Below are 55,782 nucleotides of genomic sequence, written 5' to 3' on the forward strand. Positions count from 1 at the left end.
GCTCACGTTCTCATTGGCGAGAAATCGGCCGTATCGGACTATCTTGGCCCGATCGCCATCCGCCGCTCGACGCAGGCACGAGCTCGCGCGCGTGACCATCCCTTCGAGCAGGGCCGCCCCCCTTTATCGAGACGACCATCCCCGAACCGCCCAAGCCTGAATTGTTCATTCAACATCTTGGCACCTCAATGGAATCGAAGTGCCAGATACAGAATCACAGCAGCCCGTCGCCGCGGAAGGCCAAATCAAAACACCGAGTCATTCCGTCGCAGCCGCAATCTGTGCATCTGCTAGTGCGAAAGCAGGGACCCATAACCACCGATGCTAGTTGTTTAAGCGAAGCGTCTGCCAGATCGCCATGAACGATGGGCCGCGGCGTATGGGTCCCTGCGTTCGCAGGGACGACACCGCATGTGTAGAAACAGATAGGCCTAACTCGCCGCCGCGTCGAATTGCGGCTTGCAGCCCTGCGTGCCGCGCACCAGCTTGCCGGGGCGCGCACCGGTTGCCTTGCCGCCGCGCTGCGTCACCACGCCGGAGACGATGGTGGCCTCATAGCCGTCGACCTGCTGCATCAGGCGGCGGCCGCCGACCGGCAGGTCGTAATGCACCTTCGGCGGATGTAGATGCAGGCGGTCGTAATCGATCACGTTGACGTCGGCCTTGAAGCTAGGGGCGATCACGCCGCGATCGTAGAGGCCGACCGAGAGCGCGGTCTTGCGCGACTGTGCCGCCACCACGAACGGGATCGACAGCCTTTCGCCGCGGCTGCGGTCGCGCGTCCAGTGCGTCAAGAGATAGGTCGGAAAGCTGGCGTCGCAGATGATGCCGCAATGCGCGCCGCCATCGGAGAGGCCGGGCACCGCATTGGGGTGACGCAGCATCTCGCGCGTCGCATCCAGATTGCCATCGGCATAATTGAGGAACGGCACATAGAGCATGCCGCGGCCCTCGTCCGTCAGCATCGCATCATAGGCGAGCTCTTCGGGTTGCTTGCCCAAGCGGCGGGCCTGCGCGCCCAAGGTATTTTCCGGCGGCTGCTCGTAATCCGGCGGATTGCCGAGCAGGTACATCTTGTCATAGTTCGGCCGGAAGAACAGCGGATCGTCGGTCGCGGTGGCGTGCTCGCTCAGGATGGCTTTCCGCACTTCCGGCTGGCGCAGCCGCGCGAGTCGCTCGGCAAGCGGCAGGTGCGCGATCGCTTGGTAGCTCGGATGGGTCTGGAACGGGTTGCGCGACAGTTCCAGTCCAAGCATCAGGCCGACTGGCCGGGCGGCAATCTGTGCCGTGATCGACAGGCCGCGCGCCGAAGCCTCATGGATAGTGTCGAGCGTCTGCCGCCAGCGCTGCGGCGCCTTGTCGTTCTGGGTGATCGAGAACGACACCGGGATTTTCGTGTTCTCCGCCACGCGCAGCATCATCGGCAGGTCTTCATTGATGGTGGAGAGGTCGAGCACGAATTGCAGCACGCTGCGGCCCTGCGCATGCATCGCCGCCGCGATTGCGGTGAGTTCATCCTCGCCGGCCTTCAGCGTCGGCGTAAAGTCGCCGGTCGAGGTGCGATGGTTGAGCGTGCGCGAGGTCGAAAAGCCGAGTGCGCCGGCCTTCACCGCATCGCCCGCCAGCGCGGCCATCGCCCTGTTGTCCTCGGGTGTGGATGGATCACGCCGCGCCCCGCGCTCGCCCATCACATAGACGCGCAAGGCGGCATGCGGCAGTTGCGCGCCAATATCCATGTCGAAGCTGCGCTTCGACAGCCAGTCCATGTAATCCGGGAAGCTTTCCCAGGCCCAGGGAATGCCGGCGCTCAGCACCGGCTCGGGGATATCCTCGACGCCTTCCATCAACTGGATCAGCCGGAGATGGTCCTCCGGACGGCACGGCGCAAAGCCGACCCCGCAATTGCCCATGATCGCCGTGGTGACGCCGTTTTGCGAGGAGGGCGTGATGTCCTGGCTCCAGGTGACCTGGCCGTCATAATGGGTGTGGACGTCGACAAAGCCCGGCGCGACCAGCTTCCCCCTGGCGTCGATCTCTTCCTTGCCTTTGCCCGCGACCTTACCGACTTCGGTAATGCGGCCGCCGCTGATGGCAACATCTGCTTCGAACAGTTCACCGCCCTTGCCATCGGCAATGGTGCCGCCGCGGATCACGAGGTCGGAGGTCGAGGTCATGGCTTCCATCCCGGTTTTGTTTTGTTGCCGCATCATCGGTCGTCGTCCGATGCTGTCAACCGCCGGGGATGGGGCTCAGGAATGCATCTCGATAAATCAGGCCTTGGTTCAATCCTTGGTAGGTTCCGCCGGCTTGCGGTCCGTCACCAGCGCCAGCAGGACCGTCAGCACCATGAAGGCGACGGAAGCGCCGAACACCCAATGCGGCAGGTGCTGGTCCATGATCCAGCCAAACAATAGCGGGCTGAGAATGCCGCTGAAGTTGAATCCGGTGGAGACGATGCCGAATGCGCGGCCCGCGGCCCCTGCCGGTGCGGCGTTGCGAACCAGCATATCGCGCGAGGGCGCGATCACGCCGCCGAGGAAACCGGCCAGTCCCATCGCGGCGGTTAGCACGACCGAGGGCAAGTTGATTGTCGCAATGATGGTGATGATGAGAGCGTTGATGGCAAAACACGCGGCGGCGACATTGCCGTGGCGCTTGGTGCGGTCGGCGAGATAGCCGCCGGCCAAGACGCCGGCCGCGCTGGCGCCGAGGAAGGCGGTCAGCGCGATGTTGGCGGCCGAGAACGTCACGCCGTAGCCGCTCATTAGCGCAACAACGCCAAAATTGCTGATGCCGGCATTCGACAGGCCGAGCAGCATGAAGAAGATCGTCAGCACGATGATGGCCGGCGTCAGGATGCTCTGCTGCGGCGTCGGTGCGCCGTCGGTCTTGCGATCGGCCGAACTCGCATCGGGAATCCTGACGGCGATCAAGAGTAGCGCCACAACAGGGCCAATGGCGCCGGCCACGATCAGCGCGCCAAACCCGCCGACGGCGGCCACCAGCGCGGCCGTGATTGCGGGCGCCACCGCGCCGCCAAGGAAGCCGGCAAAGGTGTGGATGGAGAACGCGCGGCCCATCCGCGCTTCATCCATATGCGTCGACAGGATGGCGTAGTCGCACGGGTGATAGACGCTGTTGGCAAGGCCGAGCAGGGCGGCACAGACGATCAGTGAAACATAGCTCAGATGCAGGCCGAGCATGATCAGCGCCAGCCCACCGACGGTGAGGCCGATCAGCAGCACCTTTCGCGCGCCGATATGGTCGGCGACATAACCGATCGGCGCCTGCGTCAGACCGGAGACGACGCCGAATACGGTCAGCGCAAGACCAAGCTCGATATAGCCGACGCCAAGCTGCTCCTTCAGGAACGGAAACAGCATCGGCAGCACGAATAGATGGAAATGGCTGACCCAATGGGCGACCGAAATCCCCGCCAGCGTGCGCAGCGACGCATCTGCCTTGGCTTGTTGCGGTGCGGCCAGAATGTCGACCATATCAGCTCAAATTCCCGTATCGTTTGCGGCCCGGCCAGGCGGGCTGAAAATATAGCCAGGCCCTTATTTGTCCATGAATGCCGCTGCATGGCTGCCCCGGCGGAGGGCAGGGCTGGCGCGCGGCGGCTTTGGCGCGCATCTCCTCGATTAAGAGCATTCGTGCGATCGTGCGTGAGGGCTTCTGCGATCGCACAGCACATTGACTAGAGAGGCAGTCTCCGGACCATCCCCGTCATCCTGAGGAGCCGAGCAGCGGCGTCTCGAAGGACGACGGCCACCAGCCGGGCCGTGCATCCTTCGAGGCTCGCTATGCTCGCACCTCAGGATGACGGGGCCGCAATTTACAACGGCTCGTTCTCATTGTCCGTGCGGTCGCGCTTCGGTGTGGCGATGTCACCGTCTTCGTAATCATCGTCCTCCACCGGAATGTGCTCCGGCTTCTTCGGCTTATCCTCTGGTTGTTTCGGAGGTTCGTTCTTCTTACCCGTTCCGCCCATGTGATGCCTTTAGCAAGGAGCAATCGGCGTTTGCGCTGCATGCCGACTCAGGGTATCGGCATGATCTCAATCTGACCGCGTTCAGGTGCATCCTAGCGCCGGTCAGAGGATTCTTCCTGCCCTTTTTGTGGCGTTCAGCCCGAAGGGTGTTCACATACGGAGCCAGCATGAGGAAGCCCCGCCCTGTGGTGGACGAACCGCAGCCGCGTAAGACCATCCGCGTCGACAAGGCGCCGACCACCGGATATTCGCTGGTGGTCGACGGTCATTTCAAGTCGCACTACGATACAGTGGAGGCCGCCGAAGAGGCGGGCATCGCCCTGAAGAACAAGTTTCAGATGCTTCAGGTGCAGGTCTACGACGCCGAGAACAAGACCCGATCGATGATCGATTGGCCGGGGCCGGCGTAACGGCCCGGTCTTCGCGTCAGTCTCGCAGGATCAAATACGCCGTCCGCCACTCTGCTGGCTCGCCAGCCAATCGGAAAGGGCCGGGGCCTTCTCCGCCGGCTTCCGCGCCTTGGCGGCGCGCGCCTTCCTCGTCGCGGGCGCGCGCGGCGGCTCGGCTGCTTCACGCGCCAGACGCAATGCCCTTAACCTCGCCATGTTGTCGAGCACGGCTTTCGTGGCGGCTTCCCGTTCGGCCAGCGCGGCCCTGGCGTTCTCGGCCGCTCTTGCGGCCCGGTCGGAGCGATCTTCGTCGTTCGTCATTTCAAGTCAGTCTCAATCTACTCATGTTGTTTTTGACCGCTGGTCCACCCGAATCTGCTTAGCTTCGGCGGCGTCTTCGACACTCGCTTCCGTCACGCCTCTTAAGTTGCGACAGACATCGTCAAGCGGTTTTGCGGCATCATTTATCATGGGATCTGATCACAGAAAGCGTTATTTTTTGTCGAAAAGAGGTCGCTTTCTTTTCAAATCAATCACGCCCGTGCGGTTCCGCTGCATCATCGAGAGCGAAAGCCGTTGCACGCATGAAAAGGCATTCTCCCAGGTGAGATGCCCAGGAGAATGCCGGCTCGTCAGGGTAGGGTAGGCCGGTCTGGCTGGGCCGGACTGGTCATTGCGATCAGAACGTTGCGCCGGCCTTCACCATGAAGGTGCGCCCCGGGAGCGGATAGGCGCTAAAGCGGCCCGGCGTGAACGTGCTGGCGATCGCATAGTCGTAGTAGAGCGCATTGAACAGATTGTTCACGCCCACCGACCAGAAGAAGCGATCGTAGGCGCCGCTCAGTTTCAAATCGACGGTGGCATTCGCCGGGATTCGGCGCTGGGTGTTGGCCTGGTCGTTGTCCATGAAGCGTTCGCTCCAGGCGCGCACCGTGGCGTCGAATACGAGATAGTTCTGCCAGATGTTCCAGGTCACGCCGCCGCTTGCGGTGTAGCGCGACACCAGCGGGACGTCGTTGCCGGCGAATGGCCCTTCACGAAACACGGCGCGCGTGTAGGCCGCGCCGCCCCGCAGCAGCACCGTGTCGCTGACGCGCAGCGAAGCGCTGGTCTCCGAGCCGTAGCGGCGGGTCGGATCGAGGTTGACGTTAAAGAACAGCACCGGATTGAAATGGATCTCGTTCTCGAGATCCATGGCGTAGATGCTCGATTGCATCTGGAAGCCACCGCTCTTGATGCGGAATCCGCCCTCGATGTCGTGCGAAGTCTGGGTCTTCAGGTTGAAGTCACCGGGCAGCGGGATAAAGAACGGATCGAAGGCCGGTCCCGACGAAACGCGTTCATCCACGGTAGGCGTCCGGAATGCGCGTGCGGCGCGGCCGAATACCGAGAACACGCTATTGAAGCGATGCTCGAGGCCTGCATGCAACGCGTATTGTGTTTCATTGCTGTCCAACGGGAAGGCTTGCGCGCTGCAATTGAAGAACATGGCACAACCGGGCGCATTCGGGTCGTACCGGTCTCGGGCACTCAGGCTGGTGTTTTGAACCCTGGCACCATAGGAGAAATCCGTCGTCGGCAACAAGCCTATGGTTTGCTGCCAGTAACCGGCCACACTCTGTTGCGATAGATCGTAGATGTGGGTGGGCGGAAGGCCTTTGAACGCCCCGCGGTCCTGATTGAACGTGGCATCGTAATAGTCGATGCCGGTCAGGATCTGTGAGGGCATGCCGAAGATCACGTTCTTGACGCTCAATCTCGGCGTGATCGACCAGGTCAGCAATGACGCGTCGTTATAGGTGGAGGAGAAGCTTGGAAACGGCGAGGCAAACGGTACCGCGCCGAAGAACCCGCTTTGCGTGTCCTTCTTCCGCACGCCGCCATCGACGATGAGTTCGGCGCCATTCCACAGCGTTCTGGTAAAGCCGGCAGTGGCGCTGGCGCCCTGCTGGTTGCCGTAATCGAACGGCGTGGCGGCGCCCCGGCGGTTCGTGACCAGTTCGTCAACGCCGATCGAGGGATCGACGAGGCGGCCGCCGGGGAAGCCGAGCTTTTGGTCATCGCCGGTCACAGTCAGGAAGGCCTTGAGGTCGGGCGTGGTGTAATTGAGGTTGCCGACTCCGTTGCGCTGGTCGAGCGCGTTGTTCTCGCGATAGCCGTCGGACTTGATGGCGTTGCCATAGAACGAAGTCGACCACGGCCCGTAATTGGTCGTGGCCGAGAGATTCGCAAGTCGTTGATTGAATGAGCCGACGCCGGCTTCGCTACGAATGGCGACTGGTGGGCCGCCGACGCCATTCTTCAGGACGATGTTGATGACACCGCCGACCGCATTGTCGCCATAGAGTACCGCGCCGCTATTGCCGCGGGTGATTTCAATGCGCTCGATCGAATCGCGCGGAATGGTCGAAAAATCGACGCCGGCCATGTCGATGTCGTTGAGCCTTCGGCCGTTGATGAGCACCAGGGTATTTGAGGTCGCGAACGCGCCGAAGCCGCGGAGGTCGACGGAGGTCTTGGCGCCGTTGACGCCGCCAAACAAGCTGGTGAGCTGCACGCCGGGCGTTTGCGCGATGATTTCCTGCAGCGTTTGCGCGGGCGAATGCGCGATCTCTTCGGCAGTAATAACGGTCGACGCAGTGCCGACGATGCTGGAGAATTGCCGGCCGCCTGCGCCCGCACCTTGCGAAGCGCGTTGCGACGAGGCGTCCGGGCCGGTCCCGGCTGCGGGCCGTGCGGCGGGTGACGGCGCTGCCGCCGGCACGACGCGGCGCGATGTCGATCCTTCATCGTAGGTCGGTTTGGCACGGGTCCGGTTCGGGTCGGTGGGCGAGGTTACCTCGATCGGCGGCAATTGCTCTGATGGCGCCGGCTGCGCCTGTGCGCCGGAAATGCCCAGCGATACGATCGGCACCAGGAAACTGGAGGCAAGCCAGAAGCGGCGCTGCTGTCGCGCGGCTGTGGTGGAAGACATGGTTCTAGACCTCGGTATGACGTCAGTGGCACGTCACAGCGAACCAAGTCTCACCGTATGCTAACGCAGCTTAGGTGAAGCTAATGCCTGTACTCCCCGACCGACATCTTCGCGTGTGACCACGGCTGACGGCAGGTCTCCTGGCTCGCGGGTCGTTACCCTTCGTCGCCTTCCCAGGACCGAGATGCCCAGTGGCCTATGACGAAAGATTCGCCGCTTACAGTTGCGGGGGCAGCCGCGGAATTGGGGACTTTCCCCGCACCGCATTCCCTTTTGATCCCCAAACGGGAACCGTCGGGAACTATGGTAGAAGTTTGTCAAAGTCCGAGTCAATCCGCCTCGGGAACCCCCGCGATCCTCACTGGACGAGTGCGGTATTTTTGCCGCATGAGCACGCCTGACCGAACTCCTGTACCGGAGCGGGCAAAGCTGCTTTAGGACGATCGATGAGTGTTGAGGCCGTAACCCTGACCAACGCGGATGCCGCACGCCGGCGGATTGGCGCCACCCTGGCACTTTCCGCTTTCGTTGTGCTGCTGATGCTGATCTCGCTCGGCATCGGGCCGGTGCGGCTGTCGCCGCTTGCGGTAGCGGAAGCGTTGTTCGGCGGTGGCAGCGAGGTGTCGCAAGTGATCGTGCGGGAAATCCGCCTGCCGCGCACGCTGCTGGCGCTGGCGATCGGCGCCATTCTCGGCCTGTCGGGCGCCGCGTTGCAGGGCCTGCTCCGCAATCCGCTGGCCTCGCCTGAGCTGTTCGGCGCGCCGCAATCGGCCGCGTTCGGGGCGGTGCTGGTGATCGCGCTGGGGCTGGCGGACGTACGCTCCTATGCGCTGCCGGTCGCTGCGATCATCGCGGCGTTCGGCTCGGTGTTCGGGCTGCTTTCGATTGCCGGACGTAATGCAGGCCTTTTGATTCTTATCCTGTCGGGCCTAGCGATCTCCAGCTTTGCAGGCGCCGCCACGGCGCTGGTGATGAACCTTGCCACAAATCCCTTTCTGGTGCTGGAGATCGCGTTCTGGTTGCTCGGCTCGCTGGAGGACCGCAGTTTTCAGCATGTGATGCTGGCGTTTCCCTTCATTGTGGCCGGTGGGGCCATGTTGCTCAGCCAGCGCAACGCCTTTCGGGCGCTGAGTCTGGGCGAAGAAACCGCGCAAAGCCTCGGCGTCGATGTCGGGCGCCTGCGGCTATTCGTCATTTCAGGCGTCGCGCTTGGTGTCGGCGGTGCGGTCGCCGTTACCGGCACCATCGGCTTCATCGGCCTGGTCGCGCCGCATCTGATGCGGCCCGCGATCGGCCACGATCCGGGGCGGCTGTTGATCCCGAGCGCGCTCGCCGGCTCGGCGCTGTTGCTGGCGGCCGATATCGCGGTGCGCATCATTCCCTCGACGTCGGACATCAAGGTCGGCGTGCTGACCTCGATCATCGGCGTGCCATTCTTCCTCTATCTGATCATGCGCGAGCGCCGCGCGCTCGGTGGAGGCGTCGCATGAGCGAGACAGCGCTGCTGACGGCGAAGGGGCTTTGTGTGCGGCTTGCTGGCCGCGTCGTACTGACAGACGTCTCGCTCGCGCTATCGGCAGGACATCTGGTGGCCCTGGTCGGGCCGAACGGCGCCGGCAAGACCACACTGCTGCGGTCGCTGGCGGGATTGATCCCCTGCGATGGGGAGATCGAGATCGGCGGCCAGGCGCTGTCGTCGCTGCCGCTGCGCGAGCGCGCAAAACGCTTCGGCTATTTACCTCAAGGCCACATCGTGCACTGGCCGCTGCCGGCGCGCGATATCGTGGCGCTCGGCCGCTATCCGCATGGCGCCACTGACCCCGCGCGGCTGTCGCCGAAAGATGCGGAGGCGGTGCTGCGCGCGATGCAGGCGGTCGACGTGATGGAGTTCAGCGATCGCCGCGTCACGGAACTGTCCGGCGGCGAGCGCAGCCGCGTCGCGCTGGCCCGCGCGCTGGCGGTGGAAGCGCCTGTGATTCTCGCCGACGAGCCGACCGCCTCACTCGATCCCCGGCACCAGATCGACGTCATGCAGAATTTACGCGCGACCGCCGACAAGAGCGTGCTGGTCATCGTGGTGACGCATGATCTAGGTCTCGCCGCGCGATTCGCCGACCACGTGCTGGTGCTGCGCGAGGGACGCCTGGTGTCGCAAGGCACGCCGGCCGAGGCGCTGTCCGAACAGGTGATGGCGGACGTATTCCGAATCTCGGCCTATCGTGCGGAATATCAGCGCGAGGCTGTGATCGTGCCGTGGGCGGATATTTGATGCGGCGGCAACTCGCATTTCTGGTCGCGGTGATGGCGCTGTTGCCTGGCAGCATCGCACCTGCAGCCAATCTGCCGCGGCTGGTGTCAATGAATGTCTGCACCGACCAGTTGGTGCTGAGGCTTGCCGATCCTGAGCAGATTCTGGGATTGAGCAAGTTTTCGCGGGACGGCTGGCAAGGCCCGGCGGTTGGCGACATCTCCCGCTATCCGGTTCTCTCCGGCGGCGCCGAGGACGTGCTGCTGATAAAACCAGACATCGTCGTCGCCAGCGCCTTCGACAAACGCTCGACGCGCGAATTGTTGAAAGCCAAGGGGCTGCGTCTCGCTGAACTTGCCGTGCCGCGAACCCTTGATGAGGCGCGGCAGCAGATCCGCGAGGCCGGCGACATCACCGGTCATCCCGATCGCGCGGCTAAGGAAATCGCGCGGCTCGATGCCGCGCTGGCGCGCGCCCGCGGTGCGGTAGCGGAACGGCATTACCGCGTGCTGCCGCTGTCGCGGCGCGGCTGGGTGGCGGGCAGCGACAGTTTTGTCGGCTCGTTGCTCAGCGAAACCGGCTTGCGCAGCGCGGCCGGCGATCTCGGTTTTACCTTCGGCGGATTCGCCTCGCTGGAGGCGATCGTGAACTTGCGGCCGGACTTCATCGTGGTTTCGCAGGCCGGCGATTATGCAAGGGACGACGGCCAGGCCTTCCTGCTGCATCCGGCGCTGGAGCGCTTCTATCCGCTGGAGAAGCGTATCGTCATTCCCGAGCGCATGACCGAGTGTGGCGGCGTGATGTTGGCCGACGCGCTCGACGCGCTGACGGCGGAGTTGAAGCGGGTCGGGCGGTGATGTCCCCGGCAAAGCTATTTCGTCGTCCCTGCGAACGCAGGGACCCATAACCACAGGACGTTATAATTCAAGCGAGGCGTCGGCCACTGCCTTCCATCATCGGCGCTGCGGCGCATGGGTCCCTGCGTTCGCAGGGACGACGGCACCATTTGATTAGCCGTGAACCACCGGCCCGCCGACCTTCTTCCACGCGTCCATACCGCCCTCGATATGCGCCGTATTGGCCAGCCCCGCATTCTTGGCGGCGGTAACCGCCATCGCCGAGCGTTCACCGAACGCACAGAAGAACACCACGCGGCGGCCGGTGGCGGCGGCGACTTCGCGCAGCACGCCGCCGGGCTTCAGGCTCTCGGCGATACCGGGATAGGGCGCATGCAGCGCGCCCGAGATCGTGCCGTGCTTGGCGCGCTCGCCGGTCTCGCGCAGATCGACCAGGAGAATATCGGGCCGGCCGAGGCTGTTGATCGCCTCGCGCGCCGTGAGCGCGAGCCCCTGCTTGGCAAGCTCTTCCTGATGCAGGCCGACATGCATGTTGGCGGGCACAGCCACGTCCATCATCTTCGGATTCGGCAGCTTCAGATTGGCCATCAGCTCGATATACTCATCGACGTTGCGCACTTGCAGCCGCGGATTGTAGCGCTTCTCCTCGCCGATGGTGGAAACCGTGTCGCCCTTGTAGTCGTGGGCGGGATACACCAGCGTTTCGTCCGGCAGCTTCAAGAGCCGGTTGAAGATCGACTCATATTGCGCGCGGGAAGAGCCGTTCTGGAAATCGGTGCGGCCGGTGCCGCGGATCAGAAGCGTGTCGCCGGTGAAGACGCGGTCGCCCATCAGATAGGAATAGGAATCGTCGGTGTGGCCGGGCGTGTACATGACGTCGAGGCTGAGGCCCTCGATCGTCACCTTGTCGCCGTCGGAGACCCGCATCGACACCACGTCGGCCTTGCTCTGCTCGCCCATGATGGTGATGCACTGGGTGCGGTCGCGCAGCTCGCCGAGGCCCGTGACGTGGTCGGCATGCAGATGGGTGTCGACCGCCTTCACCAGCCGCAGGTCGAGCTCGCGCAGGAGCTGGCAATAGCGGTCGGCCTTCTCCAGCACGGGATCGAGGATCAGCGCCTCACCGCCGGCGCGGCTCGCCAGTAGATAGCTGTAGGTGCCGGAAACGCTATCGAAGAGTTGGCGAAAGATCATGGCTGTGTGCCTGCTTTGAAATTCTGATCTAGGTCAGGGCCGGACGTAGCTCCAGCCCTGCTCGTGCAATTTCATCAATTGTAACACGCCTGGCGCCACGATGGTGGCGTTGGGCGCAATCAAAATCTCGCGTTCCTCGGCTTTATCATGTCGTGAACGGCAGAGCATCACCGACTTCGCGATAAAAATGTAAATCTATCCCCGTCATTGCGAGGAGCTCCGCGACGAAGCAATCCATGCTTCCGCACGGGGATAGATGGATTGCTTCGCTCCGCTCGCAATGACGGCGTCTACGCATCCGTGCCCTTTTTTCGCGCACAACGCCTGCGGCCGTCACGGCCGGACCAGCGTATACCCATTCTCCGTCAGAAACAGAATCTGCGCGACGCCAACCTGCACCGGCGTTGCCGCCGCGATGAACTCGGGCCGCTTGCCGTTCTCGCGTTCGAGCGTGTCGACGGTGTTGAGGCAGATGTCGAAGCGTGCGCCCTGCGCCACCAGGCTCTCGACCATCTTGCGGTTGGGATTTTCCGGGCGCAGCAGCTCAATGCCGGGACCGAACGCCACCACCTCAATCGCTACCTTGTCGGGGTCGTAGAATTTCATCAGATTGCTGGCGACGCTGAGCACGAGGCCCTGCTTGCGCGGGTCGTTGTCGGAGAGCTGCAATACGATCTTGTGCTCGGCAAACGGCTTGTCCTGCAGCGGCGCCTGCTGGGCGCGGGCCTCGGGCGCGGCGGCTGCGATCAAGAGCGCCGCGATCGTCGCGCGAACAATGGTAGACAAACCCGTCATACCAGTCCCGCAATCCCCGGATTGCCTTCGATGCCTTTCAGCGTAACGCCCGGCGCCGCCCTGTTGGGCGGCTTGCCCGACCTCAAATGCCTGATGACGACGTCCCAGATCGGCGCGCCGCTCTGCTCGTTGACCGAAGCCCAGCCGGCCACCTTGTAGCTCTTGCCGGCTTCCAGCGCGCGACCACCTTCGAGCTTCAAGTCGGAGATCCGCTTGCCGACGGATTCGGCCGGCGTGCAGGTATAGTGCAGGCCGCCGACGCGGACCATATCGCCGCCTTGCTGGTAATAGGGATCGGCGTTGAAGAGATTGTCGCAGATGTCTTCCAGCACATCCTTGATCTGGCCGCCGGTCATGGTCTGGACGTAGGTCTCCGGATAGGTAACGGCGGTCTGCGCCAGCACGTCCTCCGCCGTCAGCGGCTGGGCTGCCAGCGCGGTGGTGCCCCAGCGGAAGCCCGGCGACAGCGCGATCTCGGCATCTAGCTCGCCGAGCAGCGCGTCGCAGATCAATTGGTCCATGCTGCCGCTGAAATTGCCGCGGCGAAAGAGCAGGCGATCGGCGACACCGACCTTCTCGCTCAGCATGGCCGCTTGTGGCTCGCGCATCTTGTCGATCAGCGCCTGCATCGCCGCATCCGGCTTCAGCAATTCCGAAAACACCGGCAGCAGCCGATAGCGGACATTGCTGATCTTGCCTTTGCCGATTTCGAGATCGAGCACGCCCAGAAACTTGCCGTTCGAGCCGGCGTTGGTGACGAGCGTCACGCCGCCTCCGTTCGTCACAGCGATCGGCTGCGGCACCGCGTCATGGGTGTGGCCGCCGAGGATAACGTCGATGCCGGTGACGCGGCTGGCGAGCTTGAGGTCGACGTCCATGCCGTTATGCGAGAGCAAGATGACGGCGTCGACCTTGTCGTTGCTACGATGCGTATCGACGAGCTTCTGCAGTTCCTCGTCGCGGATGCCGAATTTCCAGTCCGGCGTGAAACGCTTCGGGTGCGCGATCGGCACGTATGGGAATGCCTGACCGATCACCGCAATGCGATGCCCGCCGATTTCCTTGATCATGGACGGCTTGAACACGCGCCCCGAGGCCGGATCGAACGCCTTGGCGTCGTTGAAGGCGGCTTCCTCGGTGAGGAAGACGTTCTGCGCCAGGAATTCGCCCTTGAAGCGTTCGAGGTTGGCGCGCAGCGCCTTCTCGCCATAGGTGAATTCCCAGTGGCCGGTCATCGCTTCGATGCCGAGCAGGTTGGCGGCCTCGACCATGTCGGCGCCCTGCAGGGTGTTGGCAAGGCCCGTGCCCTGCCAGAGATCGCCGCCATCAAGCAGCAGCGAGCGTCCGCTGCCGGCCTCGCTGCGCAAGCGATCGATCAGCGTCTTCAGATGCGCAAAGCCGCCGAGCTTGCCGAAGCGACCTGCGGCCTTCTCGAACTCGACGCAGGTGAAGGCATAGGCGTCGGCGCTGTCGGGCCGGATTCCGAAACGATCGAGAAAGGCGCGTCCGACCAGATGCGGCGGGTTGCCTTGCATCGGTCCGACGCCGAGATTGACGCTCGGCTCGCGGAAGAACACCGGCCGAAGCTGCGCATGAGTGTCGGTGATGTGCAGGATGCGCGCGTTGCCGAAGCGCTCGAGATCGTAGACGCCGGCATTGTCGGCGCCGCGCGCGAGCCGCGGCAGGCTACCAGAAAGGGTGGCGGCGCCCGCGAGCGTCAGAAAATCGCGGCGGCGGATGGTCATGCGGGTCTCCGCGCGTCGTAGGGCTTCAGCGTATTTCCATGTCCTTCCAGCGGGTCTTCTCGCTGGTGGCCTGGAAAATCGAAGCCTTGGCCAAGGCCTCGGCTTCTTTGGCCGAGGCGGTGGCCTTGTCGAAATCGCCGGCGTCGGCTGCCTTCTTCGCCGCTGCCAGTGTATTCGCCGTGGTCGTCCATTGATTGCGCAGCTTGCCAGCTTCCTTGTTTGCCGCCTCAGCCGCGGCGTAAGCCGCCTTGAAGTCCTCCTCGGAGCCTGCGGCCAGCGCGGACGCCGCGCCTGCGGCCAACAGCGCCAGAATCAATGCGGATTGCTGCATCATGTTCCTCATGGACGCGCTCCCGGCCCGGAAATCGGCAGCCCGTTGCTGACATAGGACAGGTAATATTCGACATTGCGATATTCGTCGTCCTGCGGGCTGAGCGGCACGGCGCGAATCTGGCTGTTGCAGGTGGTGAATCGCCGGCTGGTAGTGCCCATGCCGCTCCACTCCGAACGGTAGATCGGCATCGCGTTGACGATGCCGAGCGCGGGCGCCAGGATTTCGGCGCGAATGCGCTCACCCGGGCTCTGCACGTGGCAGGTGGCGCAGGAGAAGTTGAGCTGGCCGCGCCGCGTGTAGAAATATTCCTTGCCCTTTTCATAGGCCTCGAGCGCCCGCGGATCGTCCGGGATCTTGATGTCCATCAGCTTGCCGCGCGAGGTGAAGGCCATATAGGCGGTCAGCGCCGCCATTTCGTCCTTCACATAGGAGTACGGCGGTTCGCCATTGGCCTCGCGACAGCGGTTCAAGGCCAGTTCGAGGGTAATGACCTTGCCTTCCTTCTCGTCGAAGTAAGGATAGTTCTGGCGAATGCCGATACCGCCGTTCGGGAAGCAGTCGGCGTAGGTCTTGCCGTTCTTGAACGGCGTGGAAAACATCTCCTTGCCCATTTCGAGCGCGAACTCGTAAGGAGGGAATTGCTCCTTGTCCTGCCACTGCCGGTACAGGTCCTCGTTCATCGAATAGGGACCGTTGACGAAATCCTCGAATTTCACCTTCGGGAATTTGTCGGTGAAAAACTTCTGGAATGCCTTGGCGTCGGCGACGGGATCGACCTTGTCGGCGGCGCCCGAAGGCAGCGTGCTTGCGAGCGTCATCGCCGCCAGCGCAAGGATTGCGGACGCCAGATAGATCGCGGAACGCAGTTTCATTGGATCTTCGCCGTTGTGGTGTCGGTCGCGCCCTTGTTATCGACCCAGCTGATCTTCAGCTCATCACCCTTCTTGGCGCCCTTGAAGGCGAACTTGACATAGGGGTCCTTGGAGATGCCACCGCCCCAATCGGCCGTGAATACGTTCTTGCCGTCATGCTCGAAGGTGAGCTGCTGGATGAAGTGCGGCGGAATGGTCTCGCCCTTGGCATTCTTGACGAAGCCGGAATCCATCGGATGCTGGATCAGCGCCTGCACCTCGGTGATGTCGCCGCTCGAAGTGGCGCGCACGCGAATGGTGGATGCCATGTGAGTTCTCCCTCGATGCCCTAACCGCCGCAGCCGCCGACGGTGACCTTGACTTCCTTGGAGGCGCTGTAGAGCTTGCCGCCGGCTTCCACCAGCACGGTCACGTTGCTGGTCTTGGCCATCTTGATGCGGTTGGCGACGTTCGGCAGCGTGCCGGCCGGAATGTTGTACCTTGCAATCAGCACGTTCGGATTCTCGCTGACGAGGAACGCGATCGAGGTTACGTCGGCAAGCGTCGTAGAGACAGAGATCGGCACCACGGCGCCGTTCTCGGCGATTTCAGGCGCGTCCATCTTCACCTTGTCCGAGGGCTCAGCGGTCTTGCCGTAGAGCGTCTTGATGACGTCGGCGTCGCTCTTCTGCTTGAATGCCTCTTCCGGATATCTGTCGTTGGCTGCGGCGATGGCCGGCGTCAGGCCGAAGGGAACGTTGCCGAGGCCGATGAGCGCGACTGCGCCTGCACCCTGCAGGATCAGCCGTCGCGTGGCCGAAAATCCGACATCAGTGATATTCATCGAAAATCTCCTAAAGCGTGCATCGGCACGTCACAGACTTAATCTCTCGTCTTGCGTCAAAGCGTCTGCAGGAAATCCACCACGGCGTTGATTTCCTTTTCAGTCAGGATCCGGTTGCGTCCGAACGGAGGCATCACGGTCAAAGGATTGCGCAGGGTCTCGTCATGGAGAATGGCGACGAGATCCTCGCGCTTGGGATACTTGCTCTTGATGTCGACCAGCTCGGGCCCGATCGTGCCGGGCAGGTCGCCGCCCTTGATGACATGGCAGGTCAGGCAATTGCCCTTGCTGCGGTCGAAGGCGAGCTTGCGGCCTTCGTCCACCGTGGACTGCGCTTGCGCGGTGCCTGCACATGCGAAAGCGCCGATCGCCAGCGCCAGCGCGAATGCCGGGAACCTCGCGGATTTGCTCTTGAAGGAATCGATCACAGGCGTTCCGTCGTTTCTATTTCGGTTGCATCGTATCCAGCGGTCCGGTCGTGCGCGGCGTCAGGTTCCTGCCTTCCGCCGTCGACGATATCCTGACATCGGCGGCATTCACGCAGGCATTCATGCAAGGTTTGGCCGTCGTATCCGGTCGCGGGTCGGTCCAGATGAAACTGTCGCGATTGCGCATTTTGACTTTCGGCAAACTGTTGCGATCGGCAACAAATTCAGGGGGAACGAGATCGTTCAGGTGCAGAATATAGGCGGTCAAAGCATAAACGTCATCGGATGACAATGTGTGCGGCGTCGGCATCGGCATCGCGCGGTTAATATAGTCCCATAGGGTCGGGGCAAACGGCCAGTAGCTGCCGACCGTCGGCTCCGGACGCTCGTCCCGGAGCGATCCGACGCCGCCGACCAGCTTGGGAAAGCGGCCTTCGCCCTCGCCGAAGGTTCCATGGCAGGCAGCGCATTGCTCGGCGTAGACCTCGGCGCCGCGGTCGACCGTGCCCTTGCCTGCCGGCAGGCCCGCGCCGTCCTCACCGCGCACGTCGATGTCCCATCCGGCGATCTGCGCCGGCGTCGCCGGCTTGCCGTATCCGAACGAGCCGGGCTCGGCCGCGCGTGCGAGGCTTCCCGCCGCAACCAGAAGGGCACAGGCCGCCAGGCTAATCTTACGCGAGCTGAACATTGAAGACGCTTCCGTCAGGCTTGACCTGCCAGGTCTGGATCGAGTTGTTGTGGTAGATCGAGTTCGAGCCGCGCCGCTTTCGCAGCTCTGCAATCGTCGGCTGCACGTAACCTGCCTCGTCGATGACACGGGATGCGACCAGCGCCGGACTTCCGTCCCAGCGCCAGGGCAGGGTGAATTTCGTCAGCGCTTTCGACAGCACCGGTTCGTGCAATCGCGCGGTCTGCCAGTTGATGCCGCCATCGACCGAGACATCGACGCGTTTCACCTTGCCGGTGCCGGCCCAGGCGAGTCCCCTGATCTCATAGAGGCCGGGTCCGTCAAGCGGCTTTTCCGGGCAGGGGAAGGTGACGACCGATTTGGCATCCATGAGCCAGGTGAAGCCGCGCGAGGTGCCATCCGGCATCAGGTCGGTGTATTTCGAGGTTTCCTCGCGCGTGTGCCACGGCTTCTCGCCGAGCTTGATCCGTCGCAGCCACTTGATGTTGACGTTGCCTTCCCAGCCCGGCACCACGAGCCGCAGCGGATAGCCCTGCTCGGGCCGCAGCGCCTCGCCGTTCTGCGCATAGACGACGAGACAATCGTCGAGACATTTGTCGAGAGGGATGCTGCGGTTCATATGCGCGCCGTCGGCGCCTTCGACCATCGCCCATTTCGCTTCCTTCTTGATGCCAGTCTCTTCCAGCAGCGTCGACAGCTTCACCCCGGTCCATTCGGCGCAACTGACCATGCCGTGGCTGAACTGCAGCGAGTTCAACTGCGCAGCGCGCCAGTTCATGCCGCCATTGGCCGGGCATTCGATGAAATGGATGCGCGATGTCGAGGGGAAGCGCAGGATGTCCTTCATGGTCAGCAGCAGCGGCCGCTCGATCAGCCCATGGATCATCAGCTTGTGCTGCGCCGGATCGATATCGGGCCGCCCCGCATGATGGCGCTCGAAGAACAGCCCGTTCGGCGTGATGATGCCGTGCAGGTCCTGCAATGGTGAAAAGCTCACCGAGGATTCCGTGCTGGCGGTGAGCCAGGGGACGTTGCGACGGATGACGGAGGCTTCGCTATCGGCCGGCCGGCCATAGGGCCGGTCGACGACGCCCGCGCCCATTGACTGCGACCAGGGCGCATCTGCGGGCGGAGATTCCTGTGAAGGATCGGCGATTGCGGGCCTGCCGCCGAGGGCGAGGCTGCCGGTCAGCGCCGCGCCGAAGCCGAGAAGACTGCGTCGGCCGATCCGCGCGGGCGAGCCGCCGGCATCAGGGAGAATAACGTTGCTGCGTGGCTGCTTGGGGCGCACGTTTCCTTCTCCTCGCGGCCGCGTCGCCGCATCGTTTCTTGCTTTTTCGAACCGATATCCACATTTACTAATTTAGTCAATGCTAAAGTAAGGGCGGGACGCTAATGTGCCGGAGGTGCTTCGCAGGCACGAAAAAGACCATTCCGGATTTTACGCGATGAGAGCAGCCGCAGCGACAGTCAAACAGACGCAACTCGCCCCCAGCGCCGACGATGCAGCGGCGCTGAAGAAACTGGCGAAGCAGGCGGGCGAGGCCGCGCAACTCCTGAAGATGCTCGCCAACGAAAAGCGTTTGCTGATCCTGTGTTTTCTCGCCGTGCGCGGTGAGATGACGGTCGGCGAACTCGTCAGCGTCGTGAAGTTGAGCCAATCGGCCTTGTCGCAGCATCTGGCGAAACTGCGCGCCGACGGCCTCGTCGAATTCCGCCGGACATCGCAGACACTGCATTATCGGGTGGCGGATGCGCGCACGTTGCGCCTGTTGCAGGTGCTGAAAGAGATATATTGCGGCGAAATGAAGTGACGTCTTCGGTGTTTCAGAACCAGAAGAATTACAAGCGAGGCTCAAATGGCCGAATATGTAGTGGAATTCGGCAAGGATGGCCGGCCGGTTGAACCGGACGGGCGGCTCGATGCGGCGGCGTTCCACCGCAATCATCAGCCGATCTGGTCAGTGCTGCAGACATTTCTCGCTGGCAAATCCGGGGACGTGGTGGAAGCCGGCAGCGGCACCGGCCAGCACGTCGTTTATTTTGCCAAGCATTCGCCCGATATCACCTGGTGGCCGAGCGATCTCAACGAGAACCACCTGAAGAGCATCGAGGCCTGGCGCGCGTATGCATCCCTGCCGAACATCCGTCCGCCGCTGCGGATCGATCTTTCTGATCCCGCCTGGTGTCCGGCGATGCATGACGGCAGCGGTCCCGCCGAGCTGCTTGCCGTGTTCTGCGCCAATGTAATCCACATTGCGCCCTGGCGCGTTGCCGAGGGCCTGTTCGCCGGCGCGGGCCGTTATCTCGGCAGCGACGGGCGCCTGTTTCTCTATGGTCCTTTCAAGCGTGACGGCAAGCACACCGCGATGAGCAATGCGGTGTTCGATACCAGCCTGCGTGAGCAGGATGCCGAATGGGGCGTGCGCGACATCGCCGATCTCGAAAAGCTCGCCGGGACAGCCGGTCTTGTGCTGGTCCAAACCGTGCAAATGCCCGCCAACAACATGATTCTGGTCTTCGGGCGAACGGCGGACACCTAGGTCAAGAATTCCATCAAGCGTGACAGCGGCGCATAGCGCGCGCCCGTTTGCGCCGGTTGCTCGCAGCGCCTCGCCTCTCCATAGTGTGCCCCAAAGGAAATCGACAAAGGCTCCCTGCCCGGGGCCTGCCGGGCGGGAAGGCCGATGCTGGATACGACTGCTGCCGACGAGATCGCCGACGACTCACGCGCGCGCGCCAATGTGTGGCGGCTCGCTGCGGCGCAGGCGCTGACCGGCGCCAATTCGGCGGTCATTTTCGCCACCGGCTCGATCGTCGGCGCCACGCTGGCGCCGACCATCTCGCTCGCTACCGTGCCGCTCTCGATGTATGTGCTCGGGCTCGCCGCGGGCACGCTGCCGACCGGCGCGATCTCGCGCGCCTATGGCCGCCGCATGGCGTTCATGATCGGCGCGTTCTGCGGCGTGCTGACCGGCGTGCTCGCCGCTTTGGCCGTGCTGTACGCTTCGTTCTGGCTGTTCTGCGGCGCGACGTTCCTCGGTGGTCTCTATGGTGCGGTGGCGCAGTCCTATCGCTTTGCCGCCGCCGACGGCGCCAGCGCGGCGTTCCGGCCGAAGGCGCTGTCGTGGGTGATGGCGGGCGGCGTGTTCGCCGGCGTGCTCGGCCCGCAGCTCGTGCAGTGGACCATGGATATCTGGCCGCCTTATCTGTTTGCATTCAGCTTCGTGGTGCAGGCCTTCGTCGCGCTGGTGGCGATGGCGGTGCTGTGGGGCGTCCATGCGCCGAAGCCGGCGCCATCGGACATGCATGGCGGCCGGCCGCTGTTCGAGATCGCGCGGCAGCCGCGCTTCATTGCGGCGGCGCTATGCGGGGTGATTGCGTATCCCATGATGAATCTCGTGATGACCTCGGCGCCGCTCGCCATGAAGATGTGCGGGCTGACCGTCAGCGATTCCAATTTCGGCATTCAATGGCACATCGTGGCGATGTACGGGCCGAGCTTCTTCACGGGCTCGCTGATCGCGCGCTTCGGTGCGCCGACGATCGTGGCGGTAGGCCTGCTGCTCGAAGCCGCCGCGGCGGGTATAGGTCTTGCCGGCATCACCGCGATGCATTTCTGGGCGACGCTGATCGTGCTTGGCGTCGGCTGGAACTTTGCCTTCATCGGCGCCTCCGCGCTGGTGCTCGAGACGCATCGGCCGCAAGAGCGCAACAAGGTGCAGGCGTTCAACGATTTCCTGGTGTTCGGAATGATGGCGGTGGGGTCGTTCTCGTCCGGCCAGTTGCTCGCCCATTACGGCTGGTCGATGGTCAATATGGTGGTGTTCCCGCCGGTGCTGCTTGGCCTTGCCGTGCTGTCGTTTGCGTCGTTCGCAAAGCGCCGGGCGAAGTTGCGTGCGGTTGACGAAATTCCCGATCCGAGCATCTAATTTTCGTACCTATCGCTCAAGTCAATCAATGGAGGCATCATGCCGTCGCGCGCCCGTCTCGATGAGTTCATCGCAACCGTCGTCTCCGGTGATCATGCCGGCGCGATCGAGCGTTTCTATACCGAGGATGCCAGCATGCAGGAGAATGCGGCTCCGCCGCGGGTCGGCCGCGACGTGCTGGTGGCGCATGAGCGCGCGGTGCTGGAACGCGTCAAGAGCGTGACCTCGACCTGCGTGACTTCGATCGTCGAGGGCGATCACGTCGCGATCCACTGGGTGTTCGAATTCGTCTACAAGTCCGGCAAGACCGGCCGCTTCGATGAGGTCGCCCTGCAGGAGTGGCGCGGCGACAAGGTGTGGCGCGAGCGGTTCTTCTACGATCCATCGAAACCGGCCGCCTAGCTGCCATCTGCTGACAATTCGGCCTGCGCCGAAACAATCGGTCTGCAGGTCTGCTAACCTTCTCCGTCATGGTCGGGCATAGCCGTCCGCAGGACGGCGTCGCTTCCGCTCGCCTATGCTCGGCCATCCACGTCTTTGGCTCATCATGACGCGAAGGACGTGGACGCCCGGGATAAGCCCGGGCATGACGGTGCAACAAACAGAAAAAGAAACAAGCAACCTTGGACGCTCGCAATTACACCCCGATCGACGAAACCTCGATCCGCTACGACGGCTGGCGTATCGTCGTCGTCTGCTTCCTGCTCGCGACATTCGGCTGGGGGCTCGGCTTCTATGGCCAGAGCGTCTATGTCGCCGAATTGCAGCGGCTGCACGGCTGGCCGGCCTCGCTGATCTCGTCCGGCACCACGTTCTTCTATCTGTTCGGTGCGGCGCTGGTCGCCTTTGTCAGCGAGGCCATCAAGGCGTTCGGGCCGCGCAACTGCCTGATCGCGGGCACGTTCGCGATGGCAGCCGCGGCGATCTCGATCGGTCAGGTGCGCGAGCCCTGGCAGCTTTATCTCGCCAACGCCGTGCTCGCGTTCGGCTGGGCGGGAACCAGCCTCGGCATCATCACCAACACGCTCGGCCTCTGGTTCGACAGGAAACGCGGCATGGCGATCAGCCTGGCGCTGAACGGCGCAAGCTTCGGCGGCATCGTCGGCACGCCGCTATTGATCGCGGCGATCGGTCATTTTGGCTTTTCCGGCGCGATGACCGTGTCTGCCGTGGTGATGGTCGCGTTGATGGTGCCGGTAATCCTGCTCTGCGTCGGTCGGCCGCCGCTTCTTGCTGATATCGGCGCGGTCGATGCCGTGGACGCGCCGTCGCCGAGGCAGATCCGCGCGCGGGCGTTTCGCGATATCGGCTTCCTCTCGGTATCCTCGGCGTTCGCGCTGGTGCTGTTCGCGCAGGTCGGGTTCATCGTGCACCTGATCTCGTTTCTGGATTCGGTGATTGGCCGCGAACGGGCCGCCGTCGCGGTAGCGCTGCTGACGGCGATGGCGGTGGTCGGCCGCGTACTGTTTTCCTTCGTGATCGACCGGATGAACCAGCGGCTGGCCTCCTCGCTTTCCTTTGTCAGCCAGGCGATCGCGCTGCTGATCGTCATCAACGTTCATAATGATTACGTGCTGATCGCCGCCTGCGCGCTGTTCGGCTTTTCCGTCGGCAATCTGATCACGCTGCCGGCGCTGATCGTGCAGCGCGAATTCGACCCGCGTTCGTTCGGCGTGCTGGTGAGTCTCATCACAGCAATCAATCAGATCACCTACGCATTCGGCCCCGGCGTGGTCGGCCTGTTGCGTGATCTCTCCGGCAGCTACGCGCTGCCGTTCTATGCCTGCATCGCGGTGGAGCTGACGGCGGCGGTGATGGTCATGATCCGCAGGCGGCGCTAGTTCCGCTTTCCCAGCCGCTTCTTCTCGGGCCCCAGCGCTCCGGATGCCGCCGCGCGCAGAATGCGGCGGAAGGTCGGGCACTCCATATGGCTTGGCGCGGGGCAAGCCGCGGCATGGCGCAATCCGTCCCGCAATGCGTTCAGCCTCCGGATCGTCCTGTCGAGCTCATCCGCTCTGGCTCTCAGCATGCGGCGATCGATGCGCGGCCGCCCATCCGGCGCGAACATCCGCGCGATCTCGTCGAGCGAGAAACCGGCAACGCGCCCCAGCGCGATCAACGCCAGCCGTTCCAGAACCGGGACATCGAAAACGCGGCGCAGGCCGCGCCTCCCGATCGATCTGATCAGTCCCTTCTCCTCATAGAATCGCAGGGTCGAGGCAGGAACCCCTGACCGGCGGGCAACCTCGACAATGTCCATGGTCATCATCTGCTTGACCTCAAGTCCACTTGAACTGGCATGATGTAGTCTTCCGTTTGGAGAAGACAAGCGAAGGAGATGGCTCATGGATTCGGCTGACCGTGGCGATGACGAACAGATGCGGCTTTGGAACGGCCCTGCAGGGCGCGCGTGGCTGGGAACTCAGGATGTGATCGAGCACATGTTCAAGCCATTCGAGGAAATGCTCGTCGAGACGGTTACTGCAGGATCCGAAGCGCACGTGCTCGACGTCGGTTGTGGCGTGGGCGGAACAACGCTCGCGGTCGCGCGGCGGCTTCGAAACAACGGAAGCTGCACCGGCGTCGACATTTCGGCGCCGATGATCGCGGCTGCCCAAGCCGCCGCCCTGTCCGAGGGAGTGCCGGCGAGCTTCGTTTGTGCCAACGCGGAGACCTATGCGTTCCAGCCCGACAGCTTCGACACGATCATCTCGCGCTTCGGCGTCATGTTCTTCGAAAATCCAGTCCGCGCTTTCTCGAACCTGCGGCATGCCGCCAAGGATAGGGGCGAGTTGCGTTTCGTTGCATGGCGGGGGCCTGCGGAAAATCCGTTCATGACGACAGCCGAGCGCGCCGCGGCACCGCTGCTGCCGAATCTACCCGCCCGCCGGCCGGGTGCACCGGGACAGTTCGCCTTCGCCGACCGTGACAGGATCAATACCATCCTGCAGGAGAGCGGTTGGGCCGAAATCGATATTCGGCCCATTGATGTCACATGTACCCTGCCCGAGAAGGACCTGGTCCGTTACCTGTCGCAGCTTGGTCCCGTCGGCCTGATGCTGCAGGAGACGGACAGTGAGATTCGCAATCAGGTCATCACAACGGTGCGCGCCGCCTTTTCTCCTTTTGTGCATGGCCCGGAGGTTCGCTTTACAGCGGCTTGCTGGATCGTGAGCGCTCGAGCGCCGTCTGCGGCAGCCGCGGCAGAGGAGACGATGCGTGACTGAGGTGACGAACTATCTCGTGCACGCGGTCTTGATTGGAGCAGGTGCGACGGCATTCATGGACGGTTGGACCGTGGTGCGGGAGCGGCTGCTCGGCATTGCCCCATTGGACTATGGCTTGGTGGGCCGCTGGATCGGCCATCTGCGAAGCGGGCGTTTTCGCCACGATCAGATCGCCGTCTCGCCGCCGGTGCAGGGCGAACGCCTGATCGGATGGGGCGCGCATTATCTGATCGGCATCGTCCTCGCGGCCATGCTGCTTGCGGTTTGGGGCCTCGATTGGGTCCGCCGTCCAACCGTCATTCCTCCGCTGGTTGTCGGCGTCGGCAGCGTTATCTTGCCGTTCCTGCTGATGCAGCCCGGGATGGGCCTCGGCGTCGCCGCCAGCCGCACGCCGCGCCCGATGGCCGCTCGCCTGCATAGCCTCATCACGCACGGGATTTTCGGTCTCGGTCTGCATGTGTCTGGCTGGCTCGCAAGTTTGCTGAATATGTTTTGACGATGTGCCGTCCTAAGCTTCCCGCTGCCGCAGCAGATCCTCCAGATCCAACCGCTTGGTAAACATCGCGAGCGATCCGTCCGCCGCGCGCGGCCATTCTTCCCTGGGACGGTCGCGGTAGAGCTCAACGCCGTTCTGGTCGGGATCGCGCAAATAGAGCGCCTCGCTGACGCCATGGTCGCTGGCACCATCAAGCTCGATGCCGGCCTCGATCACGCGATAGAGCGCATCGGCCAGCGCCGCACGCGTCGGATAAAGAATCGCTGTGTGAAAAAGTCCGGTGGTGCCAGGCGGCGGGGGATGGCCGCCTTTGCTTTCCCACGTGTTGAGGCCGATGTGATGGTGATAGCCGCCGGCCGAAATGAACGCGGCACTGGTGCCCATGCGCTGCATCACCTCAAAACCGAGTACGCCGCAATAGAAGCCGAGCGCGCGTTCCAGATCGGCGACCTTGAGATGAACATGCCCGATGCGAGTGCCTGATATGATGGGTGGATGTTGGGGCATGTGTACTCTCCGCTTGTCGCTCTTAACCTCGCCCCGCTTGCGGGGAGAGGTCGGATTTTACGCGAAGCGAAAAATCCGGGTGAGGGGGTACAGGTCTATCGGCAGGTCACGTTTCGCGGAGGGAGCCCCTCACCCCAATCCTCTAAGAGCAAGCTTCGCTTGTCTCGACCCCGTGAAGAACGGGGAGAGGGAGTTTCGGGAGCTCACACAAGATCCGATACCTCGCCGTCCGGCAGTCCGAACTCGAACGTGTTCAGCGTCATCGAGACCATCGTGTAATAGCCGCAGAGGCCGATGACCTCGACCACGCCGCGCACGGTGAGAAGCTGTACAGCTTCATCATACAGCGCCTGCGACACGCCTTTGCCCTCATGCAGCGATTTGGCGAGATCATAGATCATCTTGCCCTTGGGATCGTCGAAGACTGGCGTGCGGCGATCTCTGATATCCTCGATGATTTTCGGATCCATGCCGCCCTTCAGCGCCAGGCGCTTATGCGCATACCATTCATAATGCGAGGTCCAGTGCCGCGCGGTGACGAGGATCGCGATCTCGGAAAGCTTTGCCGGAAAGATCGTGCTGAAACGGAGCTGCTCGCCGAGCCGCGTCGCGTGCCTCGCCATCTCCGGGCTGTTGAGCCAGGCCATCATCGGCGCTGGCGGCGCGCCGCGCTTGCCGGCGATCGCCTCGTCGTAGGTTTCTTTCTGGTCCGCGCTCATTTCGCCAGGCGAAAGCAATTTTAGCCGCATGCCCGTTTCCTCTTGTTTTTCAATCGTTCCAGCTTTGCGCATACACCGGATCGGTAGTCATGACCACCGCCGCGGCGGCATGGCCTGACGTCAGACACATATTGAATTCCTCAACACGAGGGCTAAGGTCATTAACAACATCCCACATGGAAACGCCTGATATGTCCGATCTGGAAACATTCCGCCGTGAAACCCGCGCTTGGCTGGAGGCCAATTGCCCGCCGGAGATGCGCCGTCCGATGACTTCGGAGAACGACACCTATTGGGGCGGGCGCAACGCCAAATTCTCGTCCGAGCCGCAGCGTGTCTGGTTCGAGCGGATGCGCGACAAGGGCTGGACCGTGCCTGATTGGCCGAAAGAATATGGCGGCGGGGGACTTTCGCCTGCCGAGCACAAGGTGCTGCGCGAGGAGATGGCGGCAATGGGAGCGCGCGCGCCGCTGTCGAGCTTCGGCATCTGGATGCTCGGACCGGCGCTGTTGAAGTATGGCACCGAGGCGCAGAAGCAGGAGCACTTGCCCAAGATCGCCGCCGGCCTGATCCGCTGGTGCCAGGGTTATTCCGAGCCGAACGCCGGATCGGACCTCGCCTCGCTGCAGACCCGCGCCGAAAGCGACGGCGACGACTACATCATCAACGGCCAGAAGATCTGGACGTCCTATGCAAACTATGCCGACTGGATCTTCTGCCTGGTGCGCACCGATCCCACCGCCAAGAAGCACGACGGCATCAGCTTTATCCTGTTCGACATGGCCTCAAAGGGCGTATCGACCAAGCCGATCCTTTTGATCTCCGGTTATTCGCCGTTCTGCGAAACCTTCTTCGACAATGTGCGCGTGCCGAAATCGAATGTGGTGGGCCAGGTCAATCGCGGCTGGGATGTCGCAAAATATCTGCTGCAGCATGAGCGCGCGATGATCTCGGGCACCGGAGAGCGCGGCATCGGCCGTCCGCTCGGGCAGGTCGCCGCCGACTCCGTCGGGAGCGATGATTCCGGCCGGCTCGACGACGCCATCCTGCGCAGCCAGATCGCCGCGTTCGACATCGACGAGGCGGCGTTTGCGGCGGTGGCCGAACGCGCCGTTGATCTGGCAAAAGCCGGCCAGTCGCATCCGGCGTTCTCCTCGGCGATGAAATACTACGGCACCGAGCTCAACAAGCGCCGCCATGAAATCCTGATGTCGGCCGGCGGTATCGATGCGCTGGAATGGGAAAGCGAGCGCTCAAGAGGTGGCGCACGCCCGCGCGCCTGGCTGCGCACCAAGGCGAACTCGATCGAAGGCGGCACATCCGAGGTGATGCTCGGCATCGTCGCCAAGCGCATCCTCGATCTGCCGGGAGCGTGAGGCCTGAGCCCCTCATCCTGAGGAGCGCGAAGCGCGTCTCGAAGGATGAGGCCCCGATGTCGGCCTCATGGTTCGAGACGGCGCCAAGGCGCCTCCTCACCATGAGGATCAATAGCGAAGTCAGACGATAACAATTTTGGCGGAACTCTCAAATGGCACTCGTCCTCACCGAAGAACAATCCATGCTGCGCGACAGCGCGCGCGGCCTCATCAGCGACAAGGCGCCGGTGTCGCATCTGCGTCACCTGCGAGACAGCAAGGACGAAACGGGATTCTCCCGCGATCTCTGGAAAGCATTCGCCGAGATGGGCTTTTCCGGCCTTCTGGTGCCGGAGAATTTCGGCGGCAGCGGACTTGGTTATGTCGAGGCCGGTGTGGTGATGGAGGAAATTGGTCGCACCTTGATGCCGTCGCCATTTCTTTCGACTGCGGTGCTCGCTGCGTCGGCGCTTTCACGCGGCGGCAGCGAGGCACAGAAATCGGCGCATCTGCCGAAAATTGCGGACGGCTCGCTGCTAGCGGCGCTCGCGATCGATGAAGGGACAAAGCATCGCCCGCTGCAGACCAAGTTGCAGGCCGTCCGCTCCGGCAACGGCTTCAAGCTGAACGGCGCCAAGGCGCTCGTGGTCGATGGCCATACTGCCGATCTTCTGATCGTTGCCGGCCGTACCGGCGGCGCGCCCGGCGAACGCAACGGGCTGACGCTCTTCCTGGTCGATCCCAAGTCCAAGGGTGTGGCGATTGAACGCACGGTGATGGTCGACGCGCATAACGCCGCACGAATCGAGTTCAGCAATGTCGAGGTCAATGCCGATCAGGTGCTCGGCGAGGTCGATCAGGGCGGTGCGCTACTCGACGGCCTCCTCAATATCGGCCGCGGCGCGGTCGCCTCAGAAATGGTGGGCTTGAGCGAGGAGGTGTTCGGCCGCACCGTGACCTATCTGAAGGAACGCAAGCAGTTCGGCAAATTGATCGGCGAATTCCAGGCGCTGCAGCACCGCGCAGCCCAGCTCTACATCGATATCGAGATCACCCGCGCGGCCGTCCTGAAGGCGCTGCAAACCCTCGACGGCGACTTCGATCACGCCGGCGCCGCAGTGGCGGTCGCCAAGGCGCGCGCCGGCACCACGGCGACGCTGGCGGTGCAGGAAGGCGTGCAGATGCATGGCGGCATGGGCATGACCGACCAGTTCGACATCGGCTTCTTCATGAAGCGCGCACGCGTGTGTCAGGAATCGTTCGGGGATAGCAATTACCACGCCGACCAGTTGGCGCGGATGAAGAATTACTGACTGTTAAAGCATGATGAAGTTAGGTTTGATTGCGACCAGGAGGAAGGTGCGCTCCCTCTCCCGCCTGCGGGGGAGGGCTGGGGTGGGGGTGTCTCCGCGGGTGATACTGCCTGAGTGGAGAAAGCCCCCACCCGGCGCTTCGCGCCGACCTCCCCCGCAAGCGGGAGAGGTGAAGCGCGTCTGCGGCCCAATCGATCTTACCAAAAATCATCATGCTCTAATTCCGGAGTGCACGGAGCGCGCCCCACACACAGACGTCATCACTCGCCTTGTGCGCAATTGCGCACTGGGCGGGTGATCCAGTACGCCGCGGCTTCTCGTTAGTTACCGGCGTCTCTGGAATACTGGGTCGCCTGGTCAAGCCGGGCGACGACAGCGGTAAATGCGGAATAGAGGCGTCTACCTGATCGGCGGCGCGTACTGGATGCCGCCGTTGCTCCACAGCGAATTCAGCCCGCGCGGGATCTTCAGTTTCGATCCCTCGCCGACATTCCGGTCGTACATCTCGCCGTAATTGCCGACGTGGCGGATGATGCGGGCGGCCCAGTCCTTGGGTAGTCCGAGGTCTTCGCCATAGGCGCCTTCGGTGCCGACGAGGCGCATCACGTCGGGCTTCTTCGACTTCAGGGCTTCGTCAATGTTCTTCGAGGTAATGCCGAGCTCTTCGGCGTTGATCATCGCATAGAGCGTCCACTTCACGATCATCATCCAGTCATCGTCGCGCTGACGCACCACGGGCGCGAGCGGTTCCTTGGAGATGACGTCGGGCAGGATGACATGGTCGCTCGGCTGAATCAGGTTCAAGCGGAGCGCGTAGAGCTGGGACACGTCGGCGCTGAAAGTGTCGCACTTGCCGCCTTCGTAAGCCTTGACCACGTCTTCCAGCTTGGGAAACTTCACTTCCGTATATTTCATGTTGTTGGCGCGGAAATGATCGGCGACGTTGAGCACTGTCGTCGTGCCGTCCTGCACGCAAACCTTGCTGTTGTTGAGGTCCAGCGCGGAGTCGATGTTGCGCGAGCGCGGCAGCATAAAGCCCTGACCGTCATAATAGGCGACCGCCGGGAAGTAGAGTGCGTAGTTGCTCTCGCGCGACATGCTCCACGTCGTGTTGCGCGAGAGGATGTCGACCTTGCGGCTCTGCAACTCCTTGAAGCGTTCATTGGCGTCGAGGGCTACGAATTTCGCCTTCTTGGGATCGTCGAAGATCGCCGCGGCCACCGCGCGACAGAAATCAACGTCAAAGCCGGTCCAATCGCCCTTGTCGTCGGGGATCGAGAAGCCGGGCAGGCCCTTGTTGACGCCGCACAGCACTTCGCCGCGGCGGATGGTGCGCTTCAACGTTTTGGTGTCGTACCGTTCATAGGTGATTGCGGCAGCCGCAACCGCGATTGCGACCGCCAGCCCGATGAGCAGGCCGCCTCGAAATGTCCGTAGCATTTTTAACTCACCAATATTGGAGAATGGAGCGTCTGAAGAGACAGCGGTGGGAATTAGAGTTCAGGCTTCTGCCGGACGATCACCTTGGTGCCGACAGGCACGCGCTCATAGAGATCGGTGACGTCGGCATTGACCAGCCGGAAACAGCCTGACGAGACGGCGGTGCCGATCGTATCGGGCCGGTTGGTGCCGTGGATGCGATAGACGGTGGTGCCGAGATACATCGCGCGGGCGCCGAGCGGATTGCCTGGGCCGCCGGCCATGAAGCGCGGAAGATAAGGCTGACGCGCGATCATTTCCGGCGGTGGCGTCCAGTCCGGCCATTCCGCCTTGCGGGTGATGTTGAGCATCCCCTGCCACTGGAATCCTTCGCGGCCGACGCCGATCCCATAACGCAGCGCGCGGCCATTGCCCTGCACCAGATAAAGGTGGCGGTCCTGCGTGGAGATGATGATGGTGCCCGGCGGTTCGTTGGTGCGATAGAGCACCGCGGTCTTCCTGAACTGCGGATCGAGTTCGACAGATTCGTCGGGAAGCAGGCCCGGCTGATCGCCGACATCGGGCTGGCGCAACTGCGCCTGGCTCTGCGAGGCCGAAAGGATAAGACCGCCGGTCGCGACCAACATCCAGATCAGGTACCGAAATTTTTTCATCGCAGAAATTCTCCTAGCGGCCGATTGGCCAAATCAACGGAACCATCAAATCTCAGGGCTAGCTTGATGGCAAGTTTAGGGCGAAAGCGAGTTATATCCCACTGAAATATCTTCGATTTCTGAAAGTCGCCATATTCATGGGATTGGGGCCGCCTTATTTCGGCGCGATCCACAGCCGCAGCACAAACGAAATCAGCGCAACGGTGCCGACACCGCCGAGCCACAGCGCGACGAACCACAGCAAACGCCGTGTCAATGGGCGCTGGCTTGGCTTGATCTCTGTCAATGATATCCGCTCTCGGGTTTGACCTTGCCGCGGAATACCCAATAGGCCCAGGCGGTGTAAGCGAGGATCAGCGGGATCAGCCCGGCGACGCCGAACAGCATGAAGAGCTGGGCGTTCTCCGGTGCCGCCGCCTGCCAGATCGTGATGCTCTGCGGCACGATATAGGGATACATGCTGATGCCGAGGCCGGCATAGGAAAGCGCAAACAAGGCGAGCGCCAGGAAGAACGGCTGGTAGTCATATTTCTTGGCGAGGCTGCGCAGCAGCAGCACGGTGATGGCGGCCACCGCGGCCGGCACCTGCGTGGTCAGGAGGATGTTCGGCCAGGCGAACCAGCGCTGCGTGTACTGCACATGCAGGAACGGCGTCGCCATGCTGACCGCGCCGATCGCGCCCAGCATCGCCAGCAGGAAGATCCAGCTCAGATGGTAGGCGCGGTCGCGCAATTCCCCTTCCGTCTTCATGACGAGCCATGTCGCTCCCAGCAGCGAATAGCCGATCACCAGCGACACGCCGGTCAGGATGGTGAACGGCGTCAGCCAGTCCCACCAGCCGCCGGCATAGTGCCGTCCCTCGACATGCACGCCCTGCAGGATGGCGCCGAGCGCAATGCCTTGCGCCAGCGTCGCAATCAGAGATCCGCCGAAAAAGGCGATGTCCCACCTGTTGCGTGCTTTCGTTGTGCGCCAGCGGAATTCAAAAGCGACGCCGCGAAACACCAGGCCGAGCAGCATCGCGATCATTGGCGTGTAGAGCGCTGGCATCAGAATGGCATAGGCCAGCGGAAACGCGGCCATCAGGCCACCGCCGCCCAGAACGAGCCAGGTCTCATTGCCGTCCCAGACCGGAGCGACGCTGTTCATGATGACGTCGCGGTCTCTCTTCTCGGGGAAGAGCGGAAACAGGATGCCGAGGCCGAGGTCGAAACCATCCATCACGACATAGACGAATACGGCAAAGGCGATGATGAAGGCCCAGACGATGGCGAGGTCTACCGCGATGCTCATGAGGCTGCCCCCTGACTGGCGGGAGTGATGCCTGCCGTGCGGATCGGCGCCTCTTTCGGCGGCCCTTCTTCGCCCGGATGCGGCGGTGCCGCCATCAGGCGCAGCAGATAGATCACGCCGGCCGCGAAAACGATGAAATAGACGATGATGAAGGCGACCAGCGAGGAGGCAACCGCGGGCGCTGCGAGCGGCGAGGCCGAGTCAACCGTGCGCAACAATCCGTACACGGTGTAAGGCTGGCGCCCAACCTCGGTAGTGATCCAGCCGGCGAGCACCGCGATGAACCCCGCAGGCGCCATCGCGACCGCGAACATATGCAGCAATCGGGAATCGTAGAGCTTTCCCTGCACGCGCATCAGCAGGCTGAACAGGCCGAGCGCCAGCATGAGCAGTCCCATGCCGACCATGATGCGGAACGACCAGAACGTGATGGGGACCGGCGGCCAGTTTTCGCGCGGCACGGTGTCGAGGCCGGCCATCGGTGCGTCCGGCGAGTGTTTGAGAATGACGGAACCGAGCTTCGGCACTTCGATCGCGTAATCGACCCGGCCGGCTTCCTGGTTGGGCAGGCCGAACAGGATCAGCGGCGCGCCATGCTGGTGGCTCTGGAAGTGACCTTCCATCGCCATGATCTTCACCGGCTGATGCTCCAGCGTGTTGAGCCCGTGCTGGTCGCCGGCGATGATCTGGATCGGCGCGACCAAAGTGGCCATCCACATCGCCATCGAGAACATCACGCGCGCGCCCGCGAGATGCCGATCGCGCAACAGATGCCACGCGCCGACCGCGCCGACCACCAGCGCCGTGGTCAGGTACGCCGCAAGCACCATGTGCACGAGGCGATAGGGGAACGACGGATTGAAGATCACCTTCAGCCAGTCGGCGGCGATGAACTGCCCGTCGGCATTGACGGTGTGGCCGGTCGGCGTCTGCATCCAGGAATTGGCCGAGAGAATCCAGAACGCCGAAATCAGCGTGCCGATCGCGACCATCAGCGTCGCGAGGAAGTGCAGCCGCGGACCGACGCGTTTGAGGCCGAACAGCATCACGCCGAGGAAGCCGGCTTCGAGGAAGAACGCCGTCAGCACCTCATAGGCCATCAGCGGGCCGATCACCGGACCGACCTTGTCGGAGAAGGCCGACCAGTTGGTGCCGAACTGATAGGACATCACGATGCCCGACACCACACCCATGCCGAAGGCGACGGCAAAGATTTTTAGCCAGTAATTGAACAGGTTGATGAAGACCTCGCGGCCGGTCCACAGCCACAGTGCTTCGAGCACCGCGAGGTAACTGGCGAGCCCGATCGAGAAGGCGGGGAATATGATGTGGAACGACATCGTGAAAGCAAACTGCGCTCGGGCCAATACGACCGCATCCCAGCCTTCGAACATCGGCACCACCTGTCGCAGTTTCGCCGGACGCGAGATCCTTCGAAAACGGAACTACAGTTTTCGAAAATTGCCTCCGAACCACGCGTCTATCTTAACACGCCCGATGCGACGATTATACCTGCGAGCCGTGCGGAACAGGCCTGCAGCGCTATCTGCCATCCGGCGGATTCAGTCCCAGTCGCCGGACGATCTCTGCCCGCACGGCGCGGGTCTGGTCCTTGCCAACTAGCACCGGACTGCGGATCTTCCTCCCGGTGCGGAGCCGGATCGCGATTGCGTAGTGGCTGCCCCTCCGGCCGCCGCTTTCGACGTCGATGCGCTCGACATTGTCACCGCCGAACGTACCCGTCTCGATCGTACCCTTCAACGACAGCCGTTCAAACCTGATGGCGCCGTCGTGGACAATCCAGAATGCACTGGTCCGATAGAGGTATCTGATCAGCAAGAAGGCCATGATCGCGCCGAGCGACCAAACTGCGATCCCAAGGGCGGACAATTTGCCGCTCCAGAGCGCATAAATGAATGGAAGGCTAAGCGAACAGCCGAGCAGCAGGACAAGAGCCCTGTACGCCCGGACGCGTTTGGAGCTGACCGGCTTACCCAATCGTATCCGGGGATTGGCGGCGTCGAGCGGGTTCTCGACTAATTCGGGAGCAGGCAACTGAAGCAGCCAGGCAACCTGCAAGGTGGTTTTTTGCACCTGGGTGACATCAGGCAGCGGAGGTGAAGTGAGCGTATCTCCCGATTCGGTTTCGATGACGAGGGTGAACTCCACTGATTTGCCGATGCTCTTTCGCAGACGCATCCCGGATATTTCGTCATCCCTAATCGATCTTCGATGCAACTTGCCGAATGGACGCTGCTCGCCGATCAGGATTTCGCCTGGCGTAATGATCCAGACGACGTTGCGATCAAAGAGCGCGGCTACCAGCAGAAGGCACCCGAACAGCAACGCAAACAGGGCGGCGATGCCAAGCCAATTGCCGTCGGCCAAGTGAGCGAGACCGGGCAAGGCGATCAAACACAAAACTGCGGCAATACCTGCGAGAACGAGCCGCTCGTTGAGCGACGTGCCCTTGCGTAGTCTGACTTCATTCTCGTTTGCCGCAGCGTCCATCGCCGGCGGCAAGCATCACGACTGGCCTTGTCACGTCAAGCGGCAACACGAGGTGGATGAAACACGATTGCGCCAGCCAGGCACGATCGAACTTCGGTCAGACCTCAGTCTTTTCCGTGTCGCAAAGGAATCGGAGTCCAAGAACAGAGCGACCCGGCTGGGGGGCATCCCGGCCGGGTCGTTGGAGGTGCTTGGAGGTCCTAGTACTTGGAAGGTGAGAGGAAGTTCAGCGGGGGGTCTCGCTGTCGTAGGAGATCACACAGACCTCCTTGGGACTCTTGGTGCCGCAATCGACCACCTGTTCACGCACAAACGACGAACCCGTGTCACGCGGGGCGCGGGGCTGGACGTTCTGGGCCGACAGGGTGGCCAGGGTTGCGACGGCGCCGAGCGGGACGATGAAAAAACGGAAGGACGGCTTCAGCACGTTCGCTCTCCTGTTCGGCGTTGGCGTTGCGTTGGTTGCAGGTATAGGGGGTGAGTTTTTCCGGGTGATGTCGCCAATTGTTTCATTTGTTTCGTCGGAGGTAATCCTTGTCCGTCGAAACCGACCCGTTTTTCAACCCCGACGCCTGTTTAATTAATTGAAATTGTTAGGGTTTATGCAGCGAGGCTGTCCACGCCGGCGCCCTTAAGCAATTCAGCCAATTGTTTGCGGGCGTAGAACATCCGCGTCTTCACTGTGCTCTGGGGAATCCCGATGATCGCGCCGGCCTCTTCCACCGACTTCTCGTGGTAGTAGACCAGGTTGATGATCTCGCGATGCGCCGGCGACAGCTTGGCGACGCAGGCACGCAGGATCGCACTGGTGTTGCTGCGGTCGAGCGAAGCTTCCGGCGTGTCGGCCTCGTCAGCGATTTCCAGCACGTCTTCCTGTTCGATGTCCTCATGCTTGCGCTGGCGCAGCGCGGTCAGCGCCTTGAAGCGGGCGATCGACAGCAGCCAGGTCGAAACCTGCGAGCGGCCCTCGAACTGCGCAGCCGTGCGCCACACGTCGAGGAAAACCTGGCTGACGAGATCTTCCGCCATCGTGGTGTCGCGCACCATGCGCAGCACGAAGCGGTAAACCCGGACGTTATGACGGGAGTAAAGCACGTGCATGGCCGTACGGTCGCCCTTGGCGATGCTCACCAGCAGCATTTCGTCTGATGTCGCGCGGGCGGCGGCGATCGACTCCTTGGCTGCGGCGTTGATGGCGATGACGTTAGACATGACAGGCTCCCACTTCCGACGCCGGGCGGCGTTTTGTTGGGAGAATTGTTAATGAGGCTCGGTTTCGGGATGTCTGCTCCACAAGGGGAAAATGGTTTCGTGCAGAAGAGAATTGTTTCGTCGCGAGCCTTGCGACGAAACAATCGGGCCAGAAATGCCAATAATTTCAATACGTGGAAAATTGGAAGATTTCAGACGCGAGTTTGTTCCGCGTGCAGGTACGTACAATCTTGTGGTCGTCCCTGCGAACGCAGGGACCCATAACCACAGGGCGTCGTCGTCTGGAAAGGATCTCTACCTAGCGGGTTAAAATCACCGCCGCGGAGCATGGGTCCCTGCGTTCGCAGGGACGACGGAGGAGCCTAACCCTTCTCGCCGGTCGGGGAGAACAGGTAACCGCCGCCCCTGATAGTACGAATCACCGCGGGCTTGGTTGGATCTATCTCGATCTTGCGGCGGATACGCATGATGCGGAGATCGACGGCGCGATCGAAGGCTTCGGCGTCGCGCGCATTGGCGAGCTCAAGGAGCCGCTCGCGCGACAAGACGCGCTTCGGGTTCGCCGCGAACACTTTCAACAGGCCGAACTCGGACGCGGTCAGCGGGTGCTCATTGCCTTCGTCATCACGCAGCGCCTGGGCCTCGAGGTCGAGCCATTTGGTGCCGAACCGCACCAATTGCTCCTTCTCCGCCTTTGCCGCCGCAGCCTCGGGCGCGGCGGTCTTGGCCGGCGTGCTGCGGCGAAGCACCGAGCGGATGCGCGCCATCAGCTCGCGCAATTCGCAGGGCTTGGCGATGTAGTCGTCGGCGCCGAGCTCGAGGCCGACGACGCGGTCGATCGGGCTTGCGGTCGCCGTCAGCATGATGACGGGAACGTTGATTCGGCTCTTCAGGTCGCGAATGATCGACAGCCCGTCTTCTTCGGGCATGTTGAGGTCGAGCACGACGAGATCGGGCACGTTGGTCTCGATTTCGCGGCGCAGGCTTTTTCCGCCGTCGCACAGCGTGACGGTGAAACCGTGCATCTTGAGGTAATCACCGACCATCTCGCGGGCCGGTGGCTCGTCATCGACAATGAAGATGTGCGGGCTCTGGGTCATGACGGGTCTGTTGCGGGCAGTGTAACCGTAAACGTCGAACCCTGTCCGGGGCCGGCGCTTTCGGCGGTAACATGCCCGCCATGCATGTCAATGATGCGCTTCACAATCGACAGGCCGAGGCCGGTCGAACTTTCCCCTGCCGTCGGCTTGGCCGAGAGCCGCTGGAACCGGCCGAACAGCCGGCCGAGATCCTCCGGCGAAAGGCCGGCGCCCTGGTCGGCAATGCGGATCACCGTGTCGCCACCCTCATGCGTGACGGTCACCGTGATCTTGCCGCCGATCGGTGAATATTTGATGGCGTTGCTGACGAGGTTGTCGATCGCCTCGCGGATCCGGTCGGTGTCGCACATGGTGACGATGTTCGGCGGCGCCGACACCGTGATGGTCTGCTGCTTGTTGACTGCCGAGGGCAGGTTGGAATCGGCGACCTCGGTAACGAGCGCCGCGATATCGACCGGTTCGCGGCGGATGGTGATGTCGAAAGCGTCCGCCATCGCATCGGAAATCAGGTGGTCGACCATCGTGGTCAGGCGCTTGGTGGCGTCCCTGATATGTTCGACCTGCGCGGTGACATTCTCCTTCGGCGAACCGGCGCTGATCAATTCCGTCAGCATCTCGGTGCGGCCGAGGATCACGCCGAGCGGATTCTTCAGATCGTGCGCCACCGTGCCGAGGATTTCATTCTTGAAGCCGTTGGCGCGCTGCAGCCGGAGCCACTGCGCCGAAAGGCGGCGATTGGCCTGCATCAGCGCGCGGGTGCGCTGGGCGACGCGATCCTCAAGCTGGGTGTTTGCCTCGTGCAGTTGCCGGTAAAGAATGACGTTATCGAAGGCGATCGAGAGACGGCTGGAGAAAATCTCGACCAGCGCGCGGTCGGTATCGGACAGCTGGCGCTCGGCCTGCAGCAGCACCACCACTTCGCGGCCTGAGCCGGTGCGCAGATAAAGCACGCTGCGGTGGTCGGCGAACTCGTTCTTGCGGCGCTGGAAGGCGGCTTCCACCATCGCCCGCAGATCCGGATCGAGCGCTTTCGAGCTGGTGGTGCCGATGAAGCGGCTGTAGCAGCCCGACCCCGCCAGCACGGAGAATTCGCTGCCCGGCGCGCCGTCGTCGCGCAGCACCAGGATGCCGGCGCAGTCGACATTGAGCAACGAGGCGAGCTGCGTCAGCACACCTTCGGCCAGCCGCTGCATCGATTTGAAGTCGTAGAGCGTCGAAGCGGCGTCGATGATGATCTCGAGCCCGCGCCTGGTCTGCACCATGCGCTCGAGCTGCTGGTAGCTGCGCAGCGCTGCGGTGAGCGAGGTGAACAGTTTGTCGGCGGTCAGCTCGGTCTTGGCCTTGTAGTCGTTGATGTCGTACTGGACGATGACGCGGCGTTCGGGCGCCTGGCCCGGCTGGCCGGTGCGCAGGATGATGCGGACGGTCTCGTTCTTGATCTCGTTGCGGATGTACTCGACGAGCTCCAGCCCCGCGACGTCGGTTTCCATGATGACGTCGAGCAGCACGGCCGCGACGTCCGGATTGTCGCGCATCAGCTTGCGGCCTTCGGCCGCGGAGTAGGCCGACAGGATTTCCAGCGTCGCGCCGTTGAGGCTGTAATCGCTCAGCGCAAAGCGGGTGCCCTCGTGCACCGCGGCATCGTCATCGATGACGGCGACCTTCCATTTGCGTGCGGACGAGTCCTCCGGAGCGGCCCCGGTATCGTCGATCAGGTGGAGGACATCGTCCTGTTCGGCCATTGCGAAGTTCCGTCGGCTGCTGTCTGGTCTTTATTCGCGTCTGTATTCGTGGATCCGCCCTTGGCGACTTTCGGCATGATAATGCGGAAGGTGGTGCCTTGTCCCAGCCTTGACTCCAGCATCATCCGGCCGCCGAGCTGTTGAGTGACAAGATTATAGACGATATGCAAGCCCAGTCCGGTACCGCCCTCGTTGCGCCGCGTCGTAAAGAACGGGTCAAACGCCTGCCGCTGCACATCCGGCGTCATTCCGGCCCCGTTATCGGCGAAAATGATCTCGACATCGTCGCTGCCGCGGGCTCGCGCCGAGATCGAGATGGCCCCGGAGCGGCCGTCGGCAAAGGCATGGTTGGCGGCGTTAAGGAAAAGATTGGTTAATATCTGGCCGTAGGAGCCGGGATAGCCGTCGATCACGAGCCCCTCCGGCACGTCGACGGAGAGGGTGATCGCCGCCTTCTTCAACACTGGCCGGAGACTGGCGACGATCTGGTCGGTGGCCTCGCTGAGGTTGAACTGCCGCCGCTCGGCGTGGGAGCGGTCCACCGCGACCTGCTTGAACGACTGAATCAGCTCGCCGGCGCGGTGCAGGTTCGCCACCAGCTGCTGGGCGGCGTCGCGCGAGGCCTTGACGAAGTCGTCGAGCTTGGAGCGGCGCAGCGGCCCGGTGCGCAATTCGGATTCGAAGGTTTCGGCCCGGCGCGCAAAGCTCGACGCCACCGTCAGGCTGATGCCGATCGGGTTGTTCACCTCATGGGCGACGCCGGCAACCAGCCCGCCGAGCGCCGCCAGCCGTTCGGCGTCGATCAGGTTCTGCTGCGCGGTGTTGAGCTCGAGCAGCGCGCTCTCGGCTCGCTCCTTTGCGGCGCGCAGCTCATCCTCGGTCTTGCGCTTGGCAATGGCGTTTTCACGGAACACGTCCACGGCGCGCGCCATGGCGCCGACCTCGTCCCTGGCAGTGGTGCCCTGCACGGTGCGATCGTAATGGCCTGATGTGATCGCATGCATCGCTGCGAGGATCTGCTGCAGCGGCAGGCGAATCGAGAGCGCGATCAGGACGCCGGCGGACAGGATGATGCCGAGGAACATCACGGCAATCGACAGCACCCGGCGCGAAATGGCCGACAGCGTCTTGTCGAACGTCTCCTGCGCCTTCTGTTCGCGCTGACGCATCTTGACCGACAATTCGTCGATGACGGCGATGGCCTCGGCCTGGCTGGCGTCGATGGTGTTGCGCAAAAGTTCGGTCCGGATCGCGAGCTGCTCGGTCAGCTTCGCCATGCCCTCACGAAGCGCCACCGTCCGCGCCTGCAGCCGCGTCAACGCCATGCGCTGCAGATCATTGTCCGCGAGGTCGGCCATCACGGGAATGGTCTTCTCGATTGTCTCGGTGTTCCTGCGGGCGTCCTCGGCGGAAGCCGAGGCGGGCGACAGGTAATAGGCGTTGGCGGCGACCAGTAGCGCCGTAAACGCTTCGCGCGACCTTCCGAGCGACGGCCAGATCTGCGCATCGCGATGCCCGGTGGCGCCCTCGATGATCGAGTACAGCCCGGCCATTTCGCGGGCTGGCCCCAGCACCTGCTGCTCGTAGGTCTTGGTGATGGTGGCCTGCACGGCGCGCAATTCACCGAAGCCGTTCAGGAAACGATCGGTGACCTGTTCGAGCCGCTCGACCGAACCAGACAGCATCGGGTCGTTCGCGGCGCGGTTGGTCAGCGTGCCGAGCACCGCTTCGCGCAGCAGCAGGATTTCGGCGAACAGTTCGGGGCTCGGCTGGTTGATGTAGCGGTGGATCAGGTTCTGCAGCCGGCTGGTCTCGCTTTCGAGATGCGCCAGTATCTTGTCGGACTCGCGCACCTGCCGGACATCGTCCCAGGCCGAGCCGAGCACGTTGGCGCCGTTCCAGATCAACAGGGCGAGCACCACGACGACGGCGGAGTTCAACGCGGCAATCGACAGAATGCGCCAGCGTATAGGCACCGCGCGCAGCCACTGGACCACGCGAAAGCGGCCGCGCGCGGCGAAGCTCGCCGGTCGTTCCGCTGTCTGCTGCTGTTGCGGTGCGCCGGTCAAATTCGCTCCACCTTGCAAAGGCGCCAGACCAATAGCGGCGTGATCGTCCCGATCAATGCAACGTTGGTACGGTCAGGGCCGGTCGCGCCGGTCTGGATCTGTTCCTGTTCCGCGGCCAATTGGCTGACATGGAACACGCCGCTCGGATAGCTGCTGCGCAGCGCCTGGAAGGTCGAACGGCTTCCTTGGGGATCACTGGCGCAATTTTCGCGCGCAAAAGCGCCCGTTGAGATCGCCGTAAGCAACAGCGCAACAACAAGCACGATGGTCCGCGAAAGGTTGGCGCGGCAATACACTGGCGACACATCCCCTTAGAGATGAAGTCTGCGGGGGACAGAAAAAGGTTCAACGCAATTTTAGCAGAATTTACCGATGTTTGACTATTGGCCTGCCTGCCCGATGAGCGTATACCGAAGGGGCTTCTGATATGCTGGCTGCAATCTTTAATTGTGCCTTGCGGTGATTCCCGCGGATTGAAACCGCCATCGCAGGCATTTATGAGGGCGACGAACGGTTGAGTCGCCGGCGCGGCAGGGCAGGGGTAATCGCCAGTGAAATCGGCCTTGAGATTCTTGCTATTCGCAGTGCTCGCGGTCGCGGCGCTGGTCTCGCCGGCGCGGGCCGCCACCGAGATCAATTGGTGGCATGCGATGTCGGGAGAACTCGGCAAGCAGCTCGAAAAGCTGGCCGCCGATTTCAATGCCTCGCAGTCCGACTACCGGATCGTGCCGACCTACAAGGGCAATTACACCGAGACAGTAACGGCGGCGATCTTCGCGTTTCGATCGCGGAGCCAGCCGGCGATCGTCCAGGTCAACGAGATCGCGACCGCGACCATGATGGCGGCCAAGGGCGCCATCTATCCGGTCTACGAATTGATGCGCGACCAGTCGGAGCCGTTCTCGCCGGAGGCGTACCTGCCGGCCGTAACCGGCTATTATTCCGATGTCGCCGGCAACATGCTCTCATTCCCGTTCAATGTCTCGACACCGATCCTTTACTACAACAAGGATCTGTTTCGCGCCGCGGGCCTCGACGCAGAGGCGCCGCCGAGGACCTGGACCGAGATCGGCGCTGCGGCGAAGCGCCTGCGCGCCGCGGGTTCACCGTGCGGGCTCACCACGTCCTGGCCCTCCTGGGTCCATGTCGAGAATTTTTCCGCGTTCCACAATCTGCCGCTGGCAACCCGAAGCAATGGCTTTAACGGGCTCGATGCGGAATTGACCTTCAACAATCCGGAAGTAGTGCGGCACATCGCGCAACTCGCGGAATGGCAGGCGACGAAAATTTTCGATTATAGCGGCCGCGGCCAATCGGCCGAGCCGCGCTTCCAGAAGGGCGAATGCGCCATCTTCATCGGCTCGTCCGGGACGCGCGCGGACATCAAGGCCAATTCCAAATTCGAGGTCGGTTTCGGCATGATTCCGTACCGGAGCGAAATCGCCGGCGCACCGCAAAACTCGATCATCGGCGGCGCGACGCTATGGGTGCTGCGCGACCGGCCGCACCCCGAATACACCGGTGTCGCGCGGTTCTTCGCCTACCTCTCGAAACCGGAAGTGCAGGCCGCCTGGCACCAGCACACCGGGTATTTGCCGATCACCCGCGCCGCGTTCGACCTCACCCGCGCGCAAGGCTTCTACGACCGCAATCCCGGTGCGGCGATCGGGATTGAGCAGTTGACCCTAAAGCCGCCAACCGAGAACTCAAAGGGAATCCGGCTTGGTTCATTCGTCCTGATCCGCAGCGTAATCGACGAAGAACTCGAACAGGTTTTCAGCGGCAGGCAGTCCGCGCAGGCCGCACTCGACCTCGCCGTCGATCGCGGCAACCGTCTGCTGCGCCAGTTCGAGCGCGCCAATCCGGACCGGTGACGTCGCTCGTCATTGCGAGGAGCGAAGCGACGAAGCAATCCATCTATCCCCGAGTTGAGCTATGGATTGCTTCGCTTCGCTCGCAATGACGGCGGAAAGTTCAGGGCCAGCATGACCGCATCACTACCGGCATTCACAAACTATGAGGCCTTCCGCACCTGGCGTGCCGACCCGGCGCAATGGCTGCCGATCGCGCGCGATATCGCTCATGCCCATGGCCTTACATGCGCGGCGCCGCACGTTTTCTCCACCGGCACCAACCTCGTCCTTGCCCTCGACGAAAAACTGATCCTGAAGATTTTTCCGCCATTTCTTCGCGGCCAATTCAATTCAGAACGAAGCACGCTCGCGCAGCTCCATGGGAGACTTCGGGTCGCGATCCCCGAAATCGTCGTCGAAGGCGAGCGCGACGGATGGCCCTATCTCGTCATCACGCGGCTGTCAGGTGTGCTCGGCGCCGAGGTGTGGCCGTCCTTGCCGGAACAGGACAAGGAGTGTGTCCTCGCAGGAATAGGCGAGACCATTGCGGACGTGCAGCGCGTCCCCGCCGGGGCGCTTGCGCACATCGAGCCGAGCTGGGACGTCTTCATGCGCGGGCAGATCGAAGGGTGCCGTGCTCGGCACAAGCGTCTCGGATTGCTGCAGAAGTTTTTGGATGGAGTGGACGAACTGCTGCGCGATACCGCGGCCACGCTGATCACGCTGGATGGGCCGCCGGTGATCCTGACTGGCGAATACATCCCGGAGAATTTCCTGCTGAGCCACGGCGCTTCGGGGTGGCAGCTCGCGGGGCTGATTGATTTCGGCGACGTGATGACGGGGAGGGGCGAATATGACCTGCTCGGTCCGAGCGCTATCATGACCGGCGGCATGCCGCGACGAGTGCGCAGCTTGTTCGAAGGCTTCGGATATTCAGCCGCGGATATCACGCCCGATCTGAAGCGGCGGCTGATGGCGCTGATGCTGCTGCATCGCTTCGGTAATCCGGCCAGGCAAATCTGTATCGAGGGCTGGCAACAGAAGGCTGGCAATCTCGATGAACTGCAGGACTTGCTTTGGCCAGTTTGAGTGCCGCTCAGCAATCAAGCGCCCAAAATATTTGCATATTAAATGGGCAAATACGCCGCTTTGTATGCAATCCGTCAGGATGTCGCACCCCGCGCGGCATCGTCTGCGCCGCATATTCATGAGCCAAATCAATCGTTTCGGACGACGCTAAGCCTTCCCTTAAGGGTTGGCACGAACCTTGCGATTCCAGTTCCAAAGGCCGTTTCCCTCAGGCGTTTGGAGCATCACCCATGAAGCGTCGCGATTTCCTCAAATCCGTGTCGGGGCTGGCGGCCGCCGGCGCGCTCACGCCGGCTCCGGCGATCTGGTCCGCCGCCAAAGCCGATGCACGATCGGAGACGCTGCTGATCGTCTCGGAAAGCGGTCCCAACAATCTCGACATTCACGGCGTCGGCACCAACGTGCCGGGCTACGAGGTATCGTGGAATTGCTACGACCGGCTGATCAGCCACGAGATGAAGAGCGGTCCGGGCGGCGTGCCCTATTACGACCGCGACAAGTTCAAGCCCGAGCTCGCCGAGGACATGAATGTCGGCGACATGTCGGTGACCTTCAAGCTGAAGAAAAATGCCAAATTCCACGACGGCGCGCCGGTGACGGCCAAGGACGTCAAGTGGTCGCTCGATCGCGCCGTCAGCGTCGGCGGCTTCCCGACGTTCCAGATGGGCGCGGGCTCGCTGACCAAGACCGAGCAGTTCGTCATCGTCGACGACAACACGGTGCGCCTCGATTTCGCCAAGAAGGACCGTCTCACGATCCCCGATCTCGCTGTTATCGTCCCCTGCGTCGTCAACTCGGAACTGGTGAAGAAGAACGCCACCGAGAAAGATCCGTGGGGCCTCGAATACACCAAGCAGCAGACCGCGGGCTCCGGCGCCTATCGGGTGGTGAAGTGGACGGCCGGTACCGAAGTCGTCATGGAGCGCAACGATGCGTGGGTCGGCGGTCCCCTGCCGAAGGTCAAGCGCGTGGTCTGGCGCATGGTGCCGCAGGCCGGCAACCGGCGCGCGCTCTTGGAGCGCGGCGATGCCGACATTTCCTACGATCTGCCGAACAAGGATTTCGTCGAGCTGAAGGACAACGCCAAGCTCAACATCGTCTCGGTGCCGTATTCCAACGGTGTCCAGTATATCGGCATGAACGTCAAGATCGCGCCGTTCGACAACGTCAAGGTGCGCGAGGCCGTCGCCTGCGCGATTCCCTATCAGAAGATCATGGACGCGGTGCTGTTCGGCCTCGCCAAGCCGATGTTCGGCGCGCCGGCCGGCAAGGCGACCGAGGTGGCTTGGCCGCAGCCGACCAAATACGTCACTGACATCGCCAAGGCCAAGGCATTGTTGGCGGAGGCTGGCTATCCCAATGGCTTCGAGACCACGCTATCGTTCGACCTCGGCTTTGCCGGCGTCAACGAGCCGCTCTGCGTGCTGGTGCAGGAAAGCCTCGCGCAGATCGGCATCAAGACCACCATCAACAAGATCCCCGGCGCCAACTGGCGCACTGAGCTGAACAAGAAGGTGCTGCCGCTCTACACCAACGTGTTCTCCGGCTGGCTCGACTATCCCGAATACTTCTTCATCTGGTGCTACGACGGCAAGAACTCGATCTTCAACACCATGAGCTACCAGTCGAAGGAGATGGACGCCTACATCAGCGGCGCCGTCGATGCCGCCGCGATCGGCAACACGGCGAAGTACGATGCGGACGTAAAGGGCTTCGTCGACCTCGCCTTCAAGGACATCCCGCGCATTCCGCTCTATCAGCCCTACGTCAACGTCGCGATGCAGAAGAACGTGTCGGGCTATCAGTATTGGTTCCACCGCAGGCTCGATTATCGCGCGCTGGTGAAGGCGTGATGCCGTGATAGGTACGCGCGACATGTCCGCGTGTGTTGCTCTGGCTCTCTTCGGTGAGGTGGGCACGGCTCTCTCATTCCCTCTCCCCTTGCGGGAGAGGGGCAGGGAGAGGGGTGGCGGCAACGGCGGTGTGCGTGGCTTACCCCTCTCCCCAGCCCTCCCCCGCAAGGGGGGAGGGAGCGCACTTGCGCGTGCGGCAGCATTTCTGCCCATCATCGGGGGCGCGTCATGCTCACCATGATCGGCAAGCGGCTGATGTTTGCGATACCCTCGCTGATCGGGGTCGTCATCGTGACCTTCCTCCTGACGCGCGCGCTGCCCGGTGACCCCGCGGCTTATTTCGCCGGCCCTGCGGCGAGCAAGGAGGCGATCGAGCAGATCCGCAAGAAGCTCGGCTTCGACAAGCCGCTGATCGAGCAGTTCTTCCGTTACACCAGCGATCTCGCGCATGGCGATTTCGGGACGTCGCTGACCACAGGCCAGCCGGTCGCTACCGAAATCCGTAACCGCCTGCCGGCCTCCGCTGAGCTGACGCTGCTCGGCCTCATCATCTCGGTCAGTATAGCGATCCCGCTCGGCGTGCTGGCCGCCACCCGCCCGGGCTCCTGGATCGACCATCTCTGCCGCGTCACCACGACGGCCGGCGTATCGCTGCCGGTGTTCTTTACCGGCCTGGTGCTGGTCTATCTCTTCTATTTCAGGCTCGGCTGGTCGCCGGCGCCGCTCGGCCGGCTAGACGTATTCTACAGCGCGCCGGCGCACGTCACCGGCTTCTATTTGATCGACGCGCTGATCGCGCGCGACTTCGAGACGTTTCGTTCCGCGTTGAGCCAATTGATTCTGCCGGCGGCCACGCTCGCGATCTTCTCGCTGGCCCCGATTGCGCGCATGACGCGAGCCTCGATGCTGGCGGTGCTGGCGTCCGACTTCGTGCGCACCGCGCGCGCCAGCGGGCTCTCGCCTTCGACGGTGATCGTCACCTACGCCTTCCGCAACGCGATGCTGCCGGTCATCACCACGCTTAGCATGGTGTTCTCGTTCCTGCTCGGCGCCAATGTTCTAGTCGAGAAAGTGTTCGCCTGGCCTGGCATCGGCTCCTATGCGGTGGAGGCGCTGATCTCGTCCGACTTCGCGCCGGTGCAGGGGTTCGTGCTGACCATGGCAGTCATGTACGTCCTGCTCAATCTCTTCATCGATATTCTCTACGGCGTAATCGATCCGCGCGTGCGACTGGAAGGGTGAGGTTGGAAAATGAGTAGCGTTGCGCCTGCCGTTGAACCCACCACGCCCGAGCGGACCTCGGGACTGGCTGCGATGTTCGAGCATGTCAGATACGTGCTCGGCGAGAACCGCGTCACGGCCTTTGCCTTCTGCCTTCTGGTTATCATCCTCTTTGCCGCAATCTTCGGCCCCTACATCGTGCCCTACGATCCGCTCGCCAGCGACACTGCGGCGGCGCTGAAACCGCCGTCGGCCGCGCACTGGTTCGGCACCGATCAGCTGGGTCGCGATATTTTCAGCCGTGTCATCGTCGCCACGCGCCTCGATACCTTCATCGCTGTCGCCTCCGTGGCGCTGGTGTTCTTGATGGGCGGGCTCGCCGGCATCGCCGCCGGCTATTTCGGCGGCTGGACCGACCGCATCGTCGGGCGCATCGCCGACACCATCATGGCGTTTCCGCTATTCGTGCTGGCGATGGGCATCGTGGCGGCGCTCGGCAATACCGTGCAGAACATCATCATCGCGACCGCGATCGTGAATTTTCCGCTCTATGCGCGCGTTGCCCGCGCCGAGGCCAATGTCCGCCGCAACGCCGGTTTCGTGCAGGCGGCGAGGCTGTCGGGCAACGGTGAGGCGCGGATTCTCCTGGTGCACATCCTGCCCAACATCATGCCGATCATGATCGTGCAGATGTCGCTGACCATGGGCTATGCCATTCTCAACGCCGCCGGCCTTTCCTTCATCGGACTTGGCGTGCGCCCGCCGACCGCGGAATGGGGCATCATGGTCGCGGAGGGCGCCACCTTCATGGTGTCGGGCGAATGGTGGATCGCGCTGTTCCCGGGCCTTGCGCTGATGATCGCGGTGTTCTGCTTCAACCTGCTCGGCGACGGCCTGCGCGACATCGTCGATCCGCAGCGGAGGACGTGATCGTGAGGTTACGGCAAGCGCGCTCTCACCCTAGCCTCTCCCCGCACACGGGGAGAGGCCGGACCGCGCAAGCGGGCCGGGTGAGGGGGACTCTCCGCGAACTCCTTCGGCAGTTGGGCGCGTTGATAGAGGCCCCTCACCCCAACCCTCTCCCCGTAAGGACGGGGAGAGGGAGCGGAATCCCCGCGCAGGGCGACCAGACCGACCGTTTTCTACTTTGCATGGGGTTGTTTTCGAGATTTTTGCGGAGGTCATCATGACGGCCCAGCCTCTTCTCGACGTCAACGACCTCACCGTCGAATTCACCACACGGCGCGGCATCGTGAAAGCGGTGCAGCACGTCAACATCTCCGTCGCCAAGGGCGAAACGCTCGGCATCGTCGGCGAGTCCGGCTCCGGCAAGTCGGTAACATCCTACGCGGTGATGCGGATTCTCGACCGCGCCGGCAGGATTGCCGAGGGCTCGGTGATGTTCTCCGGCATCGATGTCAAGGCCGCCAGCGAGAGCGAGATGCGGGATCTGCGTGGCCGCGAAATCTCGATGATCTTCCAGAACCCGCGCGCGGCGCTGAACCCGATCCGCAAGGTCGGCGACCAGATCGAGGATGTGCTGCGCCAGCATGTGCAGAGCGCCGCCAGCGACCGCGGCGAAAAGGCGATCGAGGCGCTGGAACAGGTCAAGATCGCGCGTCCGCGCGAGCGCTATCACGCCTATCCGTTCGAACTCTCCGGCGGCATGTGCCAGCGTGTCGTGATCGCGCTGGCGCTGGCCTGTAATCCGCAGCTCCTGATCGCGGACGAGCCGACCACCGGCCTCGACGTTACCACGCAGAAGGCCGTGATGGATCTGATCGTGGAGCTCACCAAGCGCCGGCACATGTCGACGATCCTGATCACGCATGACCTTGGGCTTGCCGCCGCCTATTGCAACCGCGTGGTGGTGATGGAAAAGGGCCGGGTGGTGGAGACCGCGAAGTCGGCAGATATCTTCGCCAGGCCCGAGCATCCCTATACGCGGAAGCTGATGCGCGCGACGCCGCGGATAGGCGTGTCGCTACGTGATCTGCTTCCGGAGGAGGAGGCTGCAGTCTCTCCCCGCGCGCCCACCGTCATGGCCGGGCTTGACCCGGCCATCCATCAATCTTCAGAAGGGATGGACCCCCGGGTCAAGCCCGGGGGTGACGATCTCGCAAAGTCCCTCCTCACCGTCGAAAAGCTCGTCAAGGAATACCCGCGTCAAGGCGCGAGCGCAGTTCTGTCAAAACTGTTCTCGCGCAAGCCGCCGGTGGAAACCGAAGTGTTCCGCGCCGTCGACGGCATCAGCTTCCATGTCGGCCGTGGCGAGAGTGTCGGCCTCGTCGGCGAATCCGGCTGCGGCAAGTCGACGACCTCGATGATGGTGATGCGGCTCTTGGACCAGACCTCCGGCCGCATCGTGTTCGACGGCGAGGAGATCGGCGCCATCATGCCGCAGGCCTTTGCGCGGTTGCCCCAGCGCAAGAGCATCCAGATGGTGTTCCAGGACCCGACCGACAGCCTCAACCCGCGCTTCACCGCGGCGCGCGCGATCGCCGATCCGATTATTCAACTCGGCGACATCAGAGGGCGCGACGCGCTGCGTGCCCGCTGCGAGAAGCTTGCCGACATGGTTGGCCTGCCGATCAATTTGCTCGATCGCTTTCCGCACCAGCTATCGGGCGGCCAGAAGGCCCGCGTCGGCATCGCGCGCGCGATTGCGCTGCATCCAAAGCTCGTGATCCTCGATGAGCCGACGGCCGCGCTCGACGTCTCCGTGCAGGCGGTCGTGCTCAATCTGCTGCAGGATCTGAAAGCGTCCATGGGCATGAGCTATCTGTTCGTGTCGCATGATCTGAATGTGGTGCGTTTGCTGTGCGATCGTGTCATCGTGATGCGAGCGGGGCGAATCGTCGAGCAAGGCTCGTCCGAGCGCGTGCTCGGCGATCCGCAGGACGCCTATACAAAGGAATTGCTGACGGCGATCCCGCATCCGCCGTTGCCGGTCTAGCTGTCATGCCCCGCGAAGGCGGGGCATCCAGTAATCACCGCCGGCGGTTACTGGATCGCCCGGTCGAGCCGGGCGATGACGAAGAGGAAGAGAGCCATGACGACTGAAAATCCCCTGGACGATTACATCGACGCTGTCGCAAAGGCGCTAGCGCTGCCGGTCGAGGAGGCTTGGCGGCCGGCGGTGCGGGCGAACCTCGAGGTGTCGCTGAGGCTGGCGCGGCTGGTCGATGAGTTCCCGCTGCCGGACGAAACCGAGCCGGCCAGCATCTACACCGTCTGATCGCCATGATGTTGAACACTGACGGGCTATCGGCCCAACAGATCGCGCAAGCGGTAACCGACCGCAAACTTTCCGCCCTCGATGCGACCGAGGCCGCGCTGGCGCGGATCGCTGCGCATGATACTGTGCTGAATTCCTTTACCGACGTTACTGCCAACCGGGCGCGAGCTACCGCCAAGGCGATCGATGCCAAGATCGCAGCAGGCGAAAAGGTCGGCCCGCTCGCCGGCGTGCCGTTCGCGGTGAAGAACCTGTTCGATGTGAAAGGTCTCGCCACCCGCGCCGGCTCGAAGATCAACCGCGATCTCGCTCCGGCTTCACGCGATGCCACGCTGATCGAGCGGATGGAAGCGGCCGGCGCCGTCTTGGTCGGCGCGCTGAATATGGGCGAATATGCCTATGACTTCACCGGCGAGAATGTGCATGACGGCCCGTCGCGCAATCCGCATGATCCGACGCGGATGAGTGGCGGCTCTTCCGGCGGCTCCGGCAGCGCAGTCGGCGGTGCACTTGTTCCGATCGCGCTGGGGTCTGATACCAACGGCTCGATCCGGGTGCCGTCATCATTCTGCGGCATCTTTGGCCTGAAGCCGACCTACGGCCGGCTGTCACGGGCGCGCTCGTTCCCGTTCGTCGCAAGCCTGGATCATCTTGGTCCCTTGGCGCGCAATGTCGGCGATCTCGCACTGGCCTATGACACCATGCAGGGGCCGGATGCGGATGACGCAGCCTGCACGACGCGGCCGGTCGAGCCGGTGACATCGCTATTGGCAAAGGGCATCGACGGTTTGCGGGTTGCGGTGGCCGGCGGCTATTTCCAGAAGAACGTCTTTCCCGAGGCAGTCGAAGCCATTTCGCGCGTCACCAAGGCGCTCGATGCCACGACAACGGTCGAACTTCACGAGGCCGCGCGCGCCCGCGCCGCGGCTTATGTGATCACGACGACCGAAGGCGCCTCGCTGCATCTCGATCGCCTGCGCAAGCGGCCGAACGATTTCGATCCAGCCGTGCGCGACCGTCTGATCGCCGGCGCCATGGTGCCGGCACCGCTGGTCGATCGCGCACAGAAATTCCGCCGCTGGTATCGCGCCAAGGTACTGGAGCTGTTCAAGTCGGTGGACGTGATCATCGCGCCTGCGACGCCCTGCATCGCGCCGAAATTGGGTCAGGTCAATTTCGTGCTCGACGGCGTCGAATTGCCGGTGCGCGCCAATATCGGCATCCACACCCAGCCGATCTCGTTCATCGGCCTGCCCGTCGTCGCGGTGCCGGTGCCGCTGGAGCCGATGCCGATCGGTGTGCAGATCATCGCCGCGCCCTGGCGGGAAGACATTGCTTTGCGCGTCGCGCATGCGCTGGAACGAATGGGCGTTGCCGCAGCGCTGGCGCCGAGAGGATTATTGTGATGGAGATTGATCTTCCCGAAGTCGTGGCCGAAGTCACCGCGCAGTTCGAGCGCTATGAAAAGGCGCTGGTTTCGAACGATGTCGCCGTGCTCGACGAATTGTTCCGCAACGATCCCCGCACGCTGCGCTACGGCATCGCCGAGAATCTCTACGGCTATGAGGCGATCATGGCGTTTCGCGCCGCGCGCTCGCCGGTCGGGCTGATGCGGCGGACCGACAGGACCGTAATCACCACCTTTGGCCGTGATACCGCCGTCGCCTCGACGCTGTTCTATCGCGACAACGCGCCCGGCAGGGTCGGGCGGCAGATGCAGACATGGATACGGTTTCCGGAAGGGTGGAAGATCGTCGCCGCCCACGTCAGTGTCATCGACGAGCCGGAATCTTCCAAGCAAACGGATCAAACGGCATGAGTCTGGACGATCTGCGGGAAACCACGGTTCGCCGCGTCGACCGCCCTTCGTCGCAGCGCGACAAGGTCACGCGCGCGGAAGAGCTGCGGCTGCAGCTCGCCGACGAGATCGTGCGCGGCGTGCTGCCGCCGGGAGCGCCGCTCGACGAGACCGATATCGCGCGGCGCTTTAGCGTCTCACGCACGCCGGTCCGCGAAGCGCTGCGCCAGCTCGTGGCGAGCGGCCTGGTCGAGGCCCGCGCGCATCGCGGCGCCGTGGTGGCGCAGCCTTCGCTCGATCGCTTGACTGAGATGTTCGAGGCGATGGCGGAGCTCGAAGCGCTGTGCGCTGGCCTCGCCGCCGAGCGGATGTCGCCGACGGAGCGCCAGAAGCTCGAGGCGATCCACGAAGAGTTGCGCGTGCTCAGCCATGCCGGCAATCCCGAGCGCTTTCACGAGGTCAACGAACGCTTCCACAACGCGATCTATGCCGGCTCGCAGAACGGCTATATCGCCGAAATGACGTTGGCGACGCGCGTGCGGGTGCAGCCGTTCCGCCGCGCCCAGTTCCGCAATCTCGGGCGTCTGGCAAAATCGCATGCCGAGCATGACCGCGTCGTCGTCGCCATCATGCGCGGCGACAAGGCCGGCGCAGCGGCCGCAATGCGCGCCCATATCGAGCTGGTGCGCGGGGAGTACGAGATTTACGCGGTGTCGGTGTAGACGCTCGTCATTGCGAGGAGCGAAGCGACGAAGCAATCCATCCATCCGCGGGTGTGGAGAGATGGATTGCTTCGCTTCGCTCGCAATGACGGCTCAAGCTATCGCCTTCTCCATGAACGCACGCCAGCCACCGTAGGCCGAAATATCTCGCGCGTCTTTGATCGCTGCGGGCTCGACGAGAAAACCTTTTACCCCTCTGCCGTCCGCAAGCCTTATGGTGCCGATGCCGAGCGGCGGCGGGATTGCGGCCACGAATTTGCCGAACGATGCCGCCGACAATGCCCATAGCTCCAGCTTGATTGCGTTTCCCGCACCAGCCTCCACGCGCAGCATGCCGGGCTTTGGCGGCATAGTGTCGAGCGCGTAGAGCTTGTAGTCCGGCGCGGTCTCGGTTGCCTCGACGAGTTGCGCGCCGAGTGCCTGCAGTTCGCCGTTGAGCGCCATGCCGGAAAGATGCGCGCCGACCACGGCGATCGTGATTTCATCGCCGCTCGCAGCTACCGGCAATGAAGCGAGCGGCGGCTGCGTCAATCCCTTGGCTCCCATCTTCAGTTGGGTGTCGGCATGAAACACTCGCCCGATGCTGGCGAGCTGCGCGTCGCGGCCGGCGGGCGCCAAGAGCGTGATGCCGAACGGGATGCCGTCGGGCCGCATCGCGGCCGGCAGCGCCAGGCCGCAGAGGTCGAGCAGATTGACAAAATTGGTGTAGGTGCCGAGCCGGCTGTTGAGTTCGATCGGATTGGCCAGCACCTGCGCGGTCGTATAGGCGGTCGGCGCCGTCGGCAGCACCATCGCGTCGAAGTGGGCGAAGGTGCGCTCGGCGATACGGCGCAGCGCCTGCAGACGATAAAGCGCGGCGAAAGTGTCGGCGGCGGTCAGCCGTGCGCCGGCCGTGGTGATTTCGCGCGTCACCGGGTGAATCGAATCCGACGCGGACGCCAGAAGGTCGCGGATCACGAGGTATCGTTCGGCAACCCAAGGCCCCTCGTAGAGCAGCCGCGCAGTCTCGTAGAACGGGTCGAGATCGAACTCGACCAGCGTGGCGCCGAGCGCAGCCCAGCGCTTGAGCGCGTCCTCATAGGCTTTCTCTGAGGCGCTGTCGCCGAAGAAAATCAGCTGGGTGCTTCGCGGCACGCCGAGCCGCAATTTTTCAGGAAACGCCGACATCGCCCCAAGCGGCCGGGCGCGTGAATATGGATCAGCGCCGTCGGGCCCCGCCATCGCCGCCACCGCGGTCATCGCATCGTCGACGGTGAGCGAGAACACCGAGATGCAGTCCAGTGTCCGGCAGGCCGGTACCAAGCCCGCGTTGGAGATCAGCCCGAGGCTCGGCTTCAGGCCGACGATGTTGTTGAGCATCGCCGGCACACGGCCGCTGCCTGCGGTGTCGGTGCCGAGCGCGAGCGGGACGAGGCCGCCGGCAACCGCGACCGCCGAGCCCGAACTCGATCCGCCCGGAATAAGGTCGTTGCGGATCGGATTGACGGGAATGCCGTAGGGCGAGCGCACGCCGACGAGGCCGGTTGCGAACTGGTCGAGATTGGTCTTGCCGATGATGATGGCGCCCGCCGCGCGCAGCTTTGCAACCGCCGTCGAATCCTGTGCGGGCAAATAGGAAAAGGCCGGGCAGGCCGCCGTGGTGGGCATGCCCTGCACATCGATATTGTCCTTCACCGCAACCGGCACGCCGAACAATGGCAACGCGTCCGCATTCTTCGCAGCCAGCGCCTCAGCCTCAGCGCGCGCCTCCTTTTCGTCGCGCAGGCTGATGAAGATCGCGGGATCGTTGTGGTCGCGGATACGCTGATAGGAGCGGGCGACGGTTTGCGCCGGGGTGAGCGTGCCGGCGCGATGCGCGGCGACGATGGCGGCAGCGGTTTCAGGCGCGTCGGACCCCATGGCGGACAAACTCCAGCGAGCGAAAGCTTACCCGGACTGAAGCAAGCGATGTGCCATTGTGTACAATGGTGTGGTCGAGCCGATGTGCGATGATAGATAAGTAATTTCAGGTGTTTATGATGCAGCCACGCACGTCCTGCAGCCCGGCCGCGGGTAGGCAATTGCACACAAAATAGGCGGTCAAGCCTCAGGCGAGGCGGCAGCCTTTAATCAGGTGAACGCGGAAAGAATCTGGAGCAGTTTCTCGCGGTTCTCCTTGCCGATCTTCTCGGCCACATGGCGCTCATGTTCGGCGGCGAGCCGCTTGAACTGCGCGAGCGCGGTCCTGCCGCGCGCCGTCAGGTGCAACGCGTGGGAGCGGCGGTCGGTCGCCGATCTGATGCGGCTGACGAGATCGCGGTGCTCGAGACTGTCGAGGAGATGCACCAGCCGGGCGCGTTCAATCCCGAGCCGCTTGGCTACCGCCATCTGGCTCAGTCCCGGGTTCGCGCCGATCACGGTCATGACCGAGTATTGCGTAGGGCGGATATCGACTGCGGCGAGCGTGCGGATGAAATCCTGAAAAATCCAGATCTGGAAACGCCGCACCGCATAACCGGCATGGCCGGCCAGCGCGTCGAGGCCGATCTCGTCGTCGAGGCCATTGCTGGCTGCGCTGCCATTGGCGGACCGCCTCGGGCCACGAGATGGCCTCGCGCCGGCTCGCGATTTCGCCGCTCTGGATACCTGTGCGTTCCCTACCATCGTCCTCCCTTCTAGCGCTTCGCGGGCGGAAGGGGAAGATTGTTGTTGACGACAACAATTGTTGTGCTCAACATTGGCGGCAAGCAGCCACCCGAGCTGCGGGCCGGCAACATGCGCGGCAATCCCGAATCAGCCGGGACAGGAGGAAACCCATGGCCATCGCCGCCACCAGCGGTGACAATCCCCGGAGCCTGTTCGCAACGCCTGCGATCGTCGCCGATCGCCGTGCCGACGGCAGCATTCTCGTGAGGTCGACCACGCCGCTTAAGCGAAGCGCGCGCTGTATCGGCGACTGGCTGGAGCACTGGGCGCGACAGGCGCCGGACCGCATCTTTCTCGCCGATCGCACAAGCGTCGATGCGCCGTGGTCGACAGTCACCTACAAGGACGCGTTGAGGCAGGTGCGCGGAACTGCGGCGTGGATCCTCGCGCAAGATTTGAGCGCCGAGCGTCCG

56 protein-coding genes and 1 riboswitch (1 of these 57 only partly in view) are annotated in these 55,782 nt (G+C 63.0%); of the genes, 24 read left to right on the forward strand and 32 right to left on the reverse strand.

Annotation, left to right across the window (positions count from 1 at the left end):
- Positions 1-431: 431 nt before the first annotated feature.
- The 3 genes from J6524_RS33845 to J6524_RS33855 all read right to left on the reverse strand — a co-directional run bounded on the left by J6524_RS33845 (position 432) and on the right by J6524_RS33855 (position 3,994).
- The gene (locus tag J6524_RS33845; protein ID WP_225678240.1) at positions 432-2,174 is read right to left on the reverse strand and encodes an N-acyl-D-amino-acid deacylase family protein; all 1,743 of its coding nucleotides are present in this window, start codon (positions 2,172-2,174) and stop codon (positions 432-434) included.
- 108 nt (positions 2,175-2,282) lie between these two features.
- The gene (locus J6524_RS33850; RefSeq protein WP_225678241.1) at positions 2,283-3,497 is read right to left on the reverse strand and encodes an MFS transporter; all 1,215 of its coding nucleotides are present in this window, start codon (positions 3,495-3,497) and stop codon (positions 2,283-2,285) included.
- Between the two features lie 341 nt (positions 3,498-3,838).
- The gene (locus tag J6524_RS33855) at positions 3,839-3,994 is read right to left on the reverse strand and encodes a hypothetical protein (RefSeq protein WP_225678242.1); all 156 of its coding nucleotides are present in this window, start codon (positions 3,992-3,994) and stop codon (positions 3,839-3,841) included.
- 167 nt (positions 3,995-4,161) lie between these two features.
- On the opposite strand from J6524_RS33855, the gene J6524_RS33860 reads away from it, so the two are divergent.
- Positions 4,162-4,404, forward strand: coding sequence for a hypothetical protein (locus J6524_RS33860; RefSeq protein WP_225678243.1), 243 nt, complete (start codon positions 4,162-4,164; stop codon positions 4,402-4,404).
- 30 nt (positions 4,405-4,434) lie between these two features.
- On the opposite strand, the gene J6524_RS33865 is transcribed toward J6524_RS33860, so the two are convergent.
- Together J6524_RS33865 and J6524_RS33870 are read right to left on the reverse strand one after the other, a co-directional pair.
- Complete coding sequence (locus J6524_RS33865; protein WP_225678244.1) at positions 4,435-4,704, reverse strand: hypothetical protein; 270 nt, start codon at positions 4,702-4,704, stop codon at positions 4,435-4,437.
- 358 nt (positions 4,705-5,062) lie between these two features.
- On the reverse strand, positions 5,063-7,357 hold the full coding sequence (locus J6524_RS33870) for a TonB-dependent receptor (RefSeq protein ID WP_225678245.1): 2,295 nt from the start codon (positions 7,355-7,357) through the stop codon (positions 5,063-5,065).
- Positions 7,358-7,470: 113 nt separating this feature from the next.
- A riboswitch (cobalamin riboswitch) is annotated at positions 7,471-7,668 on the reverse strand.
- 135 nt (positions 7,669-7,803) lie between these two features.
- Here J6524_RS33870 and J6524_RS33875 point away from each other — a divergent pair.
- Genes J6524_RS33875 through J6524_RS33885 form a run of 3 tightly spaced genes read left to right on the forward strand, consistent with a single transcriptional unit; the run spans position 7,804 to position 10,462 of the window.
- Positions 7,804-8,847 carry a FecCD family ABC transporter permease gene (locus tag J6524_RS33875; protein ID WP_225678246.1) on the forward strand — a complete coding sequence of 348 codons (1,044 nt, stop codon included), beginning with the start codon at positions 7,804-7,806 and terminating at the stop codon, positions 8,845-8,847.
- Positions 8,844-9,626 carry an ABC transporter ATP-binding protein gene (locus J6524_RS33880; RefSeq protein ID WP_225678247.1) on the forward strand — a complete coding sequence of 261 codons (783 nt, stop codon included), beginning with the start codon at positions 8,844-8,846 and terminating at the stop codon, positions 9,624-9,626. The genes J6524_RS33875 and J6524_RS33880 overlap by 4 nt, the downstream gene beginning before the upstream one ends.
- Complete coding sequence (locus tag J6524_RS33885; RefSeq protein WP_225678248.1) at positions 9,626-10,462, forward strand: ABC transporter substrate-binding protein; 837 nt, start codon at positions 9,626-9,628, stop codon at positions 10,460-10,462. The genes J6524_RS33880 and J6524_RS33885 overlap by 1 nt, the downstream gene beginning before the upstream one ends.
- Before the next feature lie 153 nt (positions 10,463-10,615).
- Here the strand turns inward: J6524_RS33885 and J6524_RS33890 are convergent, their stop codons facing one another.
- From J6524_RS33890 to soxC, 10 genes are all read right to left on the reverse strand, one after another.
- Positions 10,616-11,656, reverse strand: a complete 1,041-nt coding sequence (locus tag J6524_RS33890; protein ID WP_225678249.1) for an MBL fold metallo-hydrolase — start codon at positions 11,654-11,656, stop codon at positions 10,616-10,618.
- A gap of 333 nt (positions 11,657-11,989) precedes the next feature.
- Complete coding sequence (locus J6524_RS33895; RefSeq protein WP_225678250.1) at positions 11,990-12,451, reverse strand: DsrE family protein; 462 nt, start codon at positions 12,449-12,451, stop codon at positions 11,990-11,992.
- Positions 12,448-14,196, reverse strand: coding sequence for a thiosulfohydrolase SoxB (gene soxB / locus J6524_RS33900; protein ID WP_225678251.1), 1,749 nt, complete (start codon positions 14,194-14,196; stop codon positions 12,448-12,450). The genes J6524_RS33895 and soxB overlap by 4 nt, the downstream gene beginning before the upstream one ends.
- 25 nt (positions 14,197-14,221) lie before the next feature.
- Complete coding sequence (locus tag J6524_RS33905) at positions 14,222-14,527, reverse strand: hypothetical protein (protein WP_225678313.1); 306 nt, start codon at positions 14,525-14,527, stop codon at positions 14,222-14,224.
- A gap of 8 nt (positions 14,528-14,535) precedes the next feature.
- Positions 14,536-15,402 carry a sulfur oxidation c-type cytochrome SoxA gene (gene soxA, locus J6524_RS33910; protein ID WP_376712113.1) on the reverse strand — a complete coding sequence of 289 codons (867 nt, stop codon included), beginning with the start codon at positions 15,400-15,402 and terminating at the stop codon, positions 14,536-14,538.
- A complete protein-coding gene (gene soxZ / locus J6524_RS33915; protein ID WP_225678252.1) occupies positions 15,399-15,710 on the reverse strand; it encodes a thiosulfate oxidation carrier complex protein SoxZ in 312 nt (103 codons plus the stop codon). The genes soxA and soxZ overlap by 4 nt, the downstream gene beginning before the upstream one ends.
- 20 nt (positions 15,711-15,730) lie before the next feature.
- Entirely contained in the window at positions 15,731-16,225 is a 495-nt protein-coding gene (gene soxY / locus J6524_RS33920; protein WP_225678253.1) for a thiosulfate oxidation carrier protein SoxY, read from the reverse strand.
- A 56-nt stretch (positions 16,226-16,281) separates the two neighbouring features.
- Positions 16,282-16,605 (reverse strand): sulfur oxidation c-type cytochrome SoxX, encoded by a 324-nt coding sequence (gene soxX, locus J6524_RS33925; RefSeq protein WP_225678315.1) that lies wholly within the window; start codon positions 16,603-16,605, stop codon positions 16,282-16,284.
- A gap of 64 nt (positions 16,606-16,669) precedes the next feature.
- A complete protein-coding gene (locus J6524_RS33930) occupies positions 16,670-17,341 on the reverse strand; it encodes a c-type cytochrome (protein WP_225678254.1) in 672 nt (223 codons plus the stop codon).
- A complete protein-coding gene (gene soxC, locus J6524_RS33935; RefSeq protein ID WP_225678316.1) occupies positions 17,325-18,569 on the reverse strand; it encodes a sulfite dehydrogenase in 1,245 nt (414 codons plus the stop codon). The genes J6524_RS33930 and soxC overlap by 17 nt, the downstream gene beginning before the upstream one ends.
- Before the next feature lie 220 nt (positions 18,570-18,789).
- Here soxC and J6524_RS33940 point away from each other — a divergent pair, with 220 nt between their 5' ends.
- The 5 genes from J6524_RS33940 to J6524_RS33960 all read left to right on the forward strand — a co-directional run bounded on the left by J6524_RS33940 (position 18,790) and on the right by J6524_RS33960 (position 23,114).
- Complete coding sequence (locus J6524_RS33940) at positions 18,790-19,155, forward strand: ArsR/SmtB family transcription factor (protein WP_225678255.1); 366 nt, start codon at positions 18,790-18,792, stop codon at positions 19,153-19,155.
- Positions 19,156-19,200: 45 nt separating this feature from the next.
- Positions 19,201-19,884, forward strand: coding sequence for a DUF938 domain-containing protein (locus tag J6524_RS33945; protein ID WP_225678256.1), 684 nt, complete (start codon positions 19,201-19,203; stop codon positions 19,882-19,884).
- Between the two features lie 144 nt (positions 19,885-20,028).
- Positions 20,029-21,273, forward strand: a complete 1,245-nt coding sequence (locus tag J6524_RS33950; RefSeq protein ID WP_225678257.1) for an MFS transporter — start codon at positions 20,029-20,031, stop codon at positions 21,271-21,273.
- A 39-nt stretch (positions 21,274-21,312) separates the two neighbouring features.
- Complete coding sequence (locus J6524_RS33955; RefSeq protein WP_225678258.1) at positions 21,313-21,675, forward strand: nuclear transport factor 2 family protein; 363 nt, start codon at positions 21,313-21,315, stop codon at positions 21,673-21,675.
- A 221-nt stretch (positions 21,676-21,896) separates the two neighbouring features.
- Entirely contained in the window at positions 21,897-23,114 is a 1,218-nt protein-coding gene (locus J6524_RS33960; RefSeq protein WP_225678259.1) for an MFS transporter, read from the forward strand.
- On the opposite strand, the gene J6524_RS33965 is transcribed toward J6524_RS33960, so the two are convergent.
- Positions 23,111-23,542, reverse strand: a complete 432-nt coding sequence (locus tag J6524_RS33965; protein ID WP_225678260.1) for a helix-turn-helix domain-containing protein — start codon at positions 23,540-23,542, stop codon at positions 23,111-23,113. The two genes, J6524_RS33960 and J6524_RS33965, sit on opposite strands and share 4 nt — an antisense overlap.
- A gap of 76 nt (positions 23,543-23,618) precedes the next feature.
- Here J6524_RS33965 and J6524_RS33970 point away from each other — a divergent pair, with 76 nt between their 5' ends.
- A complete protein-coding gene (locus J6524_RS33970; protein WP_225678261.1) occupies positions 23,619-24,500 on the forward strand; it encodes a class I SAM-dependent methyltransferase in 882 nt (293 codons plus the stop codon).
- On the forward strand, positions 24,493-24,996 hold the full coding sequence (locus J6524_RS33975; RefSeq protein ID WP_225678262.1) for a DUF2938 domain-containing protein: 504 nt from the start codon (positions 24,493-24,495) through the stop codon (positions 24,994-24,996). Before J6524_RS33970 ends, J6524_RS33975 begins: the two co-directional genes overlap by 8 nt.
- 12 nt (positions 24,997-25,008) lie before the next feature.
- Here J6524_RS33975 and J6524_RS33980 read toward each other — a convergent pair whose 3' ends face one another.
- The gene (locus J6524_RS33980; protein ID WP_225678263.1) at positions 25,009-25,503 is read right to left on the reverse strand and encodes a VOC family protein; all 495 of its coding nucleotides are present in this window, start codon (positions 25,501-25,503) and stop codon (positions 25,009-25,011) included.
- A 203-nt stretch (positions 25,504-25,706) separates the two neighbouring features.
- A complete protein-coding gene (locus J6524_RS33985; RefSeq protein ID WP_225678264.1) occupies positions 25,707-26,252 on the reverse strand; it encodes a carboxymuconolactone decarboxylase family protein in 546 nt (181 codons plus the stop codon).
- A gap of 161 nt (positions 26,253-26,413) precedes the next feature.
- On the opposite strand from J6524_RS33985, the gene J6524_RS33990 reads away from it, so the two are divergent.
- Both J6524_RS33990 and J6524_RS33995 read left to right on the forward strand, forming a co-directional pair.
- Positions 26,414-27,598 carry an acyl-CoA dehydrogenase family protein gene (locus J6524_RS33990; protein WP_225678265.1) on the forward strand — a complete coding sequence of 395 codons (1,185 nt, stop codon included), beginning with the start codon at positions 26,414-26,416 and terminating at the stop codon, positions 27,596-27,598.
- A 152-nt stretch (positions 27,599-27,750) separates the two neighbouring features.
- On the forward strand, positions 27,751-28,890 hold the full coding sequence (locus tag J6524_RS33995) for an acyl-CoA dehydrogenase family protein (protein ID WP_225678266.1): 1,140 nt from the start codon (positions 27,751-27,753) through the stop codon (positions 28,888-28,890).
- A gap of 399 nt (positions 28,891-29,289) precedes the next feature.
- Here the strand turns inward: J6524_RS33995 and J6524_RS34000 are convergent, their stop codons facing one another.
- The 12 genes from J6524_RS34000 to J6524_RS34055 form a co-directional block, all read right to left on the reverse strand.
- Entirely contained in the window at positions 29,290-30,330 is a 1,041-nt protein-coding gene (locus J6524_RS34000; protein ID WP_225678267.1) for an amino acid ABC transporter substrate-binding protein, read from the reverse strand.
- 53 nt (positions 30,331-30,383) lie between these two features.
- On the reverse strand, positions 30,384-30,983 hold the full coding sequence (locus J6524_RS34005; RefSeq protein WP_225678268.1) for a L,D-transpeptidase: 600 nt from the start codon (positions 30,981-30,983) through the stop codon (positions 30,384-30,386).
- 154 nt (positions 30,984-31,137) lie between these two features.
- Positions 31,138-31,269, reverse strand: a complete 132-nt coding sequence (locus tag J6524_RS34010) for a DUF2474 domain-containing protein (RefSeq protein ID WP_225678269.1) — start codon at positions 31,267-31,269, stop codon at positions 31,138-31,140.
- Entirely contained in the window at positions 31,266-32,276 is a 1,011-nt protein-coding gene (cydB, locus tag J6524_RS34015) for a cytochrome d ubiquinol oxidase subunit II (RefSeq protein ID WP_249789755.1), read from the reverse strand. Before cydB ends, J6524_RS34010 begins: the two co-directional genes overlap by 4 nt.
- Positions 32,273-33,670: a cytochrome ubiquinol oxidase subunit I gene (locus J6524_RS34020; protein ID WP_225678270.1), complete on the reverse strand. Its 1,398-nt coding sequence runs from the start codon at positions 33,668-33,670 to the stop codon at positions 32,273-32,275. Before J6524_RS34020 ends, cydB begins: the two co-directional genes overlap by 4 nt.
- Before the next feature lie 148 nt (positions 33,671-33,818).
- Complete coding sequence (locus J6524_RS34025; protein WP_225678271.1) at positions 33,819-34,799, reverse strand: hypothetical protein; 981 nt, start codon at positions 34,797-34,799, stop codon at positions 33,819-33,821.
- A 214-nt stretch (positions 34,800-35,013) separates the two neighbouring features.
- On the reverse strand, positions 35,014-35,214 hold the full coding sequence (locus tag J6524_RS34030) for a hypothetical protein (protein WP_225678272.1): 201 nt from the start codon (positions 35,212-35,214) through the stop codon (positions 35,014-35,016).
- Between the two features lie 173 nt (positions 35,215-35,387).
- Entirely contained in the window at positions 35,388-35,999 is a 612-nt protein-coding gene (locus J6524_RS34035) for a sigma-70 family RNA polymerase sigma factor (RefSeq protein WP_225678273.1), read from the reverse strand.
- Positions 36,000-36,361: 362 nt separating this feature from the next.
- The gene (locus tag J6524_RS34040) at positions 36,362-37,099 is read right to left on the reverse strand and encodes a response regulator (RefSeq protein ID WP_225678274.1); all 738 of its coding nucleotides are present in this window, start codon (positions 37,097-37,099) and stop codon (positions 36,362-36,364) included.
- A complete protein-coding gene (locus J6524_RS34045; protein WP_225678275.1) occupies positions 37,096-38,841 on the reverse strand; it encodes an ATP-binding response regulator in 1,746 nt (581 codons plus the stop codon). Before J6524_RS34045 ends, J6524_RS34040 begins: the two co-directional genes overlap by 4 nt.
- Complete coding sequence (locus J6524_RS34050) at positions 38,811-40,817, reverse strand: sensor histidine kinase (RefSeq protein ID WP_376712114.1); 2,007 nt, start codon at positions 40,815-40,817, stop codon at positions 38,811-38,813. Before J6524_RS34050 ends, J6524_RS34045 begins: the two co-directional genes overlap by 31 nt.
- 89 nt (positions 40,818-40,906) lie before the next feature.
- Positions 40,907-41,206, reverse strand: a complete 300-nt coding sequence (locus J6524_RS34055; protein ID WP_225678276.1) for a hypothetical protein — start codon at positions 41,204-41,206, stop codon at positions 40,907-40,909.
- Positions 41,207-41,473: 267 nt separating this feature from the next.
- On the opposite strand from J6524_RS34055, the gene ugpB reads away from it, so the two are divergent.
- The 10 genes from ugpB to J6524_RS34105 all read left to right on the forward strand — a co-directional run bounded on the left by ugpB (position 41,474) and on the right by J6524_RS34105 (position 52,684).
- Positions 41,474-42,784, forward strand: coding sequence for a sn-glycerol-3-phosphate ABC transporter substrate-binding protein UgpB (gene ugpB, locus J6524_RS34060; RefSeq protein ID WP_249789756.1), 1,311 nt, complete (start codon positions 41,474-41,476; stop codon positions 42,782-42,784).
- Between the two features lie 111 nt (positions 42,785-42,895).
- Positions 42,896-43,852: an aminoglycoside phosphotransferase family protein gene (locus J6524_RS34065; RefSeq protein WP_225678278.1), complete on the forward strand. Its 957-nt coding sequence runs from the start codon at positions 42,896-42,898 to the stop codon at positions 43,850-43,852.
- Positions 43,853-44,082: 230 nt separating this feature from the next.
- Positions 44,083-45,705, forward strand: coding sequence for an ABC transporter substrate-binding protein (locus J6524_RS34070; protein WP_225678279.1), 1,623 nt, complete (start codon positions 44,083-44,085; stop codon positions 45,703-45,705).
- A 228-nt stretch (positions 45,706-45,933) separates the two neighbouring features.
- A complete protein-coding gene (locus J6524_RS34075; protein ID WP_225678280.1) occupies positions 45,934-46,947 on the forward strand; it encodes an ABC transporter permease in 1,014 nt (337 codons plus the stop codon).
- A gap of 9 nt (positions 46,948-46,956) precedes the next feature.
- On the forward strand, positions 46,957-47,856 hold the full coding sequence (locus tag J6524_RS34080) for an ABC transporter permease (protein WP_225678281.1): 900 nt from the start codon (positions 46,957-46,959) through the stop codon (positions 47,854-47,856).
- Positions 47,857-48,112: 256 nt separating this feature from the next.
- Entirely contained in the window at positions 48,113-49,882 is a 1,770-nt protein-coding gene (locus tag J6524_RS34085) for a dipeptide ABC transporter ATP-binding protein (RefSeq protein ID WP_225678282.1), read from the forward strand.
- 96 nt (positions 49,883-49,978) lie between these two features.
- A complete protein-coding gene (locus tag J6524_RS34090; protein WP_225678283.1) occupies positions 49,979-50,164 on the forward strand; it encodes a DUF4089 domain-containing protein in 186 nt (61 codons plus the stop codon).
- 8 nt (positions 50,165-50,172) lie between these two features.
- Entirely contained in the window at positions 50,173-51,570 is a 1,398-nt protein-coding gene (locus tag J6524_RS34095; RefSeq protein WP_225678284.1) for an AtzE family amidohydrolase, read from the forward strand.
- Complete coding sequence (gene hpxZ, locus J6524_RS34100) at positions 51,570-51,983, forward strand: oxalurate catabolism protein HpxZ (protein ID WP_225678285.1); 414 nt, start codon at positions 51,570-51,572, stop codon at positions 51,981-51,983. The genes J6524_RS34095 and hpxZ overlap by 1 nt, the downstream gene beginning before the upstream one ends.
- Positions 51,980-52,684: a GntR family transcriptional regulator gene (locus J6524_RS34105; protein WP_225678286.1), complete on the forward strand. Its 705-nt coding sequence runs from the start codon at positions 51,980-51,982 to the stop codon at positions 52,682-52,684. The genes hpxZ and J6524_RS34105 overlap by 4 nt, the downstream gene beginning before the upstream one ends.
- A gap of 93 nt (positions 52,685-52,777) precedes the next feature.
- Here J6524_RS34105 and atzF read toward each other — a convergent pair whose 3' ends face one another.
- Entirely contained in the window at positions 52,778-54,583 is a 1,806-nt protein-coding gene (gene atzF / locus J6524_RS34110) for an allophanate hydrolase (protein WP_225678287.1), read from the reverse strand.
- Positions 54,584-54,793: 210 nt separating this feature from the next.
- A complete protein-coding gene (locus J6524_RS34115; RefSeq protein WP_225678288.1) occupies positions 54,794-55,327 on the reverse strand; it encodes a MarR family winged helix-turn-helix transcriptional regulator in 534 nt (177 codons plus the stop codon).
- 152 nt (positions 55,328-55,479) lie between these two features.
- Between J6524_RS34115 and J6524_RS34120 the strand changes: the two genes are divergently transcribed.
- Positions 55,480-55,782, forward strand: partial view of a feruloyl-CoA synthase gene (locus J6524_RS34120; RefSeq protein WP_225678289.1) — the 5' portion only. 1,560 nt of this gene lie beyond the right edge of the window; 303 of the gene's 1,863 nt are visible here — the first part of the coding sequence; it begins with the start codon at positions 55,480-55,482; its stop codon lies off the right edge, out of view.

Source organism: Bradyrhizobium hereditatis (assembly GCF_020329435.1).
Classification (GTDB): domain Bacteria; phylum Pseudomonadota; class Alphaproteobacteria; order Rhizobiales; family Xanthobacteraceae; genus Bradyrhizobium; species Bradyrhizobium hereditatis.

What these genes read in the sequence shown, in the direction of transcription:
- J6524_RS33905 (WP_225678313.1), bottom strand. Translation starts at nt 14,527, where the DNA reads ATGCAGCAATCCGCATTGATTCTGGCGCTGTTGGCCGCAGGCGCGGCG.
- J6524_RS33945 (WP_225678256.1), top strand. Translation starts at nt 19,201, where the DNA reads ATGGCCGAATATGTAGTGGAATTCGGCAAGGATGGCCGGCCGGTTGAA.
- J6524_RS33955 (WP_225678258.1), top strand. Translation starts at nt 21,313, where the DNA reads ATGCCGTCGCGCGCCCGTCTCGATGAGTTCATCGCAACCGTCGTCTCC.
- soxB (WP_225678251.1), bottom strand. Translation starts at nt 14,196, where the DNA reads ATGACCATCCGCCGCCGCGATTTTCTGACGCTCGCGGGCGCCGCCACC.
- J6524_RS33980 (WP_225678263.1), bottom strand. Translation starts at nt 25,503, where the DNA reads ATGCCCCAACATCCACCCATCATATCAGGCACTCGCATCGGGCATGTT.
- J6524_RS33990 (WP_225678265.1), top strand. Translation starts at nt 26,414, where the DNA reads ATGTCCGATCTGGAAACATTCCGCCGTGAAACCCGCGCTTGGCTGGAG.
- cydB (WP_249789755.1), bottom strand. Translation starts at nt 32,276, where the DNA reads ATGAGCATCGCGGTAGACCTCGCCATCGTCTGGGCCTTCATCATCGCC.
- J6524_RS34095 (WP_225678284.1), top strand. Translation starts at nt 50,173, where the DNA reads ATGTTGAACACTGACGGGCTATCGGCCCAACAGATCGCGCAAGCGGTA.
- J6524_RS33890 (WP_225678249.1), bottom strand. Translation starts at nt 11,656, where the DNA reads ATGATCTTTCGCCAACTCTTCGATAGCGTTTCCGGCACCTACAGCTAT.
- soxY (WP_225678253.1), bottom strand. Translation starts at nt 16,225, where the DNA reads ATGAATATCACTGATGTCGGATTTTCGGCCACGCGACGGCTGATCCTG.
- J6524_RS33885 (WP_225678248.1), top strand. Translation starts at nt 9,626, where the DNA reads ATGCGGCGGCAACTCGCATTTCTGGTCGCGGTGATGGCGCTGTTGCCT.
- J6524_RS33965 (WP_225678260.1), bottom strand. Translation starts at nt 23,542, where the DNA reads ATGATGACCATGGACATTGTCGAGGTTGCCCGCCGGTCAGGGGTTCCT.
- J6524_RS33985 (WP_225678264.1), bottom strand. Translation starts at nt 26,252, where the DNA reads ATGCGGCTAAAATTGCTTTCGCCTGGCGAAATGAGCGCGGACCAGAAA.
- J6524_RS33970 (WP_225678261.1), top strand. Translation starts at nt 23,619, where the DNA reads ATGGATTCGGCTGACCGTGGCGATGACGAACAGATGCGGCTTTGGAAC.
- J6524_RS33870 (WP_225678245.1), bottom strand. Translation starts at nt 7,357, where the DNA reads ATGTCTTCCACCACAGCCGCGCGACAGCAGCGCCGCTTCTGGCTTGCC.
- J6524_RS34040 (WP_225678274.1), bottom strand. Translation starts at nt 37,099, where the DNA reads ATGACCCAGAGCCCGCACATCTTCATTGTCGATGACGAGCCACCGGCC.
- J6524_RS34115 (WP_225678288.1), bottom strand. Translation starts at nt 55,327, where the DNA reads ATGGTAGGGAACGCACAGGTATCCAGAGCGGCGAAATCGCGAGCCGGC.
- soxZ (WP_225678252.1), bottom strand. Translation starts at nt 15,710, where the DNA reads ATGGCATCCACCATTCGCGTGCGCGCCACTTCGAGCGGCGACATCACC.
- J6524_RS33930 (WP_225678254.1), bottom strand. Translation starts at nt 17,341, where the DNA reads ATGTTCAGCTCGCGTAAGATTAGCCTGGCGGCCTGTGCCCTTCTGGTT.
- hpxZ (WP_225678285.1), top strand. Translation starts at nt 51,570, where the DNA reads ATGGAGATTGATCTTCCCGAAGTCGTGGCCGAAGTCACCGCGCAGTTC.
- J6524_RS33855 (WP_225678242.1), bottom strand. Translation starts at nt 3,994, where the DNA reads ATGGGCGGAACGGGTAAGAAGAACGAACCTCCGAAACAACCAGAGGAT.
- J6524_RS33940 (WP_225678255.1), top strand. Translation starts at nt 18,790, where the DNA reads ATGAGAGCAGCCGCAGCGACAGTCAAACAGACGCAACTCGCCCCCAGC.
- J6524_RS33865 (WP_225678244.1), bottom strand. Translation starts at nt 4,704, where the DNA reads ATGACGAACGACGAAGATCGCTCCGACCGGGCCGCAAGAGCGGCCGAG.
- J6524_RS34105 (WP_225678286.1), top strand. Translation starts at nt 51,980, where the DNA reads ATGAGTCTGGACGATCTGCGGGAAACCACGGTTCGCCGCGTCGACCGC.
- J6524_RS34020 (WP_225678270.1), bottom strand. Translation starts at nt 33,670, where the DNA reads ATGTTCGAAGGCTGGGATGCGGTCGTATTGGCCCGAGCGCAGTTTGCT.
- J6524_RS34045 (WP_225678275.1), bottom strand. Translation starts at nt 38,841, where the DNA reads ATGGCCGAACAGGACGATGTCCTCCACCTGATCGACGATACCGGGGCC.
- J6524_RS33995 (WP_225678266.1), top strand. Translation starts at nt 27,751, where the DNA reads ATGGCACTCGTCCTCACCGAAGAACAATCCATGCTGCGCGACAGCGCG.
- J6524_RS33895 (WP_225678250.1), bottom strand. Translation starts at nt 12,451, where the DNA reads ATGACGGGTTTGTCTACCATTGTTCGCGCGACGATCGCGGCGCTCTTG.
- J6524_RS33950 (WP_225678257.1), top strand. Translation starts at nt 20,029, where the DNA reads ATGCTGGATACGACTGCTGCCGACGAGATCGCCGACGACTCACGCGCG.
- J6524_RS34075 (WP_225678280.1), top strand. Translation starts at nt 45,934, where the DNA reads ATGCTCACCATGATCGGCAAGCGGCTGATGTTTGCGATACCCTCGCTG.
- J6524_RS34000 (WP_225678267.1), bottom strand. Translation starts at nt 30,330, where the DNA reads ATGCTACGGACATTTCGAGGCGGCCTGCTCATCGGGCTGGCGGTCGCA.
- atzF (WP_225678287.1), bottom strand. Translation starts at nt 54,583, where the DNA reads ATGGGGTCCGACGCGCCTGAAACCGCTGCCGCCATCGTCGCCGCGCAT.
- J6524_RS33880 (WP_225678247.1), top strand. Translation starts at nt 8,844, where the DNA reads ATGAGCGAGACAGCGCTGCTGACGGCGAAGGGGCTTTGTGTGCGGCTT.
- J6524_RS33845 (WP_225678240.1), bottom strand. Translation starts at nt 2,174, where the DNA reads ATGACCTCGACCTCCGACCTCGTGATCCGCGGCGGCACCATTGCCGAT.
- J6524_RS34085 (WP_225678282.1), top strand. Translation starts at nt 48,113, where the DNA reads ATGACGGCCCAGCCTCTTCTCGACGTCAACGACCTCACCGTCGAATTC.
- J6524_RS34065 (WP_225678278.1), top strand. Translation starts at nt 42,896, where the DNA reads ATGACCGCATCACTACCGGCATTCACAAACTATGAGGCCTTCCGCACC.
- J6524_RS33860 (WP_225678243.1), top strand. Translation starts at nt 4,162, where the DNA reads ATGAGGAAGCCCCGCCCTGTGGTGGACGAACCGCAGCCGCGTAAGACC.
- J6524_RS34035 (WP_225678273.1), bottom strand. Translation starts at nt 35,999, where the DNA reads ATGTCTAACGTCATCGCCATCAACGCCGCAGCCAAGGAGTCGATCGCC.
- J6524_RS34080 (WP_225678281.1), top strand. Translation starts at nt 46,957, where the DNA reads ATGAGTAGCGTTGCGCCTGCCGTTGAACCCACCACGCCCGAGCGGACC.
- J6524_RS33875 (WP_225678246.1), top strand. Translation starts at nt 7,804, where the DNA reads ATGAGTGTTGAGGCCGTAACCCTGACCAACGCGGATGCCGCACGCCGG.
- J6524_RS34090 (WP_225678283.1), top strand. Translation starts at nt 49,979, where the DNA reads ATGACGACTGAAAATCCCCTGGACGATTACATCGACGCTGTCGCAAAG.
- J6524_RS34005 (WP_225678268.1), bottom strand. Translation starts at nt 30,983, where the DNA reads ATGAAAAAATTTCGGTACCTGATCTGGATGTTGGTCGCGACCGGCGGT.
- J6524_RS34070 (WP_225678279.1), top strand. Translation starts at nt 44,083, where the DNA reads ATGAAGCGTCGCGATTTCCTCAAATCCGTGTCGGGGCTGGCGGCCGCC.
- J6524_RS33850 (WP_225678241.1), bottom strand. Translation starts at nt 3,497, where the DNA reads ATGGTCGACATTCTGGCCGCACCGCAACAAGCCAAGGCAGATGCGTCG.
- soxA (WP_376712113.1), bottom strand. Translation starts at nt 15,402, where the DNA reads ATGAAACTGCGTTCCGCGATCTATCTGGCGTCCGCAATCCTTGCGCTG.